Source organism: Mediterraneibacter catenae (assembly GCF_008691045.1).
Taxonomy (GTDB): Bacteria; Bacillota; Clostridia; order Lachnospirales; family Lachnospiraceae; genus Mediterraneibacter; species Mediterraneibacter ornithocaccae.
Window position 1 is genome coordinate 1 of the sequence record NZ_VMSO01000011.1, and the last position, 57,671, is coordinate 57,671.

Consider the following 57,671-nt stretch of genomic DNA (forward strand, 5'->3'; position numbering starts at 1 on the left):
CCTCTGTTATCGTTTCCGCAATCTCCTCCAAATTCTTACCCTCTTCCAGTTTTTCCCAGATAAATCTGCCGGTTTCATTTAATGTAATAATTCCCTGGAATTTGTCCCCCTGATTTCCTACGGGAATCAGCACATTTTCCCCGGCAATTCTCCTCAGTACAAATTCCTGTTTTATCTTTTCCATTTTTTCCTCCTGCTCGTGCACTATATAAAACGAAGGAAAACAACCCGACGTCATTTTCCTTCTTGTATTTCACTTTATTCAACCAACATTATCTTATATTACGAGTTCTGAATCAAAGATGTATCTCCGCTGCAGTCCCAGACATTTCCGCCAAAATTGATCCCGTGTTCATATGGCACAAAAGAACAAATGTCACTTCCCGGAGACCGGTCTGCATATGCGCTGGTAAAGCAGGCGTCCGGCGTACCGTTTCCGTCGATATCTTTCCCGCCCTCAAAATAATCACTCAGTTTTGCATAAGCATCTGTAACCTGCCACTCATCATAATACCCTGCACAGCCTGTATGGCTCATTTGTTGAACTACTGTCAATTCATTTACCGGCACTTCACAGTTTGCAGCAATCATCTCGCTTACTGAAAAATCTTCTACCAGTATTTCCGGCTCTATGTATTTTTTTCTCATTTTATGATACCACCCGTAAAATCAAATGTTTATTGTTTTACTCCGCATAACACCTGCTTCTCACATATAACAAAAGCAATGCCAAATATTGTGGCTTCTGATAACTAATCTACAAAACATATTATAAAATATGCTTTTCAATAAAGCAAGCTGTTTCCATTCTAATCCAATAGATGTTCACTCATCTCATTTACTCTGATTCTGTATCCTTTAACAGTATTTCTCTATCGGGAACTTTCTTTGATCTCTCACTCTCCTCACCCATTTCATCTTCAATAACAGCCTTCCCATGCATATCTTACGTCCTTCCCACTTCGCATATCTCACAAACTTCTTCAAACTGTTCTGAAATATCACAAGTTCCTCTCTCTGAGACGGAATCATATATTCGACGGGAAGATTCCGCAGTGTCTCCAGCGCTCCGATACGCTCCAGTTCCCTGTTCAATTCCCTCAGATTATGACCCTGCTGAACATATAGCTTCGCATACAGGAGCTGCCGGGATACAATCTTCTGGCGGACAAATGCTTTCGCCTGATCCAGTCGGCCCATACTTCCGTATTCTTCCAGCCATTGGTAAGTCCGTATCCACGCCTCGACAAAATCATAGATATGCCGATCCGTATATCTGACAGAACCGGGAGTTGTATTGTATATATAGAGAGGCTTTGAACGTGTACGAATCCTGACAGCCGCGTACATGGCTTTCATCTTAAACGCTTCATCTTCGTTTAAATGAATATCTTCGTCAAACAGGATATGATGGGCGAGGAGCATCTGCCGGCTGTACAGGCACGAAGCAAAATGTCCTGAAATCGGGCACGCCTGCCCTCCTGCAAATACCCCGTCGTGCATCTTTATATCGATTCCGTATCGATCCCTGTCTACATTTGACGTAAGCGAGGAGCATATGATCATATCATATCTTCCTCTTCTGCATTCCTCAGACAACTTTTCATCAAGGGCATCTTCTGCATACACATCATCCGCATCCAGAAACAAGACATATTCGCCGGATGCCCGTCTGATTCCCGCATTGCGTGCCGCAGATGCGCCTCTGTTGTCCTGATGTATGACAAAGACTGCCGGTTCCTGTCCTGTCTCCCTGTGTTTCTCATCACTGACTGCGCCGGACGCCCCGGCCAGCCGGTCACAGATCTGTCCTGTGGAATCTGTCGATCCATCGTCTACGATAATAATCTCTATGTCCTTTATCGGCTGTCTTCTGACAGACTCCACAGCATCTGACAGATATTTTTCACAATTATAAGCCGGAATGATCACACTGTAAAACGGCATATTCCCACCTGCTTTCTTCATTTACGATCTCTGCGATTTCTGAAAATAATATAGAGATGCAGCAGCACGCCCGGAAGAACTGCCAGCAGCATTCCGCCGCTGAAGAACGGCGCCCTAAGACCCTTTCTGTGCTGCTTTACCGCAAACAGCCAGGATGATACATAGTGCATACACTGCCTGTAACGGAACCAGAATGGTATATCCGGCATCTGCAGGAACTGAAGCCTCAGCATACCGAAACTGACCGGCGAATCTTCATACTGCCGGAAGACGCGCGCCGACATTCCATCCGGCTGATAATCCACGATACACAGCACTCGGTTGATCACAAGGAGCGGTGCTTCCCGGTCCATCTGCAGCATGATGTAATATGGATTGAAATTCTTCTCTCCGCTGATTTCCGGCATCGGTAGAAACGGCGCTGATGCGGCTGTACGATATACAACCTTGATATCTCCCTGATGCTTATATCGGAATTTCAGATTCATCAGCGAAGCTGTTCTGACCTGTGGAAATCTCCCTCCGCAAATCTTCCCGTCCGGCTCTGCATCCAGACCGACGAAGCCGCTGATATTAATATTCTTTGATTCACTGTATCGGATCGCACGATAAATAATGTCTACAGCATCATCCGCCAGCCAGTCGTCTGAGTCAATGCATACCCAGTAGTCCGTCTCCACATGGCTGAGTGCCAGATTGTATGCTGTGTACATGCCTCCGTTTTCTTTCCTGTAAAATTCAATCCGGAAAGCTGCTGCTCGTTCAAGCCACGGTCTCACCACATCTTCCAAATGATCCGTTGACCCGTCGTCTACAATAATCCAGACAAAATTCTGGTTACTCTGTCTCAGCATACTCTCATAACAGTGTACAATGCAGTCCGCCCTGTTATAGACAGGGGTAAATATAGTCAGTCTGCATTCATCCATTTCTTAAATTCTCCTCAAAAACAGATAAAATCTGACCGCAGCACAAGTCAGCTGCAGCCCAAATATACGATGAAAATTCCGAATCATACGGGTTCTTCTGTCAAGCGCGTACTCCAGAAGATATCGGTGCTCCCGCAGCATCTGCTTCATCTCTGTCGAAAGATACTGGCTGTATCCCAGACAAATCCCGTACTCAAAGGCAAGCAGGCCGGATACTGCCCGGGCATTTTCCACCTCATGACGCTTCAGCTTCCCTGCCCAGTCCTGTACCATCCTGGCCTGATATTCCGGCCCCTGCCTGTCATTGCTGACAGAATACCCACGGTGCTGTCTGTAGGCATAGGAAATCTCATCCAGAAAGCTGATGCTCTTCACATGGCTGAACAGCTGAAGCACCCAGTCAATATCCTCAGCAAATCCGCCTTCCTGAAATACAATGTGCGAATCCTCGAGAAGAGAACGCCGGACACACTTATTGCAGGAAGACGCCAGCACCTGTCCATCACTGATGAGTGTCTCGTAGACCTCTTTCAGGCGGTAAAACTCCTTATCCGACGGGAACGGCCCTTTCCTGTATTTCTTCAGAAGTTTTTCATTCTCCGTATACTTGTCCATATAAAGTTCCAGGCTGTGTCCGAATGAGTATGCCAGATCATCTATCATCTGAAGATCACCATTATAATCAATATGATCATGCGTCACAATTACAGCATTTATATCATCTATCTCCAAATCTCTGAGGTGCATATCTTCCATAAAATTGATACCCTAACCTACGGCAATTCCATATCTATACCATTTCAGGAAAAATCCACCGCCTTTTATAGGGCTCTGATAAAAACGATTTTCCAAAGCAGGGTAAAATAGAGTTGATGAACTGAATCCCTTCAAATCATCAGAAAACTCCTTTTCTGGATGCGAAAGTTACGTTCAGCAAACCGTGTTTATATGCTTCCACGCCTCTTTCGCCGGAATGCCTTCTTTCTCTTTCAGATGTATTCCGTCTGTCCTCATGTCCATAAATGTATTCTTAACCTGATGCACGCAATGCTACAGATTAGAGATATCTTCTCTGCTGAACACTTCATCCGCCGCATTTACTCCGGCAAAATTGGCGAACTGTACCGCTTCCACTATCTGACCAGCCGCTGTCTCTTTCATATTCTCCTTATCAGCCATCATAAATCATCTCCACTTAGATAAAATAGTTTCTTCTATTCATTTTCTTCTTGTGGGAAACGAAATCGCCCATCTTTGCGTCGTTATAAATATAATCAGAAACCGGCGTACCGATATATATCATCATGATGTCTTCCACACTGCAGTTCGTCCCGTCCATTCGGTTTCTAAATGTAACTGCCCTCTCTATCAGGCTGCTTTCTTTCATCACTTCCATATTCTAATACTCCGTTTTCTTGAATTCTTCCTCTTTTTCTCCTATATGCTTCAACAGTCTGACCGGTTCATCTTTCAGTTTCCCGCTTTCACCGTCGAACACATGGCCCATGTACGTTTCAATCATTTGGATATAACCGTTATCCGAATTCGATGCATATGAAGAACACTCTCTGTTCCGGCGATCGGCATATTCAACTGCCTGCTCTGCTATCTGTCGCTTCATAAACTGCCAAAATCGGGGAAGCGTCTCTTCTCTTTTTTCATTAAGATTTTCTATGAGCTGTGGGGTATCTAAACTCGGATCGTTCCCAGAGGCAAACAGCAAAGAGGTAAACAGTTTCATAAATTCATCCAGAAACCTATTATCATCTGCCATCAGGTAGTTTTATTTACATATAGAGCATTCCATGGCTGTTTTCAGATAAATGGCTGCAAAATGGATAAATCAGCTTATTTGGTTTCTGTATACATTATACTACTGTTAAAGCTACTATGTTAGGTTTTCAAAGTGCAATTGCCCATTTGTCAGGCAACTCATTTGCCATTATTTAAGTTCTCTCTCATTTACATAAGTGTACTCCATTGCTGATCCTTCTCACTCATCACCAACTTCGTCCCGTCTTCCATCTCATACCCTTCCGTCGACGCTTTTCCGTTGTACTCTCCGATCACTCCCGGCCACTTCACACCGATCTCCGGATCATTCCATGCCAGTCCGCCTTCATCTCCCGGATGGTAAAAATCTGTACACTTATAGCAAAACTCCGCGATATCACTTAATACGAGGAAGCCATGTGCAAAGCCTTCCGGAATATAAAACTGCTTCTTATTTTCTTCTGACAGTTCAATTCCAAACCACTTTCTGTACGTCCTGCTTCCCTCCCGCAGATCAACTGCAACATCGAACACTTTGCCACGCATAACTCGCACCAGTTTCCCCTGGGGAAACTGTTTCTGAAAATGCAGTCCACGGAGTACGCCTTTCGTTGAGCAGGACTGATTATCCTGCACAAAAGTCATCGTAAGTCCGGCTTCCTCCATATCCTTCTGATTATATGTTTCCATAAAATAGCCGCGGGCATCACCATGAACTGTCGGTGTAATCACACACAGTCCTTCTATTCCGCCCGCGTTCTTCTCTACTGTAATCTGCCCCATGGCTTATCCTCCTCAAACCGCTCACTGAATATCTAAACTCTGAAAATCACATAATTACAAACCGTATAATTGAAATTACAACAGGTTATAGTCCGATTTCTTTCAGATATCTTGCAAGCGCATCCTGCCATGCCGGCAGCGGAGTAAATCCGTTTTTAATAAGCTTGCTTTTATCCAGCCTGCTGTTAAATGGCCGCGCGGCCTTAGAAAGGCCGTACTCTTCAGTTGTAACAGGGATAACTGTCAGATGATCCTTATCATATTCCGGATGTCCCAGTTCAGCTGCCTGTCGGAAAATCTCTGCTGCAAAATCATACCAGCTGATATAGCCGCCCTCATTGGTGGCGTGATAATAGCCGTACTTCTCAGTTTCGATCATATCGACCAGAAGTCGCGCCAGATCGTATGTATAAGTTGGGGTGCCAATCTGATCATTTACAACTGTCAGCCTGTCATGTGTCTTGCCGAGATTAAGCATCGTTCTGATAAAATTTTTTCCGTTTTTCCCAAACACCCATGCGATCCGGACAATAAAATATCTGTCCAGAAGTTCTGAAACCGCCTGCTCGCCCTCCAGCTTAGTTCTGCCATATACGTTCAGAGGGCTGTAATTGCGGCAGTCCGGCTGCCAGGGTTCAGTGCCGGTTCCGTCAAAAATGTAATCTGTGCTGAGATAAACCATCCTGCTTTCTAATTCTCTGCAAGCTTCAGCAATATTTCTCGTCCCGTCCGCGTTCACCCTGTGGACTGTCTCCTGCTTGTCCTCATCCTCGGCAAGATCTACCGCTGTCCATGCCGCGCAGTGAATCACCACATCGGGCCTTACTGACTTCAATACATTTCCGACTGAATCTGTATCCGTAATATCCATCTGCATATATGGCATACTTTCTGCCGCCGTTCCGTCACAGAGCCCACTGTAAACTTCCCTGATATCAGAGCCGATTCCCTCATGACCGCGGTCAGCAAGCTCATTCATAACATCATGTCCAAGCTGCCCCGCTACTCCCGTAACAAATACTTTCATCGTGTACGCCTCCTATCGGTTTCCATACATCTTTTCGTAATAATTCTGATACTCTCCGGAAATGATAGTCTCCCACCATTCTCTGTTATCAAGATACCATTGAATCGTCTTTTTGATTCCATCTTCAAACTTTGTCTCCGGCAGCCAGCCCAGCTCATTGTGGATCTTCGTCGGGTCGATCGCATAACGCATATCATGTCCCTTGCGGTCCGCCACATAAGTGATCAGGCTTTCCGGTTTTCCGAGTTCACGGCAGATGATCTTCACAATATCAATATTTCTCATTTCATTATGACCGCCCACATTATAGACTTCACCGACACGGCCTTCATGAATGATCAGATCGATCGCTCTGCAGTGGTCCTCTACATAGAGCCAGTCACGGATATTTTCTCCCTTTCCATAAACCGGAAGAGGCTTATCGTTCAGCGCATTGGCAATCATCAGGGGAATCAGCTTTTCCGGGAAATGATATGGTCCATAGTTATTGGAACACCTGCTGATCGTCACCGGGAGTCCGTAAGTTCTGTGATATGCAAGAACCAGAAGATCCGCAGCAGCTTTCGACGAACTGTACGGGCTGCTCGTGTGGATCGGCGTCTCCTCAGTAAAGAAGAGGTCTGGTCTGTCAAGTGGAAGATCCCCGTACACCTCATCTGTAGACACCTGATGGTATCGCTGGATGCCATATTTCCGGCAGGCGTCCATAAGTACAGACGTACCGATAATATTTGTCTCAAGGAAAATCTGCGGATTATCGATAGACCGGTCTACGTGGCTTTCTGCTGCAAAATTCACCACCATATCCGGCTTTTCTTCCTCGAAAAGCCTGTAAACCGCTTCCCGATCCGTGATACTTTCTTTTACAAAACGGAAATTCGGTTTGTCCATAATCGGGGCTAATGTGGAAAGATTTCCCGCATAAGTCAGACAGTCCAGGCAAATGATCCGATAATCCGGATGCCTGTCCATCATATAAAAAATAAAATTTGATCCGATAAATCCGGCGCCGCCGGTGACAATAATATTCATCTTATATTTCCTCCGCAATTTATAGCTTATTTTACCACAGGAAGGTCTGTGTCTCTTTCAATCAGCTGGATACTTGCCACTTTCAGATTTCCTCTATATGAATTTCTCAGTTTGTTCTGCAGTTTTACATAGGCAGGACTTGCATTGAGTTTTGGAACGGCAGATGCGACAATAATACGTCCATACACTTTTGAACACTTCCTGAAAAAGCCACTAAATAACATCAGCGTGCTGTCAATCTGCTGTATTGCCTTGGCAACATCTACGCCTTTCAACTCTGTAAGAACCGCTGTAGGCTTATCTGTATCAATCACATACAAATAATCGCACTTCGCCACACCTTCCGGCACTTTTGCATCTACATGAACGATTCCTCCATCCATTCTGTAAGAAACAACGTGCTTTCCCATTGTATTCTCAAGAATATATTTCTTTTTCTTTTCTTCGCATTTTACGTACATCCGGGTATCGGAAAATTCAATACAGTTTTCTTTCCGATTATCACACTTATCCGGAGACTGGCCCTTTATGGTCCTCTTCACGCATGCTTCAAGCTTACCACAAATCATAACTCGCTCTCCATATCCAGAAGCCTTTCCAGTTCCTCATTTGTAATCCCCGATACACTGTCTATATATTCTGTATCAATCATATGGGTTTCCTCGTCCATCAGGGAAACAATTGTCTTATTCTCTGTACCGACCACATATGCCGAGGCATTATCATAAGAAAGCCTGATGCTTCTGTGCACCACACTGTCCGCCGCATTTTTTCTGTTTCCTTCTACCTTGTCTGAATACAAAAGTATATTTGCCGAAGTAAGAATGTAAGGACTATGTGTCGTTAAAATCACCCGGCTCTCCGTACTGTTCACTAACAGCGCAATCAGATTCACAATCTTTTTCTGTGCTTTTGGGAAAAGATGTGCTTCTGGTTCTTCGATAATAACGAAAGCCCTTCTGTTTTCTAAGATCAGGATAAATGAAAGCAGCAAAATCCACAATGCTTCCTGCTGGCCTGAAGAACCATACATCAATTTTACCCAATGGCGCTCATCGAAATAAATCCTCTCTCCGTCCTCTTCACTGGTATAATCAGCCTTAAGAATTTCCTGAATCAGCTGGTATGCCTGATCTACAGCCGCATTATTGATCTGACCTTTCACTGTCTTTGTATAGTCCTTAATCATCTCCGGAATCTTTGTCCCGAAATTACTTCGAGCTCTCTGGATCAGAGAAATAAATTCCTTCATCGTCAGATCCATATGTTCTGTTGACAGTCCCCAAAGATCTTCTGATAATGTCGCCAGAAGACTTCTTCCTGCCGGAATATAAATCACTTCATCGGAATCCCCGAATATTTCAGAAACAAATTTGCTCAGACGACGTTTCATCACACCTACCGCAGTTATATTATCAATGATACTATTAGAATTATGATCAGCCATCTTCTGATGCATTACTGCAGTCTCGCGAATAAGGTGCTGAATCTGACTGCTCAGCATCTCATCAAAACGGAAACGAACATATCCATCCTTATTGGTTTGAATACTGATCGAGGTATTATTCCAAGTATACTGAATGTTAAAATACGGCATATGTTTCGTACGTCCAAAGCAGGCCATAAATTTTCGTGTTAAATACTTAAGATAATTTGTGAAATACTCATTTTGGTGATTAAGCATAAACTGGTCATCGTCCAGAAGGAAATCAAGAGTATAATCCCTGATCTTCCGGCAAAAATATACCGCTTTTCCAATCGTACTTTTACCCGATGCCTGCTCTCCGATAAAAATCTGAAAATTCTTATTTAAATCTACTTCTGCCGTTTTAACCGGACCAAAATTCTTAATCAAAATCTTTCTGCTCATTATGATTCACTCATTTCCTAAAAATACCATATCCGCATATCAACAGATGCACAAATTTAGTATAACCCATCCATATATTTCCCGTCCAGAACATCCTTGAGATACTGCCCGTACTGATTCTTCTTCAGAAGTTCATAAACCTTCATAACCTCTTCCCTGGAAATCCAGCCGTTCAGATAAGCGATCTCCTCCAGACAGCCGATCTTACGGTGCTGATGAGACTCCATCGTCTTGACAAAATTAGTGGCGTCCACAAGGCTCTCATGCGTCCCCGTATCAAGCCACGTAAATCCCTGCCCGAGAAGTTCTACATTCAGTTCGCCCTGTTCCAGATATATGCGGTTAAGATCTGTGATCTCCAGTTCTCCGCGGGCGCTTGGCTTTAGCTGCTTTGCATAGCGAACCACCCTGTTATCATAAAAATACAGTCCGGTTACGCAGTAGTTGCTCTTCGGCTCTGCCGGCTTCTCCTCGATGGACACAGCCTTTCCCTCTGAGTTAAACTCCACGATGCCAAAGCGTTCCGGGTCATCCACATAGTATCCGAATATGGTGGCTCCATTTCCCGATTCTGCGCTCTCAACCGCCGCCTTTAAACGTTTTTTCAGACCATGTCCGGCAAAAATATTATCGCCGAGAATCATCGCCACTGTATCGTCTCCGATAAAATTTTCTCCGATGACAAAAGCCTGGGCCAGCCCGTCCGGACTCGGCTGCACCGCATATGTAAGGCGGATCCCGAACTGATGTCCGTCTCCGAACAGTTCCTCAAACCGCGGAGTATCCTGCGGTGTAGAGATAATTAAAATATCACGGATGCCTGCATTCATAAGCACTGACATCGGATAGTAAATCATCGGCTTGTCATAGACCGGAAGTAATTGTTTTGACGTTACCATTGTAAGAGGATACAGGCGGGTACCTGAACCTCCGGCCAGTATAATTCCCTTCATTTTCAGATGGCACCTCCTCTGTTTAACCCGGTTTTTATTTTTTCAACCGGTTTCTCATAAAAATATATAAATGCAGCAGCACTCCCGGTAAAAACGCTGTCGCAATACCAAGTCTCCTGAAGGAGACTTTTTCTGTCTGCTGTTGCTTCCATAGTTGTCCCTTGTGCTGTTCTAACGCAAAGAGCCATGATGAAACGTAATGGATCCATTGCTTATAGCGAAAACGCCAGGGCAGCCCCGGCATCTTAAGATACTGAAGCCGGAACATTCCGAAGCTCACCGGCGAATCTTCATACTGGCGGAACAGATTTGCCGACATGCCGTCATCCTGATAATCTACGATGCAGAGAACTTTGTTGATTATCAGAAGCGGCGCCGTCCGGTCCATCTGCAGCATAATGTAATACGGATTAAAATTCTTCTCTCCCGGTATCTCCGGTATCGGGAGGAAAGGCGCTGAAGAAGCAGTCCGGTAGACAACCTTGATATCCCCCCGGTGTTTGTAGCGGAACTTCAACTCCATAAGCGACGCGGTGTGGACTGCAGGAAATTTCCCGCCGAATATGTTGCCTTCTGGATCCGCATCAAGACCAACCATGCCACACACATTAAGCTGATGCTTTTCACAGTATTTAATTCCTTCATAAATAATATTTACGGCATTATCCGCCAGCCAGTCATCGGAATCTATACATACCCAGTAATCCGTATGCACATGACTTAGAGCCAGATTATAAGCCGTATGTATTCCGCCATTTTCTTTCCGGTAAAACTCAATGCGAAAATTGCTGCCTTTATCCATCCATGACTGAACCAGACCGGATAAGCCGTCAACAGACCCGTCGTCTACAATAATCCAGATAAAATTCTGGTTCTTCTGTCTAAGCAGACTCCTGTAACATTTTTCAATACAATGCGCGCGATTATAGACCGGTGTAAATATAGTCAGCCTGCACTCGTCCGGTTTTCTCTTTTCAATCATTTATGAATACCCTTTCAAAACAGATTAGAAACAGTACTTATTATTTCAGCATCTGTTTTTGAAACAGCCTTTTCAACTCACAATACTGTTTTTTCCGGCCGCCTGCTCCTGCTATCTGAATAACATTTGTCATACCGCTTGGGTTAGCTTCTATCAAAATACAATCTTTTTCACGGACTGCAATATCCCATGCCACATAGTTCAGTTCGTAGTTTAGCGCACACTCTTTTACAAATTTCAGCACGTCCGGCCAATTCGGCACCTGAAAACCTTCAATCTTTATTTTTGAATACGGATGATATGTAAATCTCTTTCCGGTTGCATTTTCTGCTTTCGCAATTACCTTTCCGGTTTTAACATCCAGCGCGCCTACCATTCCGCCTGCTGAATAATTATCGACTACACTTGTCCCGTTCCCCATCCTAAGAGCAGCACCTATAATAATACACCTGTCTTTGATTTTTAAAGTAAAAAACCGTACTGTGTTTACACTGCTGGGACACAGTTCCTGAAGTTTCGAATGCTGTTTTATCATTTCATCAAGCACAGCAGGTTCCTCTGTAAAGCGTTTATATAAATCATTTTTATTGTTTTCATTTATATTCCAGACTTCAATTCCTCGTCCGCAATCAAGAGTATCTGGTTTATATAATAATCTGGAGTGTTTGTCTGCAAATGTACAAAACTCGTCATAAGTACATTCCTGCGAATATAATTGTTCCCGCTTAATATATGGTTTTAATAATTGATACATCTCTGTTTTACTGCAGAGTTCTTTCAACCTCCTTTTATCATCTACGTATTCTGAAAAATACAGATTATCCTTTGAGCTTAAATATTTTTTCTTTTCTGAATAACGTTTCTTATATAATGTAAGTTCAAAATAGTCTGTTATAGTAAACCGGAAGTTTATATAATTCCATACAACGCCGGCCCCATATCTCACAAGTTTAAGTAATCCAGGTTTCTTTCCCGAAATTCTTTCCACAAACTGATAAAACTTATCATACATTATTTTCAAAGTTTTTAAAGCCATACCCTTATTTCTCCTTTTTTATTTTTCCATAGGATAGCCTTCGTATAAACAGATATATCCTCATTGCCGTACATGTAAGATGAAGTCCGAAAATCTTTTTGAATCTTCTGATCATTTTTGTTTTCCGGTCCAATGCATAATCCAAAAGATATTGATGCTCTTCCATCATTTTCTTCATCTCGGCGGAAAGATGATGCCAATATCCAAAACAGATACCATATTCAAATGCCAGAAGCCCTGCCACTGCTTTTTTGTTGGATATGTTCTCCCGTTTCATCCGTGCCGCCCAGTCTTCTATCATTTTAGCCTGATAGTTCGGTCCAGATTTATTCTTGCTGGCAGATCCTTTTTGGTGCTGTCTGTACGCATATGATATCTCATTTATAAAGCTGATAGTTTCCGTCACACTGAACAACTGCAGAACCCAGTCTATATCCTCCGCATACCCGCCTTCCTGAAATTCAATATGATGGCTTATCAGCATAGAGCGCCGAACGCACTTATTACATGCTGACGCGAGAACCTGACCGTCTTTTACAAGGACATCATATACATCCGAAAGTTTATAACAGGCTTTCTCTGCCGGGAGCGGAGCTTTTCTGTACTTTTTCAGAAGTTTACCGTCTTCTGTATACTTGTCCATCCGGAACATGACTACATCCGTTCTCTGTCGCGTCAGTTTCTCATCCAGGCTTTTTAAAAGATATGGATTTGTCCAGTAATCATCAGCATCCAAAAAGATTACGTATTCCCCCGATGCCTCATGCAAGCCGACATTTCTGGCCGCTCCCGCGCCGGAGTGACAGATGCTTTTCAGCATGATGCACGGATTTTTTTCTCCCAGTTTTTGGATCAGTTTTTTCGTTCTGTCATCAGAACCGTCATCAATAATTATGATTTCATAATTCGGATAATTCTGGCTCAGCACACTGCAGATGCACTGTTCTATATAATGTTCTGCATTTAAAACCGGAATGATGACTGAAAATGCAATCAATTACGTTTCCTCCACTATAATCAAATATCTTACCGTTTAAATTTCACTTATTTAAAAAGTCCACAAAATCCCATTTCTTTTCAAACCATCTCTTTCCGAACACATTTCTCCCGAGATAGGCCGACGCATACTGCTGACGTTCATTCGGCTTAATATAATATGCCCAGGAAATCTCCGGCAACTTTTCGGCAGTCAGCAAGACTTTATTTTTACATGGAAAGTGTTCTAATTGTTTTGCCTGTTCAACTGTCAACCCGTCAAGCTTATAAAGGATCACGTACAGATTCTTGCGATTTATCCTTACTTTTCGCCTTTCCCATAATTCTTCTGCTTCTTTACTGTCTGAAGCATAATTAAAGTTCAGTGTAATTGTCGGGATGGCTCGATCCCCTCTCAGCTCAGCCACCGGATAATTGAATTTTGTATTAATAAAATGCAGCTTCTGCTGCAGATAATAATCCAAATGCATACAGAATGAAACAAAATCCGGCTGAGAAAAAAACATATTGATCGTAGGACTCAAAAACTGTTTTCCCAGGCGATGATAGATCCCCCCCTATGCAGTTAGAACATAGGATTGTAAAATTATCATTTTTTAGGCGTTTCCTAAAACCGGCAGATATCATATTATCAATCAAATGATATATTTTACTTTTCTTCCAAAGTTCAATTACTCTTCTTTTCATTCCGCTAACAATAACTTTGCTCATATATTCTCCTGTCTAGTTGTCTTTTTCCCAACTAAAAAAGGTAAAAATCTGTTAAACAAATAAATAATAGGAATCTCTAATATAATAACACCAATAAATATCAGTCCTCCAGATAAAAGAGAAAAACTTTTAATTGTTATCAGTTCCTTAATAAGCAGCAATAGAGGCTGATGTGTTCCCATTATGATCAAACTGTTTTTCCCGTAAAATTCCAATATCGAAAAAGATTTATAAATTCCAAGTATTAAGATCAACTTTGTTCCGGCCACTGCTCCAATCCAAAATATCAATGGATTTCCTAAATGCATTTGGCTTACATCTACAACAGAATTAATAAGGGCGCAGAGTACCACTAAACAAAAACTTAAAACAACTGCTAATATATTTGTTTTTGAAAAAAAAATATAAAAAATATACCCTACAACAATAAAAGAAAAACAAAGCATAAGCTTTGAAATCATATTATGGCTGACAGCCATCGATAATATGGCTAACCCTATAGCAACTCCCCCGATAACATATCGGTTCTTTATTGCTTTGTAAATAATTATAAATGCTATTTCATCAATAAATAAAACAAATAAAAACCAATCTGGACCATTATTAAAATTAAAACTCAGTGTATTATATATAAAACCAAATATGCTCTGCGTAAATCCAAAACGGATAACATATATTATGGAGCCAAGTATTTCAAAAAAAATTAACGGGACTAATATATTTTTTACCTTTTTCTTTAACACACTTGCAAAAGGTTTTTCAAGTGTTTTCGAATAATTAAACAGGATTCCACTAATTATGAAAAAGGCTGGCACATGAAATACATAGATTAACCTATGTATGCCCCCCCCTGTATATACGTGTCCCAAAATAATGCAGAGGATTAAAATACCTTTCGCATTATCTATATATGAAATTCTTGTATTGTTTTCTACTTCCACTGTCATTAGAACATCCTCACATTCTCTATCTTATTGGCACATTTCTAATCCTTTTTTCATTCCAATACCACAGTCACAATTTCCGGTGGATTATTGATTCTTGGAATAAAATAGTCCGTTCCCAGTCCGGAAGATAGAATGCAGTTTCCGTTTTCGCCCTGATAAAGACCTTTCACATTATCCGGGAAGAAACCGATGTAAGGCGCATATAATGGCCCTGCAAAAGGAAGCACCATCTGCCCGCCGTGATAATGGCCGCTGAAAACAAGATCGACAGGATACAGATCCAGATACCCCCAGTCCGACCATGATGTGGGAATATGATTTAGCAGGATTTTATATCTGTCAGTATTTTCAAACTCATCCATAAAAGCAAGCTCCGCCTGTTGCTCTTTCTCTGTATCCGCCGTCATATTGACTGCTCTGTAATACCCCATATACCCCGCAATCCGGAGTTCATTGCCCCGGACAGTAATATCCATATATTCATTTTCTAAAACAGTCGCTCCTGCATCCGTAACTATTTCGGCAAAATTTTTATTAAAAGTCTGCTCCCATGTTTTCTCGTGATTGCCGTATCCATAATATACATCGGCTATATTTGACAGTTCCCTGATCAGGCTGCAGACAACGTCTGTATCCTCGTCATTTTTATTCTGCATGTCTCCCGTCATGACTATGAGATCCGGATTCTGTTCTTTTACGGTTTCGATCAGACGTATATTATCTTCTCCGAACTCTTTTTCATGAAGATCTGTCAGTTGTACGATGCGAAGCGGATTATCCAGTTTCGTTTCAATCTTATAAGATGTAACCGTTAGATCATTATTGACATAGAGGCAGTACAACACCGCCAGAATAATGATCACAGCTAATCCGCCCACGACAAAATATTTTTTCTTCACCGCAATCCTCTTCTTCCAAATTCAGAACCTGCTCTATTTCTTTCCACTGCGGAACAGATTATTCTTAACCGTTCCGACCAGCTGCCTGGCCGCTTCTCGGTCAGTCAGCCATGCCTCAATAAGATAAAGTATACAGATGAATACTCCCACCGGAATGCCAATCATAAAAAACTGGGCAAAGTTCGCCGGCTGCAGCGGAATAAAATGAAAAACGGCAAAAACAATTCCAAACACAGCCATATTCTGGAGCCAGAGTCTGTAGGTTGCCCAGCAGCTTCTTTTCAGCACCTTTCTGTTTGCATAGATAATAATATCGTTTGTACGGTATAAATAAGCAATGATCGTTCCAAGAAGGACTCCGTGAATCCCCAGCATCCGCACCAAAATAATCGAAGCGACCAGATTGATCACACTTTCAAGTATAGCACGCCACTGCATCTGTCTGAAATGCCCTGCGAAATTGATCACTCTGCTGGATGCCTCGCGGGATGATGAAAGCAGATGCATGAACGCAAACAGGAAGGGCAGATACCGGTCCACATACGCCACATCGGTAATGCCGGCAGTATATATTTTCATAAACGGCGTCGTCAGTACAAAAGCTATCGTGTATAAAGCGAAAGATCCGACCATGCTTACCGTTTCATAAGTACGGTGCATATCCATGTATCCTTCCCGGTCCGTATTGTATTTTTGTCCCAGCACGTAATGAAAACTTCCGAAAAATGTAGAAAACAGTTTCTCAATCGTACTGTAAACCATCAGATAAACCGTATACACGCTTACCGCTTTCAGATCCTGAGCCACATATGTGAGGACCAGAATATCCGTATTGCTGCAGATCATCCATGTGATCTGCTGCACAAGAACCGCGTTGCTCTGGCTTAACGCAGCTTTATTTGGTCTGCTGTGAAGATCGAGCCATTTATAATTTCTTCTCATATAGTAGAAATAAAAACTCATCTGACACAGGCTGATCATGAAATACCCTATATGGATCGCAATAACATCAAAACCATTTAAAAGCAGGACGATCTTAACGATATTCTGGGCAATATATATGAGCATTGTGACAATACTCATCAGGTATTTTTTCCCCTCTGCCTGTAACAGCACCAGGTATTTCCCCTGAACCCAGAAATTGATCACACCGCCGATTCCGTTTAAAAATACAAGTATCACAATCGTAAGGCGTGGAATGGTTGTAGTGACCGTCAGCGGATATACGACGGCAATTGCTATAACGCCAAGCAGATATAAAAATCCTGCCTTGTTATAGTAATTTGCCGTTGCGGTCATGATCTCATTTATATCTTTTTTGTCATTTCTTCCGACCGGACCGTATAAAGCCTGAATGGCCACTGTCCCTACCCCTGCCTCTACCAGGGCAAGGTATGAATATAAGTTGCCCAGAGAACTGAGCAGTCCGTTCATTTCCGATCCGAATGTCTGAATAAAAAGCCGTGGAACAATCAATCCGAAGATTAATGTTACCAGCTGCTGCAGGATCCCAAACTCAGCGCTCAGGATCCCGTTTCTGTATTTCCCTGCCATAATTTCCCTATTCTTATTTCTTTCTTTTTGACTTCTGCTTTTCGAAGAACAGTGCCCTCTTATTTCTCAGACGAAACAATATATAATTCCCGTCATAAAGGAAAGCGGCAAAACTGATCTTCAATGCTGCAGTGCTCTCCGGATATATTGTATACAGTTCTTTCTTCATTTTAAGAAAACGGCCGGTCCATAAACGCATAAATGCCCTGTCACGAACGTCAGCATATACTCTTTTTCTGAATTCAAATGAAGAAACGGTCATTGTGTTTCTTGCTCTTGTCAGAACATTATCCATTATCATAAAATAGATAAGCGGGAAACGCTCTTTTACAGCATTACAGTCCGTATACCGGTTTACAAAAAACCAGAACTGTTTTGCCAGCTCATTCATACGTCCGGCATTCAGTCTCGCAGACTGTTCTGCCATAATGGAATGTGGGCGCTGAATATAATTATATAGAAATTCATCCACACTCAGAATATTGACTGCGTGGGTACAATAACATAAGCAAAAGCAGAGATCCTCCGCAAAAATAATATTATTATCCGCAAAACGGAGATTATATTTTTCAATCAGTTCTCTCCGATAAAGCTTATCCCAGGCGGCCCAGTCCAGCCTTCCTGCCAAAATATAATCTGTCAGGAAGCGGGCTCTCTTTTCATCAGTATCCAGAGTATATCTCCCTGCCTCGTATCTGGCCGGTATTTTAGTCCCGTCAGATGATATCAGAAAATACCGGAAAAAAACGACATCCTCTCCCTGTTCCATATATCCGACAGCAGTAGAGATCAGTTTTTCCTCTATTGTATCATCGCCGTCAAGGAAATAGATATACTTTCCGCCTGCAGCATCTAACCCTGCATTTCTCGCTGACGATAATCCCCCGTTTTCTTTATGGATCACCCGGATCCTTGGATCTCTCCCGAGCCATGCATCACATTTTCCCCCGGCCCCATCTTCAGATCCGTCGTCAACTAATATTATTTCAAGATTTTTATAATCCTGACTGCACACCGAATGTATGGCTGCATCCATATAATCCGCTACATTGTAGATCGGAATAATAACTGAGACTAAACTCTCCATAAAATCCCTCTGTTAATGCACTGAATAAAGCCGGACGTCTGGAAACTGAGCATGTCCCCACCACTGGGGCAGCCACTCCAGGTCTTTCTCCGTCCGTTTTTCTATCTCAAGAATTGGCGCGCCTGCCACCCGGTCATAACATTCCTGAAGTCCAAAGTCATTGGATTCGAATGAAAAGAGGTCAAACCGGTACCACCCGGGCGCAAGATGTTCTGTATCAAGACCGAGATGAAGTTCCAGTTCATCCCCTGTCTTAGCTGCCAGCCCCTCGTTTAAAAACATGGTTCCGGCTATGGTGTCATCAGCTGCAATGATAGAAAACCTTAACTTCATATTATCAAAATCGCTGTTGGCCCTGCATTTTAATCTCACTTCTACCACATCACCCGTACGTATCGGGACATTCCGGTCACGAAGGACATCCATGCTTAAAAATTCCAGCTTGATATTCTTCTCTATCCCCCGTGGAATCTTTGTAAAGTCATAGTGATATTCCATGTTTTTGCGGCTGTCAGAATAAATCTCGATCGCTGTCTCAGTATCCCCATCGAAAACCATTTTCCCGTGATCAAGTACTATACAACGGGAACACAGTTGCCTTATCGTATTCATATTATGGCTGACATACAATACGGTCCGTCCTTCATACTGAGAAGCATCACCCATCTTGCCAAGACATTTCTGTTGAAATTTCATATCCCCAACTGCAAGGACTTCATCCATAACCATGATCTCACTGTCAAGATGCGCTGCAACCGCAAATGCAAGTTTGACATACATCCCGCTTGAGTACCGCTTGACGGGGGTATCAATGAACCGCTCCATTTCTGCAAAAGAAACAATCTCATCAAATTTGCGGCTTATCTCTGCTTTACTCATCCCCAGGATAGCGCCGTTCATATATACGTTTTCGCGTCCTGTGAGTTCCGGATGAAATCCGGTTCCGACTTCAAGCATAGAAGCGATACGGCCGTTATAGGATATCGTTCCTTTCGTCGGGGCTGTCACCCTGGATAAAAGCTTCAGCAGCGTCGACTTCCCTGCTCCGTTATGTCCGATAATCCCCAGAGTTTCTCCCTGTTTCACTTCAAAGCATACGTCGTCCAGTGCCAGAAATCTCTCTGAACCTGCGGGAACCCGCCCTGCATCGGCCAATTTACTGTTCGGATCTTCTTTTCCGCGCATCTTCGCAAACCAGCTCTGCAGATCCCCTCGAAGCGTTCCCCCTCCAATGGAACCCAGGCGGTATTCTTTACAGATATGATCAAATTTTATTGCCAGATTATCCATTTTTAATGTGTCCTCTTTTTACTTTAGTTTCTTCCTGCTCTTATATACCGTTTATCACAGGCTTATTTCTTCAGCATCTCAAATATATATCCCCGGATCTTTTTTCCAGGCAATATTCTTTTTATATATGCTCGTGGAATAACTTTTAGCATTTGTAGCCGCATCTTTATTACTTTTCGCCGATATGGCTGTCCGGTTTCCTTTGCCACATCACGCAACACATTTGAATAGCGTATACAATCATCAAGATATTTATCCGTTGCATATCTTTCCATTTCCTTTGAATATGCCCGTCCCAATAATAATAACAATTTTAGTTTTCCGCCAAAAACGATATCACATATTGCCTGTACTTCATTCTTTCTTGTTACACTATCGGTACGTTCAACAACATTGTAAAGCGCCACTGGCAACTGAATGCCCGAATCACATCGCTTAAAACATTCAAACAGATATACCCAGTCTTCAGCCATAGTAAGGTTTTCTCTGAAGCGAATCTCTCCAATTTTTGAACGGCGGAACAGCTTATTCCAGCAGGTTCCGCCCAGCGGATTTGGTGTTCCGTATAAATTCTTTATCAGCTGCTTCTGATCATATCTTTTTTCTTTGACCAGGTCGCTCCTGATAAAGTCTCCGTTATTTTCATAATAATTTGCACCGCATATTACAACATCTGTTTTTTCTTTCAATGCTGCCTGATACATTTTGTGGAACATATCCGGCTCAATCCAGTCATCGCCGTCAACAAATCCGACATACGTCCCTTGCGCAATAACTAAAGCGGCATTTCTTGCTGCGCTTACTCCATGATTTTTCTGATGTATTACCCTGACCCGTGAATCTTTTCCGGAATATTCCTCGCAAATGGCGCCACAATTATCCGTTGAACCGTCATTTACTAAAATCAGTTCAAAATCTGTAAATGTCTGCTGCAAAATGCTGTCTATACATTTTATCAGATATTTTTCAACATTATATACTGGAACAATAATTGAAAGTTCTGGCATACAATGTTACCCCCCCCCCCTAAATTTTCTGACTATTCTGGCACTTTAATTCCCAGCATTCTTTTTACTTTTCGAAGATATACATGCGGCAAAAGCCAAGTTGGATGCACTTTAGCCAGTTGATACGTATATTGATCATCTGTCAGATTCTTATATAAGTACTTGAGAGCCTGATATTGACTCATACGGTATTTTTTCGGAACTTCATGGTGAACATGATCCCGATATGCAAAAAGTGTGTACAATGCCAGCAGTTTATTTCTTCGATTTACAGCCGCATCCGCTACTCTTACGTTTTGATGATTCCTAAAAAAACGGATGCATCCTTCCACAGCCTCCACATCATCATACCGCTTAACATTAAATTTCGAATGCATAATACTGGAAGCCCTTGTTCTGTAGCCGTATGCCTGATTGTAACTGATCACAACTGTATCCGCCATAAAAAGCAAACGCGGCACTCTTGCCTGATCTTCGTGCAGCTTTCCCTCCGGGAATCTCAATTCATCAAATAATGTTTTGTGATACAGTTTTGAGCATGCATTAACCGGCACTTCTTTCTTATCCATATACATATCCAGAACAGCTTCCTGACCGCTGATCACACGTTTTTCCCCGGTTCCTGCAGCCTTTTTTAATAACATTTCCGGATCCTGGAATTCATACATCTGACATACTGAAATCTGTGCTTTATATTCTGCTGCACAATTAAATAGCAACTCCAGATAATCTTCAGCAACAACATCATCGCTGTCGATAAATGTCACATACTCTCCTGACATCTGATCCAGCCCTGCATTTCTCGCCGCGGAGAGCCCCCTGTTTTCCTGATGGATTACACGAATCCTTGTATCTGTCCGCTCATATTCATCACAGATTTCTCCGCATCTGTCCGGGCTTCCATCGTCAACAAGAATCAATTCAAAATCTGTAAATGTCTGCTCCAGTATGCTGTCTATACACGGACGCAGATATTCTTCAACATTATATACAGGTACGATCACAGAAATCTCCGGCATGATCTTTCCTTTCTCTTCCACATTAGCGAATGTTTCCCGGAACATCCGGACTAAACAGTATCCATAAATGTTTTTTCAACGCGGTTAAATAATATAATTCCAACAACCAGAATGATCAGCGTAATTCCCAGGCTTAGCAGACAATATCCCGGTTCGAAATCTCCAAGACCGAGAAAGGCTTTGCGGAAAATATTGATAACAGACGTCATGGGATTCAACATATAAATCCCCATATATTTTTCTGGAATAATACCAATATCATACGCCACCGGTGTCGCATACATCCACAGCTGGACGCCGAATCCGACAAGCATCTGAAGGTCCCGGTATTTTGTCGTAAGCGCAGAAACTATAATGCCTGTCCCAAGACTCAGAAGCGCCATCTGAAGTATCAATACCGGAAGAAGCAATACCAGTTTATCTATCTGCACCTCTCCTTTTGCATAATAATAAATCCAGAATACTAAAAACATTACAAACTGGATCGCAAATGCAATAAGATTGGTCAGTACTGTCGAGATCGGCATGACCACCCGTGGGAAATATACCTTACCGAGTATTCCTGCATTGCTGGTAAAAGTGCTGGCTGTCTGAGTCAGACAGGCCGAAAAATAAGTCCAGGCGACATTGCCGCTTAAATAAAAGAGGAAGGGCGGTACTCCGTCTGCTGACAATCCCGCCAGAGAACCAAATACTACTGTAAAAACAACCGTTGTCAGTAAAGGCTGTATCACAGCCCATAAAGGTCCGAGAATCGTCTGCTTATACTTTGATACAAAATTGCGTTTTACAAAGAGCGAGATCAGATCCCGATACCGCCAGACTTCTTTAAGGTCAATATCAAACCATCCCGTTTTAGGCATGATCACTGTTTGAAATTTATCCATGATATATACCACCTCATTTCCTGCCTGCTGTAATTTTCCTCCGCACGGTGCCGCATCCCCAATAAAATGCCCACCACACCAGAGGCCATTTCTTTCTCCGCTGCTTCCAGATCTGCCGTGCCTTCTCCCGGTCCTCTGCTTTACCGCTCTTCAGGGCGATCCAGAAAGCTTCTGCGAAGATCATCCCCCGCACTTTGTAGAATTTCCGGCAGTTTCTCCTCAGCACCTTTTCCATGTACTCCTCATGGCATGCATACATATAAGCGTCCGTGACCTTATGGTCTTCTACCGCATACCGGGACTGATAATTCGTACCGCCTTTTTCCACAATCGTCCGGTGGTGGCTCACAAGGCGGGGATCAACATACACCCTGCCTTTCCCGTACAAAATAAGCGCCAGCGACTGATCCCAGACCATTTTGTGGGCCTTATAAAACACAGACACTTCCCGCTCCGGCGCATCCCGGAAAAAATTTCTGAAAAACGCAGTATCCGTACTGTTCGGCAGCCGGTCAAAGAAATGATAATTCATAAAATCCCGATAAGAAAAAACCATCGGCTTTTTCATATCCCTTCTAACCCTTTGTACAGACTCTGTCCGGCTGAGCTCGCACCACGAATTGCAGTACATCCCCACATACTCCGGATGCTTCTCCATAAAGTCATACTGGTACTGCAGCTTATCATCACATTCCCACCAGTCGTCCCCCTCCAGGATCGCGATGTACCTGCCGCGGCACTGTCTCAGTACACCATACATATTTCTGCTGCCGCCCACATTCTGATCCCGAAGAGACAGGACAAATTTATCCGGATACCTGTCCCTGTAATCCAGCAGGATCTCCCGCGAGTGATCCGGCGAATGATCATCATCCACCACGATTTCATAACGGAAATCTGTCTTCTGCTTCAGGATACTGTCAAGGAGCTGCTTCAGATATCCCTCCATATTATAAGTGATCACGGCGACACTTACCGCAATTTCATTTGAATGATTCATTTTCTGCTATCTCCATATACTGCTTCCGGTTTATTGCATACCAGTTCAGATGCTTCCTTACGCCCTGTATCTCGACTGCGTTTTCCTCGCAATATTCAAACCGGTATCCGACTTTCCTGTAAAAAGCATTTGCCCGCTGATTCTCCGCCAGTACGTTCAGATATACTCTGCGTAACCGGTAATCTTCAAAGGCGACTTTCCAGATCAGTCGGGTCGCCTGAAAAGCGGCGCCTGTTCCATGTGCTTTCTTTCTCGTGCTTATGGCATACTCTGCCTCGCCCGTCTCCTGATCGATCTGTTTCAGGCTCACAGTTCCCAGATACTCGTCTGTATCCTTTTTGGCGATCGCAAAATGACGGCATCTGCTGTCTTCCCCGCTTTTTAAAATAAAATCACAGCAGGAATCCACCGTCATCTTCTGCGCATCAAACCGGAAAAAACAGGCGATGGCCGGATCTTTCATCCATTCCAGCATATATGGGGCATCCTTTTCCTGTAATCCGCGCAAATAAATCTCCGCCATCTTTAATCCTCCCTGAAGGAATTCACCGCATCTGTTACCAGTTTCACCTCTTCATCAGGCATCCCCGCATAGATCGGAAGGCTTAATTCCTGTGCGGCATAAGATTCGCTGAGCGGATACTCCCCTTTTCGATGCCCCAGATATTCGTAACATTTCTGCAGATGGGGCGGTATCGGGTAATGGATCAAAGTATGGATTCCTTTATCCAGCAAATATCTCTGCAGCTCCTCTCTCCTTTCACAGAGAAGAGGGAATACATGGTACACATGCTCTGCCCCGTTCCGTGTTTCAGGCAGTCTTACAAGCGGGTTTTCTATCCCTTCTAAATACATTCCGGCAATGCGGTTTCGCCATGCATTTCCTTCCTGCAGATGCGCCATACTCACCTTTAGAACTGCAGCCTGCACTTCATCCAGACGGGTATTTTTCCCGCAGATATCATTAACGTATTTTTTTGCGCTTCCATAATTCCTGAGCGCCCGAAGTTTCTGGGCGATGTTCTCGTCATCTGTCAGCAATGCTCCGGAATCGCCGAGCGCTCCCATCGGTTTTGTCGGATAGAAACTGAAGCATCCGATCTTCCCGAAAGTTCCCGTCTTCTTTCCCCTGTAAACCGCACCGTGCGACTGTGCACAGTCTTCAATCACATAAAGCCCGTACTTCTCTGCAATAGTTTGTATTGTATCCATCTCACAGGGCTGACCATATAAATGTACCGGCAGGATTGCCTTTGTCTTATCTGTGACGGCCTGTTCAATCTGCTCAGCATCAATGCAGAAATATCGATCAGGTTCTACAAAAACCGGCGTCGCTCCGTTTTCTGTAATTCCAAGCACCGAAGCAATATATGTATTTGCAGGCACGATCACCTCGTCCCCCGGTCCGATGTCCAGCGCACGTACAGCCAGGATCAGTGCGTCCAGTCCGGAATTTACGCCGATGCAATACTTTGCTCCCATATATTCTGCGAATCCAGCTTCGAATTCTTCCAGTTCTTTTCCAAGAATATACCAGCCGGATCGCATGGCGCGAAGAGCCGCTTCCTCATATTCCTGAGCGTACAGATCATATCCTCTTTTTAATCTCACAAAATCAACTGACACTTTTACACATCCTTTTCCTGCATAAATTCATCCATATCCCGTATGTATTCTTCCGCGTCATAATGCTCACTGGAAAGACAGAGCAGAATACTGTCCCCGGAAAAATCATACATATCTTTCCACACCATTTTCGGAATATATATTCCTGTATGAGGCTTGTCCAGAACAAAGACCTCTTCGGTTCCGTCTCTTTCATACGTTTTTACTTTACAGCTTCCGCATACATTGATCAGAACAAATTCGCTTTTTCTGTTTGCGTGCTTCCCTCGCACAACATCTGCGTCTGACCCGTAAATATAAAAGATTCTTTTAATATCAAACGGGATATCACTCAGCCCTTCTACGACAACAAGCCAGCCCCTGTCATCTCCATGCCTTGGGAATTCAAGCATATAAGGTTTCTCCATCTTCTTCCTCACAATCTGTCACCACATTCTCCGAGCATGTGACCGTAATTCGTTATTCTGCCGTCCGCAGTTTTTTCCGCCTTGTTTCCAAATTTCCACGATAATTTATACAGAAACGTATCGCCTTCGGTATACCGTTTAAAAGCCTCCTCATCATACGGCTCTGACAGTTTATTGATCAGCTCATTTCGAAGCAGGTTATTGTCCGGGACACTGTCGATCATTTCTTTTACGCAGGGGATATTCCGGTATGCCAGTTCGAAGATATAATCCATCATCAGGTAGTCCACTGCCATATCACATTTTCTCCAGTACTCCAGCAGGCAGTCCCTCGTAAAAGGGAACAGCGGAAACTCTTTGTTCCCGCCCATCACATAGCCGACCCATCTTGACCGGGATATCAGATACTTTCGTTTCGTCTCCGCCTTGCAGACGAAAAACGGCGTTCTTAAGAAGTCTGCTCCTTTATCCTGAGACCACCACACAGTAGCGCCTGTGAAGAATCCGCCTTCCGCCGCCATTATGGATACTACCATCAGGTCGCAGATATGCTGCAGGGCAATCTTTCCCTCGCGGTTCTTCTGAAGGATGTATTCCGGGATATCGAAATAATTCTGATAATTATCTTTTGAGAGCGTGATCACTTCCTGGCCGGTATGCCTCCTTGCACTGTCAATACACATACGGAACAGCTTATCCGCATGCTCCTCCCCCTGCCACCACATGCTCCAGACTTTTGTCTCTTTATTCAGCTTATGCAGATTTTCCGGCGCAGGCATGTTTTTGTATTTTGTAATAGTTTCCGAACATTTATCTTCCATGTAATCCAGCACCCATTCGTGCTTTTTCATCGCTGCGCGGTCTATCTCCTCATCCGGACGGTTCCGCAGAAGCGCGATATCCAGCGCAAGACATCTGCGCGCATATTTTTTAGAAAAGAAAGTATTTTCTTTATATTGAACATGCGTCTTTTTTACCCATCTCCAGTATTTCTTAATATGCCTGATATTAAATCCCATTTTCTGTTCCCTGCTCTTTCCAAAAAACTTCATGCTGATGATCGGGAAGGATCATCGGCAGATTGTGATAACACTCCGGCTTCGTCACATGCTCTCCGTAAAAAATCTCCAGATGCCTTTTATATCCGGAAGGCGCCGGCAGCATATGCCCCTCAAATTCAAGCTTAAATCCGGGCTGGAGCCAATCTTTTTCAAACCGCTCTTTTCCTGCATTTCCTTCGATCAGAAGCCCGACATATTCTGCCGTTTCATAATCATACCTTTCTGCAAGTCTGGTCATATCCTGGTACAATTTCCATGGAGTATAAAGCCTGTTGTATACCATTCCCTTAACTTTTGTAAAAAGGGAGCCCGATTTTTTCATCGAAGCAAAATGATCCAGCGACAGGTGGAACAGCGAGTTCAGCCGTTGAAGCTTTCGGATATGTTCTCTGCACTCCTTTGGCTTTCCCGGGTGCCCGTCCATAGGAAATACATCCAGATAAACTCCTGTCGTTTTGACGGAATCTCCGTGCTGTTCTTTCAGGACAGTCCGGCTGTCAATCAGCTTCAGCATCGTATATTCGCAGTGTTTCTCCGACGGAGCATCCAGTCGGATATGCGGGGGGAACTCCTCCTGCAGTGTCAGCAGCTTATTATAATCCGGTCGCGGCATTTTCAGATCAATGTCATCATCCCATGGAATGAATCCTTCATAACACATCGCTCCCAGCAGCGTGCCGCCGTCCATATAATAGCGAAGCGAATACTTCCTGCATACGCGGTCCAGCTCTAGGAGAAGATTTAATTCAATCTGCTGCATTTCTTTCAAATCGATTGGTTTCATGACTTAAGCACCTTTTTTATCCGTTTCTTTATTTTTGAAACAGTTCTTTTTTTCATAAAATGTATCTGAATTGTTCGGAATCTGCCGGCGTCTGTCCATGTCAAAAGCTTTCGGTACTCTTTCCGTAAATTGACCGGATTCTCCAGGAGCCTGCGGAAATCCGGTTCTCCGTAATAAGCTTTCAGCCGCTCCCCCATCTCTTTCGCTGAGTAAGTATGGTTCATTAGATGCTGGATCAGAAGCTGCATGTAAAGATCTGCTGTTACTTCAAGAAACGGAACTGCTACCTGTCCTTTTCCCCGGCCTGCTTCCAGACTGGTCTGCAGCAGATACTTCATATTCTGCTTCAGTTTATCAAAGTCTCGGACACGGTAATCCAGATGAATATCCTCGACGTCATGCCGGTAGTGATAATATGGCTCTGCGATGCACCGAACATAATCCGTATGCATCAGGTATCGCAATACAAAATCATAATCCTCATATAATGTCATCTCTTCATTAAATAATATATAATTTTTTTTAATTGTCTCTGCCAGAAACACTTTATTACAGGCACTGGACAGGGCGTTATCATAAAAGAACGCCGGATACGATCTGAACACATCCTCCACGCCATATCTGCCGCTATGGCTGCAGCAAATCTTTTCCGTCCGTTCTATGAATCCCTTACGATAATAGTCAAAAGACATTCCATAGATGACGAGATCTTCTGCATCCTTTTCAAGATAGTGCTCCACTGACTCCATCAGTCCAGAAGTGACCGTATCATCTCCGTCTATAAACAGAAGATATTTGCCCTCCGCCTCAGAAATTCCTCTGTTTCTGGCGCTGGCCGCGCCTCCGTTTTTTTTATGAAATGTACGGACATTGCTGTACTCTGACGCCAGTTTATCCGCCAGCTCACCGCTATTATCCGGAGAACCGTCATCAACAAGTATGACTTCAAACTCATTGTTTATATCCTGTCCCAGGATGCTCTGTACACAGGCTTTCAGATATTTTTCGCACTTATATACCGGAATGATAAAACTATATTGCAGCATGCCACCACCTCAATTACTTTCCATACAGAGAATACGGATCGATCTCCCAGAAAAATCTGAAGTCCTGCAAAATCGCCTGTGAACTATCGATGTAACTATTGTAATACCACAGTGCAAACAGCGTGATCGCCAGACCAATCAGCAGATAACTCCGATGCGTAAAATAGCGTATCTCATACTGCCTCTCCGGCTGTACCAATGCCTGATGGTCTCCTCTTTCCATTGCAAGAGGCAGGAATAAAACAATAAACTGGTAATAATAGTCCGCAAGCCTGGAAAACACATTGTCATAAGTCGAAAAATACTGAATGATTGCCGCAACAACCATCAGATTAAACACCTGCCGAAATACAGTATCTCTTTTCCGCAGCGGTCTCATAACAACACCAAATACCATGATCAGGGCCATCATAAGCACTCGCCCGCCGATCCCGCCGCTGGCAACATACAGCTTTTCTTCCTCATAGTATGCTTCCGCCATCATTTCAACAATCTGGTCATGGAAAAAATACACCAGAATGATGATGGCAGCAATGAGGAAGAAATAAGATGCATTAATCTTCTTTTTTGCCATCGGATACGCCGCCAGAAAGACAAGCGCCGGGGCATGGAAGACCGAAGCGATCAAAACCCATATTACAAACCGCACAGGCCTGTTATCCAGAATCGCCATCATCGCAAATATAATGAATCCCATAGCACATGTCTGTTTCAGACCACTAAAGGTGAAGATATAAAATCCCATGGCAATAAACATGAGATAGCTCCAATACGGAGACGGAGAAAATCTGTAAACAAGAATCCCGAGTGCCACGGAAAAAAAGACAGCGATTATAAAAATACACACATCAAAGGATATTCCCACTGCCCCTGCCCCGCGGAAAAACAACGGGAGCCCCATATTAGTATAATCCTGAAAAACATAATCCCGCCAGTCCGCTCCATTACAATTAAGATAGTCTGTATAGTACTTGATCAAATCCCCAAGCCACCATGAGCGAAATCCACTGAATAATGCCAGTACAACCGTTATGGCTGTCACGCATATTTTTTTGTTATAATCTGTATCCTTTGCTCTGGTGTATAATAATGTGATTGACATAATAACCAGCAGCAATATCATCTGACGATCCATAATTCAACTCCAGTTTTAATTTTTATGCTGTTAAATATCAGTCAGTTTGTAGAACTGATCTACCACTAGCCTGCTCCGGTTCGGTGCGCGACGGCAGTTATCTTCCAGATTACTCTTCAGTCTTTTATCTGTCACAAGAAGTTCAACCCCTTCTGCAATAGCTTGCGGTGTTGTGTCTACAATAATCCCTGTCTTTCTGTCTGTAATCTGATCTGTTACAGAAGGATAATTTGTAACAACAATTGCTTTTCCAAGAATCTTAGCTTCATCCAGAACAAGAGATTTCCCCTCCCGTCTGGATGGCTGTACAATAATATCTGCTTTCTTCATATAAGGATATGGATTTGGCCTCTGCCCTTCCAGAATAAAACAGTCGGAAAGATTATTCTGTTTAACGTACTGACTAATTTCTTCCCGCATCAGCCCTCTGCCATATATATGCCATACAAAATCACAGCCGTTTTCCTTTAATATCAAAGCTGTTTTTGCAGCAATGTCCATGCCTTTCAGATATTCAAGCCTTCCAACCGAGACAATATGTACCTTTGAAGAGTCCCACATCTCATCCACCGTTTCATCCGCTTTATGCAGTATCTCCTGCGGTAGAACGATATTTTCGATAACACGCATCCTTTCTCCCGGATATTCGCTTCTAGTGATAAACGCAGTACGACATTTTTCAGATATCGTAGCCAGCATATCCAGTTTCCGGTAATATGCCATTTCCTGTTTATTAAATATTTTTCCTGACATGTCCGTATGAATCCAGCCGATCTTCCTGTCCGCATTCACCTTATCAACTACAAAAAAATCTGTAAATCCTTCCAGAAAACCGACTGCCACATCATAATGTCCCGGAACAGAGGGGATGTACTTTTCAATCGCTCCCCAGCTAAAATAATTTTTCCTGCGCCGAGCCATAGCAGTTATCTTTAAGCGGGTAATCGCGGCTGAAAGTTTCCTGTGTCTTAAAAGTTCCCCCAAATAATTTCGCAATTCCAGCGTCATATCCCTTACTATAGGATCCGACTGTATAATCTTCACCCAGGAAGGCACTTCTTTTTCAAGCACACCCCCTCTTTCAAACAGGAACAAATCTACTTTTACCCTCTTTGGATCCAATGTCTTTAATAATGACACAAGTGCTCTTTCTGCTCCTCCCATACGGAGCGTCGGCATTACAAAAATAATATGCTTCAATTTATCTTTCCCTCTTTCGGATAAGCTTTGCCGGATTACCGCCTACAATACTGTAAGGTTCGATATTTTTTGTCACTACCGATCCCGCCCCGATCACGCTTCCTCGTCCCACATGAACTCCTGGAAGGATGATCACCCTGGAACCGATCCAGACGTCGTCTTCTATCACGATCGGTCTGGGAGCAGTAAACGGCTGCTTCCACATGGGGATATCTGTACGAGCCATGCCGTGATTTACTGTATACATCATGCATTCCGGCCCCATCATTACATCTTTACCAATAGAAACATATGGAGCGATCTGGGCATTGATCCCAATGCCGGAATGATCTCCCAGAGACATTTCCGAACTGAAATGGGCTCCTTTTTCAATATTAATATTCTTGCCGCATTCTTTTAAAATCAGCTTCCCACAAAATGCACGTATGTGTTTGCTTCCAAAACTGAACCTGCTGTCGGAAGGAGGCATATGCTTACCCAATATATTATAAATAATCTTGCCTATAATGATTTTTATCGACATTTATTCTGCCCTTTCATACAATTCATATATCTTCTGCAGCATTCCATTCCTGTCAAAACCGAGTTCTTTCATTCTTTCACCATATTTTTCCGAATGATTTCTTCCGGCTTTTGTAATCGCTTCTATCCACTGCTCAGCGGAATTTTCCAGGGGCAGTGACCGGATCAGATCTGTAAGATATACATCTTTCGGTATCTTTGCGGATATTATACATGGCAGGCCATTGCTCTGTGCTTCGACTAAAGCAAGCGGCATTCCTTCATAAAGTGACGGAAATGTAAAAATATCCATCGCACTCATATAAGCTCCCACATTCTTTACATTACCGGTCATAAGAACTTTGTCCTGCAGTCCCAGTTTAATAGCTTCATCTTCAAACTTCCGCCTGTTCTGACCGTCACCAAGGAGCATCAAGAAAGCATCCGGTCTCCTTCTGATGATTTCAGGCATCAGCTCCAGTAAAAATCCCTGATTCTTTACCGGTGCAAAATGCCCGGCATGACCTATGATAAATTTTTTCTGCAATCCATACTTTTCGCGTACCTTATTTCGTTCATTTTCGTCATATATATATTGATCTAGTCCAATGCCATTATATATCACTGTCCCATTTTTCTCAAAAAATTTTTTCCCATAAAGCCATTCCCCTGCGCCTTTTCCACACGCCACATAATCTGTAGCAAAAAGGCGGATCATCACGCGCATGGTTTTTTCATACAGATTTTTTACAAAACCTCTGTGTTCCGGACCTCTGATACTGTGTGAATGACTGATGCGTACAGGAACTCTCTGCTGCCATCCTGCCAGCATTGCCCACCCGGAATTAAACATGGTATGTGCATGGATAATATCAATCTGCTGCCTTTTTATCAACTCGCACAGATTCCTGTAATATCTGACATATCCGGAAGACGGCGGATCCATATGATGTATAATACACCCCGCATCTGTCAGTTCTTTTTCATAAGCACATATATCATCCTCAAATACAAGATAATGTATTCTATATTTCTTTTTATCTGCATAATAGCCGATATCCCTGCCGACGCGCTCTGCCCCGCCTATGATTAACTTCCCGATTATAATCAAAACATTTTTCATAGTATCAACCCGTTTTCTTCTTCATCATATAATCGATGCTCCTGCACATACACAGTCTGATCGGCAGCGCAAGAATCATGATTTTTAATGTATTAAGCCTGCATCTGATCCTGCTGTTATAGTTCATACAAATCTTTTTTGTTTCTTCTATCCTGTGTTTTGGGGACAGATCCATTTTCTGAAGTTCTGCGATTACCGTGTATGCACTTCTGTAATATGAGTAAGTCAGAGCTTCACGATATTTTCCTTTACAGGTCTCCTCCAGATCAGCTTCACGGACCGCCCGGAACAGCAGCTCATGCTCCAGCAGAATATATTCTGATAAATTTTCCCGTTTCTTTCTTGAAAGAGATTCTTCATTTTCAACCGAAAGGGCATAAACCGGCTGATCTGCTGTCACTGCCGTCGATGCATGCATGATATACTGCACCACGAATACTTTATCCTCACCAATCGGTAGTCTTTCATCGAATCGTATTGTGTTTTTCTCAATTATGTTCCTCTTAAATATCTTACTGCTCGGAGCATTCAGAAGCTGCTTTTCCAGTGCTCTGCTCAAAAGTTCCGCAGTCGATTCAGATGTCTCCGTTATTTGATCTTTCATGCCTGTCGTATGCGGAATCAAATGCTTTCCGTTATAAATATATCTTCCAAGCAGGACAAAATCCGGTTGTATACGTGTGACATTATCAGATATCTCAAAGTATTCTTCTGTCACAAAATCATCGCTGTCTACGAACAGGATATACTCTCCTTCCGCCTCATCCAGCCCCATATTTCTTGCAGAAGACACTCCGCCATTCTCTTTACAGAAATAGCGCACATTGCTGTATCTCTCCGCATATTCCTGACAGATTTCCCCTGTCCTGTCCCCTGAACCGTCATTGATCACCAGCAGTTCCACGTCGTCCCGGATAATACTGACCAGACTGTCCAGGCAGCGCCTTATTGTTTTTTCCGCATTATATGCCGGGATAATAACCGAATATCTGATACTCATAACCGTCCTTCTCTGTTTCCTACTTTTTCAGCAGTCTGCTGCTGTTTGCCTTGCGAAGCCCTGCGCGTAGCCCATCCGGAATTACTGCGCTTGCCCGGAGAAGAAATCTTTTTAATTTCTGTCTTCCGCTCTGGCGTTTACGGTAATAGCGGACTGCGTCTTTTATGTTGCCGTTCGCTCGCAGCACCTGCATAGCCTCATTATGAAGAGTCCGCTGCGAATAACCGGCCATGTTCTGCGCCGCCAGCATCTCCTCCGCATCCGTTTCCTTCAAGACCCGGAAACGTTTCTCCCTTATCAGTTCCTCCATGACCTTCTGGCCGCGCTCGGTACATGCAAAAACCGCCGATACACCGTCCGAACGGTTCTGGAATCTTGCTCCCCAGTAATCGCCGATCCTCAGATCAGCCGATGACTGCTCTTTTCTTGCCGTACACTCATAGCAGGCGTCTCCAAGAAGGATATTTTCAAAAAATACCTGCCAGAACAGTTCTGTCTCTCTGGCTCCGTAATAAGTTCTATTCTTTGCCGATACCCTGAGGCAATAGGAGTGCCAGTCATTTTTCTTATATCGGAACAATACAGAGTCAAACCGTTCTGCTTTCAGTTTCTTTTGAACTCTTGCACAGAATTCTTCCCACAGTTTATAGCTGGGAACCCCGTGACAGAAAATCTCTGTCAGAAGGAACTGATCCCGGATCTTATACTTCTGTAGCGCTCTGTCCAGCCCTGCGATCTGACAGGGCGTCCCGAATACATAGAAACAGCTGTCACGGTTCTCCCTTGCTTCCGCCACCGCCCGCTGAAAAGCAGCCGCCGGATCACTCTGCAGATATTTGGAGCCGTCCAGCCGGCTGATATCACTTTCTCTACTGATCACTTTGTGAAAAACACAGTCCGAAGAAGTGTCATACACAGCGCCCACTGCTTTGTAATGCCTTCGGACCGCCGACTCCGCCAGCTCATGTGCAACGCCGCCGGAAGAGCATTTCCTGACTGTCTTCCTGTTCATGCTCTGAAGCGCATACAGCCTTGCCTCATACAGATTCGTCTTTGGATTCTGTTCAGAAAAACGGCTGCATACTTCCCGACACAATCCGCATTCTACACATCTGTCTTCTCTGACTTCTGCGGTCAGGAATCCCGCCCGGTCCATACGCAGCCGCACGGCATCTTTCGGACATACTGCTGCGCATGCGCCGCAGCCGGAGCAGGCCCGCTCTGTCTTTTCCATAATATTGCCGCTCATTCTATCTTCTCCAACGCCTCTTTTAAATACTTCCTGCTCACTTCAAGAGAATCCTCGATCCTCTGATCGACCGCATCATAGTCGATCGTCTGTGACAGTACATGCTCCAGATTCTTCGCAGTCAGACGTTTCAGACGACGGTTTTCAAGACCAGTCTCCCGCAGCAGCGATTCCAGCTTGAATGCATTAATGCTCTCCCTGATAAATACCGCCACATTACAGTGATTTCTGACCGCCACAACTGTTCCGTGAAATGTATCTGTAACCACACATTCCGCATATTTAAAATATGAGTACCACTGCCGGGCGTCACAGACGATATTTCTGTCGCACCACTTATGATATGTCCCGAGCGAAACCGTGATCAATCCATGCTTTTTCGCGTAATATCTGATATTCCGGATTTCTTCTTTATCTGTCATATTTCTGTCATAAGCATAAACCAGAAGGTATCTTTTCCGGATCTTCCTGACCGGCACATGAAATTTCCTGCCGCTGTACAAAAGGACCGGATCGCTGACCAGGGGGACATCTCTTCCGGTCATGTGGAAGATCATTTCCCTTGTATGCTGATCTCTGGCAGAAAGTGCATACATACTGCTCAGCCCCTTCTTCACCAGATCATAACAATGATATTTTTTCAGCAGTTCTTCCGTTGTCCTTCCGAATGCCGGAGCATACGCAATGGCGGGTTTCTTACCCAGTCCGTATCCGTACATCATCTTATTGCATCCCACGTCGATGCTGAATACCTCGTCACTTCCGATTATGACCGCATCGCAGTCGTTCTGGTCATAGGGCAGAAACTCCAGATTTTCTCTGGATTTTTTATGCACCAGAGCTTTCCTCGTATTAAACAGTGTGAGCGCAATCCCCTTGTCAAACAGATAATTTTTTATATAGTAAGGGAAATTCCGCAGCGACATGCTGTTTTTCTTTGCTTCCGCCTTATCGAAATCAAAATTCTTCTCATACGTCAGGATACAGACCTGGTGTCCCATTTCTTCCAGATAACATTTCATCGCCAGCATCTGAAGCTGAGCGCCCTGATTATTTACATTATAATGCGTCAGTATTCCGATCTTCATATTATCTCACCAAAACCTTTAATCCAGCTGATAGATATGGGACAGTTCCTTTTTCACTGATGCTGCCGTGTATGGCTGCGCCATGCGGAAACCGTTTTCCCCCAGTTGTTCCGCGAGTTTGCGGCTGCTGTATATTTTCTTTATCGCCTCTGCATATTTTGCGGGTGAATCCGGCGGGACGAGATATCCGTTATATCCTGTCCGCACCAGTTCTCTGTGTCCTCTGTTGACAGAAGCAACCACCGGTTTGCAGCAGAGCATCGCTTCCAGTATATTCAGCGGAAGTCCTTCCCGGTAGCTGCAGGATACGACGAGATCTGCCGCCGGCGTGACCTTTTCCAGATCGGTGCGGTATCCCAGGAGCCGCACTGCATCCTCCACGCCCAGCTCTCTGATCTGCATTCTCAGTTCCTGCTCCAGCGGCCCGTTTCCCGCCAGCAGGATCTTAAGTCCGGGAATCGATTCTTTCAGTTCAGCCGCCGCCTTGATCAGTGCTTTCTGATTCTTGTTCTGGTTCAGTTCTCCTGTACACAGAATTACAAAATCTGAATCCTTAAGCCCCTCCTTGCTTCGCATCTGAAGCTTTTCAGCGTCAGATACAGCATGATACCGTTCGGTGTAAACGCCGACGCCATGGATATGCTCCACATTCGTATGAAATTTCTGTCCGGCAAGCCGCCGGTCTTCTTTCGTAATTGTGATCAGCGTATCGCAGAATCCTGCCATTATCTTCTCAACAGGATAGAAGACCAGCCAGTTTTTCTTTGAAGCGCCTTTATAGAAATGAAAACCATGCGCCGTATAGAACACTCTCGTCCCCTGTTTTCTTGCTTTGACCGCGGCAAGGCGGGAAACGATCCCGCCCATGGGGGTATTGCAGTGGACCACATCATAGGTATCTGCCGCCAGGATCTTCTTCAGCTGAAAATATGCCTTCACATTATCCGGACTCTTCGGAGACCGGGAAAAAGGCACGTCAAATACTTTATCTGCAAAATCAAGAGACAATCCGTTCTTCTCTCCAAGATTGTTCCTTGCCGCCACATGCAGTTCATACCCGTGCTCATGCAGAACTTCTGCCAGCGGACGGTGAAACTGGGCGATATGACTTTGTACAGTTGCTGTCAATAATACTTTCTTCACAGGATCCCCCTTGATCATACTCATCCTACATAACCAGCCCCGCGATCAGGAATGCCGCACAGGAAATCACCAGCGACAGAACCGCATACGGGATCTGCGTGTAAACATGCTCCATATTTTCTATCCCGCACACACTTGATGTGAGAACCGTAGCGTCTGAATAGAAACATGCATGGCTGCAGAATGTGCCGCCGCATACAATTGCCGCCATAACGAGCAGAAGGTTTGCTCCCACAGCCGCTCCCAGCGGGATAATGATAGGAGCGCAGACCGCAGGTATTCCCCAGTTGCTTCCGGTTATAAACCCAAGACCTGCCACAGTAATAAATGCGATTACTGGGAAAAGCCTGGCGCTCACAAGCGGTTCAATGATCCCTATAACATATTCTGACAACATCAGATCCTCGGAAGCCTGCCGCATGAACAGTGCCGCGATAATGATTGCGAGAGACGGCATCAGATCGGCGAATCCTTGGATCCACAGATCGCAGAACTGCCCTCCGCCCATCTTTTTCCTTGGTATATATAAAATACCGCATACTAAAATAGAGGCGATCAAGGCAACAAACATATCATCCGCCACAAACTGAACAATGATCATTACTGCGATCGGAAGGATAAAATCCCATATATTTGCCCCGGAATCAATTGAGTCAGAAGCTTCTTCCTCTTTCTGGTTGAACCGCTCGCTTGCTTCACTGTATACTCTTCCGGTCAGCCTTGTCCTTTCATAAGCCTTTTTCATCGCCCCCAGTTTTGGAACAATACCGAAAATGAAAAGCGGAACGATCAGCACAGCTGCTATTGCATAAAACATATACGGAATCGTATGGATATATGTCTGTATCGCACTGCCATACCCCAGCGCCTGTATACTTTCCTGCTCATAAAAGACGCCGGAAAAGAAAATTGCCCAGGTAGAAAACGGAAGCAGCACGCACACCGGCGCTCCGGTTGAATCGATGATATACGCCAGCGCCTCCCGCGGCGCTTTTCTCTTATCTGCAAGCTTTTTCGTGCATGCGCTTACCGTAAGGATATTCATATAATCATCTATAAAAATAATGATGCCGAGTATCCACGCCACAAATAGTGTTGACTTTTCTGTCTTGCATATTTTCCCCAGGAACCTGGCAAAAGCATGTGTTCCCCTGGCTTTGTTTATCAGGGCGATAAGACTCCCGAAAAGGCCGCACACGACAACCAGCCACATGGTATCATAATCTGTCACCACACTGAAAAAAGAATCGGTAACAGTTGTAACAAAATTTTCTCCGCCGGATATGCATATGATCAGATAAGAAACAATAACTCCGATTAGCAGAGCCTCTGTTGTGCGTTTTGTTTTGACAGCTGTCACGATCACCAGTATCGCCGGAAGCAGCGTCAGTATCCCATATCCATAATCCATAATCTATGTCCTCAGCTATAACTTTATTTTTGAAAATATCTCAAGGTACATTCTGACAATAAATGCACGAAAACTTGTATGCGAGATATCTTTGATCACAATTCCCGTTTCAGCAATCCGCGGTTCCATATAGGTAATCAGATCCTTTGGAATTGCATCCGTCTTTCTCTTTTCGAGCGGAACCGTCAGCATTCTCTCCAGATATTTCCGATTGTTGAAAGGTATCGTTATGTCATATGAAACACGGTGTTCTGAAGTCAGGAATACTCCCTCTCCGCCGCTCCATGCAAATTCCCAGAAATAGAGTTCCAGCCACGATAACTGATCGAACGTTTTTTTACTATAATATCGTTTCAGATAATCTGCAAAAACTTGATCTGTCTCTTTTATAAGCCACGGAGATACATATACCTTATGCATAGCTCTCCAGTAACTCGGGAACGGATATTTCGGGAATTTTTTCTTATTATACTTATTGTAGTACCATCCGCGCCCCATCTCATTTACCCAGGACTTGACTTCAATATCACAGGGCGGGTTCTGTGAGAAATAAAGCCTTTTTTTAAGGTCATTCGTATTATTTTCTCCAATACATCCGGCATTACACTCCATGACCTTCTTAAACACATCCAGATGCTCATACCCTTCCCATTCATCAGGAATCCTGTAAAGTTCATGTCTAAGCCCCAGATACGAGCAGATCTTTTCAGCCGCTTCGGCATCAACAGATTCATCAATATTTGAAATATAACTGAAATAAGAAAACCTGTCATAAATCCCGTTTGCACACGACAGCGCCGTCATGCTGTCCCTGCCGCCGGTCACAGAAACGGATACTTTTTTATCCGGCCATTTATCCGCAATACATTTCATTGTATTGCCCATGATCCTTCCGAGTTCTTTTATTGTTTCCTGATACTCTTCTTCGGTCTTTGTCTCTTCCACCTCATGGAACGGATAATAACGTTTTACGTTTATTTCCCCCGAACTTTCCGCATACACACCTGCACAGTTCGGCTGCATCCTCCGAAGTTCCGGAAACGGCGACAGATCTCCCGGAAGCCATGTTCCCCAGTAATGCCAGAATCTGCTGCGGACCAGTTTCTGCACATATGGGCTCTGATGAAAACCTTTCAGATCGGCTGCCAGCTTGCTGTGGGATGTAAGAAACAGTTTCCCGTCTGCTGTCCCGTGATAGACCAGCTGCATTCCGGCACAGTCGGTGGAATATACGACTCCTTTCTCCGTAATATAACCGACACAGAAAACACCTGTCAGTTCACTCTCCGCCTCCCAGAAGGATTTAATCCCGTTTTTTAAAGCTTCTGACAATTCTATTAAAATCTCTTCCTCATCCGTTTTCATTCGAAACGGATTGTAGGCATGTCCAAATAAAAATAAAGTATGCTTCTCATCAGAATATGTATAGACGTTTGCGTCCTTATGTATGTAGATATCATACTCATTATTTCCCTCTTTTACACTTTGGACTTTCCAGTTTCCATAGAAAGGGTAACCTTCTGTATCATATTTTCCATCATTTGTAAGCAGAAACCCTCTGCAGTAGAGTTTTTCTCTAAACTGAGGATTCTGATCCAGAATTTTTTTCATCTCATCCGCTGAATAATATGCCATCTTATTTCTCCTTACTGTCTCACTATAACTCACACAGTATCTTTAAGCATCTTCTCTAAATTCCTGTAAATCAACGAAAACATCCGCTCGCTGACATTGTCCCCCACAAAAGAATTATGCGGACAGATGATCACTCCGGGCATCTCCCACAGTTCACTATCCGCAGGAAGAGGTTCCGTCTCAAACACATCCAATGCCGCACCTCTGAGTTTTCCCTCTTTCAGGCAGCTGGTCAGCGCTTTCTCATCGATAAGCGCTCCCCTGGCGACATTGACCAGTATACTCCCCTGCTTCATAAGCCCCAGCCTGTCCGCATTCAGTAACCCTCTTGTTTCTTCCGTCAGTGCGATACACAGGATAATGATATCCGTTTCCGACAGAGCTTCATTGAGACGGTCTAATGGAAGCCAGCGGCTGATAACGCCGTCCTCTTCTACTCTGCTTCGGTTCACAGCGGTAATCTCTGTCCCGAATGCTGCCAGCCGCTTTGCTGTCTCATGCCCTACATCGCCGTAACCGATGATACATACTTTTTTCCCTGTCAGTTCCAGCAGCGAACGGTCTTTTCCCCACGTATGCTCTTGCTGTTTTCTGAAAAAGCTTTGAGCATTCTTACAAATCTCCAGAATACTCATAACCGCCCACTCTGCCATGGGAATGCTGTAGACTCCCTTTGCATTATAACAGTGAATATGATGTTTCTCCATATATTCTGCGGGAAGTCTGTCCAGTCCGGCGCTGGTCGCCTGTACCATCTTCAGCTTTTTAAATTCTGCAATGTCATTGTGCAGAAACAGACCGTTGCAAACAACAGCATCAAACTGGTCAGCCGGAACACCAATGGGTTCCAGCTCATTTTTAACAAATGTAACTTTCCATCCCAGCTTTTCAATCATATGAATCTGTTCTTCTGTATACTGATATGATCCTGTCAGAAGCACCTGTCTCTCCATCACTTTTCTCCTGCAATCTCGTCTACAATCCTCTTTATCTCGCGCTGATTCTGTTCAAAGTATTCTTTCTTCCCCAACTTCTTTTTTTCAAAGACTTCCTGCTCAAATTTTCTTATCTCTGCAATACCTTTTTCAAAAATCTGCTGTATTTCTTTGCAGTCTGTAATTTTTTCTGCATTGCAAAAGCTGCGTGACAATATCGCCATTGTAGAATCCAGCCTGTAATGTTCCCTTATAATCCGCTCTGCCGGAAGTGCGCCGCCTCCTAGTGCGGCGATTCCCCCAAATCCATATTTCTTATTACTTAACTTTAGTTTTGAACAGATCTTCTCCACTGTTCCGTCTGCCAGAAGTTCAAACATAAATTTTCTGTGATATCCGAGATGAAGATCATTGAGCCCGATATGCACCTCATCAATACCGTCAAGTCCTAATATTTCATCCAGCAGTTCCACCGCTTCCGGAGTCTCCAGCAGAAGGGTTGTCTTTACTCTTCCGGCAATGATATCAAGGAAGCGCTTTACTTCTTCAACTGTTTTGAAGTAAGGCAGCATAACCACATCTGCACCCTGCTCGATCACTTTGTTAATTTCATTCTCTGAGCCGGGATATATCTTATTTATTCGGACAAGCAGTTCAGCTTTTGTAAGAACCGTTTTTACTTCTCCGATATCGCTGATACTGTGAAATGACTTCACTGTATCCATATTATGCTGCCGTTCCTCTTTACCAACCGTCTCAAGATCAATAAATATACGGTCAACACCGGCATTTTCAGCAATTCTAGCAATCTCCGGATTATTTGTAATATACATTAAGGTTAATGACATACTAACTATTCATCTCCATTGTATTTTACATTTTGTTTTATTACTGTCTCTCCTGTGTTTTCATTATCATCATTTCGGAGAATCTTCAGGAATGTCATAAAGAAGATTTTCAGATCAAGCCAAAATGAAATATGCCTTACATACCAGACGTTCAGTTCTATTCTCTTATTCCATTCCACACTTTTACGGCCGTGTATCTGCGCCCAGCCGGTTATCCCGGGTCGGACGTCAAACATATGCAGCTGTTCCTCAGTATACTTATCAATTGTCCACGGGTGATAAGTGAGCGGCGGCCGGGGGCCTATCAGGCTCATATCGCCTTTAAGGATATTGTATAATTGAGGAAGTTCGTCTATACTGGTTGCCCGGATGAACTTCCCCACCCGTGTCACACGCGCATCATCTTTTCCTGAGTATACCCCGCTCCCGGTATGTTCTGCTCCGGTGCACATGGAACGGAATTTAGCTATTTTAAATACTTTTCCATCCTTACCGATACGCTCCTGCATAAATAAAACTTTGCCCGGGGAGTCTATTTTTATCAGTATTGCCGTCAATAACATGATTGGACTTGCAATAACCAGCCCAACACCTGAAACCGCAATATCCATTCCCCGTTTAAACGCCATATATTTCTTATGCTTCATCATTTATTCAACTGCCTCTGCTCTTTTTATGTCATTTTCACCTGCTTGGTTTATGTCCTCTTCCTGCTCGACCTTTATATTATACTCCGGTACAATCCCCTTAATCTCCTCCCGGATATCCCGGCTCTCCTCATACGCCTTCTCGATCACCCCGTTGATCTTCCTGCTCATCTCATCCACATCTATCTCACCCATCTGTGCCACGAAGATTCTCTCGTTCTCCGTCTCCACCAGATTATCTTCATCGATCAGCAGCTCCTCATACAGCTTCTCTCCCGGCCGCAGTCCTGTGAATTCAATCTTGATATCCTCCCCCGGCACATGTCCGGACAGGCGGATCATTTTCTTTGCCAGATCCAGTATCTTGACCGGCTCTCCCATATCCAAGATGAAGATCTCTCCCCCCTTTGCATAAGCGCCACACTGGAGCACCAGATTCACGGCCTCCGGTATCGTCATAAAATATCGAATGATATCTGGATGTGTCACCGTCACCGGGCCTCCGTTTTTGATCTGCTGACGGAAGATCGGGATCACACTGCCGTTGCTGCCCAGCACATTGCCAAAACGTACTGCTGCATATTCGGTCTGTGACACTTGTGAGAAGATCTGGATGATCATCTCGCAGATCCGTTTGGACGCCCCCATCACATTTGTCGGACGCACCGCTTTATCAGTCGAGATCAGTACCATTTTCTTCACATGGTACTTATTCGCAGCGCTCGCCACATTATATGTCCCAAGTACATTATTTTTGATCGCCTCATCCGGGCTGTCCTCCATCAGCGGTACATGTTTATGCGCCGCCGCATGATATACAATATCCGGACGATACGTCTCAAAGATATCTTCGACACGCTTTTTATCACGCACAGACGCAATCAGCGTTTCCAAGTTGAGGTTCGGATAATTCTTCTTCAGTTCAAGCTGGATGTCATAAGCATTGTTTTCATAGATATCCACAATGATCAGCTGTCTCGGCTCATGCAGTGCCACCTGTCGGCAGATCTCGCTTCCTATAGAGCCTCCGCCTCCGGTCACAAGTATGGTCTTTCCTGTAATATAACTTCCGATCGTCTCCATATGCAGGTCGACCGGTTCTCTTCCAAGCAGGTCCTCAATGCTTACATCCCGCAGCATAGAGATATCTACTTCCTGATTGACCATCTGATAGATGCCCGGAAGCATCTTTATCTTGCAGGCTGTCTCCTGGCAGATCTCAAGCAGTTCATGCTGCTTCTCATCCTTCAGCGTAGGAATGGCGATTATGATTTCCTCAACGCCATATTTTTTCGCCATTTCCGGAATGTCTTCTTTATTTCCCACAATCGGGATTCCCTGCAGGTAAGTTCCTATTTTCTTCGGATCATCATCTATAATACACGGAACCTTACGGTTCAGATGCTTGCTGTTCTTCATCTCACGGACAAGCATGTATCCTGCCGCACCCGCGCCTACCACCATCGTCACAACCGGCTTTGTCTGCCAGATGACTTCATGATTGCGGAAGGCAATTCTCAGGAACCTGTATGAAAATCTTGGCCCTATGATACATACCGCAAGCAGCATCGTATAGATAAATATGTAACTTCGCGGCACCGGACAGTCAAGCAGCTGCATGCCGAAGAATTGTATAAACGATGAAAGGACGATTGCTACGACTGCATTTTTCAGTTCTTCCAGGCTGGCAAATCTCCACAGACTTGTATAAAGCCTGCAGACAGCATTAATCAGAAGTGTACATATGACATTTATCCACATATAGCTGCGTATTGATTCCAAAAATACCGGTTCAATGCTTGTAAAGCTAAAATCGAACCGCATCCAGAGCGCTCCTGCCATACATGCTATGACCAGAACCGCATCAAGCAAAAAAAGAGCCGCTCCTTTAATGACGGCTTCTCTGTTTCGATAAAATCTATGTGTATTGATCTTCATAATAATTCCTCATAACTCCCAAAAAATGATTATTATGACTTAATTCCCAGCACTGTCTTATATTATAGCACAAACCTTTTCCAGAAAAAGCCAAAAAATATTATTTTCTTTTATTTTGTAATATTTTGCCAATTTTTTCCTTTTTTTGTCAGTCTTCTTACTCTTTATTCCAAATTGACGGCGGACTGTCTTACCGCGCCCCTTATTTTATCGCACAACACAGTATCAGACAAGTTATTACACACAATTATTAAAAATTACCAGTCACACACTGTAATGTTCTGATAAATAAAGACAATCCCGGAGTGGTGCCCTCTATCTCCCGGCACCACTCCGGGATTGTCTTTATTCCGATATTATTAATACAACAGTTCCTGTATATACTCTTTATTTGCATCCAGGTCTATATTGAGGACTGACATACTGTCGTATGTTCCGAACTCATAAGTCCCATCCTGCGGGATCGCCGCTGTCTGGGTTGTAAGATGTTCGGCATTCAGGACGTCTGTCGCTATGCTGTAGAGCTCAGTTACTCCCATATTTGTAGATACCTGTGTCATACAGTAGTTGATCAGAGAGAGAATCGCCGCCGGATCTCTGTTTTCCATCACCTTATTGTAGATACCGTAGAGTACATCTCTCTGGCGCCCGGTACGTCCGAAATCGTTGTCCAGGCTTCTGTTTCTCGCATGGGCAAGTGCCTGCGATCCGGTAAGCGTGACCGTTCCCGCCTGAATATCCGGCATCCCGGTCTGGCGGTAATACTCAGCCTCTTCTTCAGTGAGCTTCACCTGGATACCGCCGAGTTCGTCTATAATGCCTACAAGGTTCTCAAAATTGACAATAATATAATCCTGTATATCCAGATCGAACTGTTTATTAAGCGTATTGATCGTAAGTCCTACACCGCCGTAAGCAAATGTATGACCAAGCTTGCTCTGACCGTATCCGTCGATTTCTACGAGTGTGTCACGGAGGAATGAGAGTGCAGTTGCTTTGTTCTCTGCTTTATTGTAGGATACGAGGATCATCGAGTCGGAGCGTCCCAGTTCTGCATTCGGATCACGTGAGTCAGAACCGACCAGCAGGACATTGACCACGTCGCTGTTCTTCTGATCTTCTCTCGCGATCTGTACTTCATCGGCAGTCGGGTCCACGTCATCCGCATCCACGATGCCGATGCTGTCGTGATACAGATTCCATGCGATCGTTCCGATCACTCCGCCCACAACCAGGATACACACCAGGAACAGTCCGATCACCACCGAAGCTGCTTTGTGTTTTCTAATCAGATGCCACAGTCCTTTTTTCTTCTTTTTCCGCCTCTTTGACATTTGTACCGCCTCCTATTCTTTTATGACGCGTCCGGAATCATCCTGCATTTTTCCGGTATCCTTATGTTTCTTACCATACCGTCCATAGCTGCCGTAATGTCCGTACCTGCCGTAGCTGCCATATCTGCCGTATCCATAACCATAGCCGTATCCGTATCCATACCGGTTCAGCTTCTGGTTCACGTCTCCGTTAAATACATACCCCATGATATTTACATTTCTCATGGTAAGAGTCTCAATACCGGCCCGGATCTTGTTCATCTTTGTGTAATCGCATCGAATCACATACAGTACAGAATCTACAAATTTCGCCAGCTGGGAGGCGTCCGCCAGAAGTTCTGTCGGCGCTGTATCAAGAATCACATAATCGGCGCGTCCGCGCAGCACCTCGATCACTTCTTCCATCTTTCTGGAGCCGAGCAGGGACGCATCGTCTGTATTCGGTTCTCCTCCGAAGAGGACCTGCAGATCTGCATCCGCTATCCCGGAGTCAGACAGCGCCTGTTTCAGCGGACTCTTCTCTCTCAGCACTGCTCCGATTCCGGGGTATTTCCCGGTATTGTTCATCACACCTGCCACAGACGGGTTTCTCGGATCACAGTCCGCCAGGATCACAGATTTGCCCTGACGGGCAAGCGCCACGGCGAGGTTTACTGCAATCGTTGTCTTACCTTCGCCCGGAACAGAACTGGTGACCATAATCACTCCTCCGCCCTGATTCTCCGCTTCACGCATGACCCTGATCCGGAGGCGGCGCACCGCCTCTTCATACGCGGGCGCTATTCTTTCATTCAGTATGCAGAGATTGTTAAATTTTTCATTTTTTCTTTTTTTCGTCTTCACATACGGCAGACTGCCGAGATCATGGAGATTGATCCTCTTGTTAAGCTGCTCTTTTGTCCTCACGGTACGCTTTAGGAATACATACAGGCAGAGGATCGCCGCACTGATCACGATTCCCTGAAGAGCTCCGCTCCTGTAAGAGCCACGTATGACAACTTCTTTGCGCGTATCTGACGGTATCCCCGTTTCATCCAGGATCTGCAGGTTCGTCTCGCCAAAGATAAATTCGGCTACCTCGGGATAGTTTTTGATCACTGATGTAAGAGTTTCATATGCCAGCTGCGGATCATCTGAGGATACGGAGATGGTCAGCATATTCATCCCTTCTTCCGCTTCCACGCTGATTGTCCCGGGAAGGTGATCCATACCCATGTCGTTCATTACTACATCCTCAAGGACGCCGCTTGTCAGGATGTACGGGAAGACGGACGCCATCTCCTGCGCTGATTCAATATTGTTATATGAGCCTCCCGGTGTTGTAACGGACACTGTCGCAGACGCGACATACTGGGGTGTATAGGAAAAACTTGTCGCAAAATAAGACCGGAGCGTACATACAATAATGATCACCACCATCAGCAGCCATAACTTCTTTAACCCATTCCAGAACGCTGCGACCAGATTGAAGATATCAATTTTCTCGATCTCAGGTGTATTCTTGTTTTCTATTTCCTTTACATTCTCACTCATTGTTCACTTTCCTTATGTCTCTTGCCATAATTGCCGTATCCGCCGTACCGGCTGCTGTATCTTCCGACAGTGGAGCTTACTACGCTGCCGAATGACTGTACTCCGTTGAGCACAACTCCGAGTACTCTCGTCTGCTGCGCACGGAACTTGTCGATCATTGTATTGATATCTTCTGCGTAGATAAAGTTCTGACGTTCGACAAAGAGCACCGCATCCGCATACTGTCCCCACAGCTCCGCATCGCCGAGCACAGCTGTCGGAGGAGTATCTACAATAATGTAGTCAGCAGATTCTTTACACCGCTGGAGGAACTTGCCCGCCATGTCTCCCTGAAGGATATCAGTGGATGAGGAATAGCAGTTACGTCCGCCGATAACATAGAGCTTCGGCACTGACGTCTTCATAAGCAGGTTGAAATGCTTCCGCTCACGCTTAAGGAATTCGCCGATCTCATTATCTTCATTCGGATGGAGCCCGAAGATCAGGAATTGTGACGGACGCCTCAGATCGCCATCGATGAGCACGACTCTGTAATCTTTTTCTGCCAGGCTGACAGCCAGATTAGCTGCCACAGTCGACTTTCCTTCATTCTCTGACACGCTTGTCACGGCAAGAGTTTTCCACCCTTCTTTCTCCATTCGGTATTCAACTTTTGAAGAAAACTTCCGGCAGCTCTCCACAAATCCGAACCCTGCAAGCGGATCATTGATCAACAGTCCTTTCTTCTTATGCCGGAGCAGCTCTCTGACAGATTTGTATTTCATCTCATATGATATTGCGCCAAGACTTCTCGCATCCAGCTTATCGGTTATATCTTCTTCCGTCTTCAGAGTATCCCGCATTACGGATAAAAGTCCGAACAGGAATATAAGCACTGCCCCCGCGATCAGAAAGGCTTTTTTCATCAAATCTCCTGCGTAAAGAGGATTATCCGCTGTAAAGGGAATATTCGGATCCTGCAGTATATTCAGGACAATATCTCCCACTGTATAAAGCGCAATGCTTGAATAATTATCGAGAATTCCTTCCATAATATCGAACGATTCCTGGGGAGATCCTGCCGTCACGGTCAGTTCCAGCAGATTTGTCTCTCCGGCAATCTCAGCCTGTATATCTGCGTTGATCTCGTCAACGCCGAGCTTCTCGCAAAGGATATCCTGCATGGCAGTACTCTCGACAACCTTCTGGAATGATGTGGCGATTGTATTTGCCGACCCGAGCGATGAATAAGATGCCGTCGTATTTCTATTGGATACGACGAAGGTCGTCGAAGTCGTATATTCAGGAACATATCTTACATTAGCCACTATAAAGGTAAGCATCGCCGCCGCAAGTGCACCCAGTATGATCACCCACCAGTTCACAAGGATATCGTGTATCAGCGTAAACGGCTCTATCTTATAGTTTTCCAGTGTCTGGCCTGTTGTCTTTTCCATTATCATGCTACCCCACTACTACTGCTAATTTCGTTGTCGCCGTAACCCCGTCCTCAGATGTGAATTTATAGTCAACGGTGTAGGTTCCCGCCTTTTCAAAGTTTACATTTCCGGAGATTTCGACATCTCCCCGGTCTCCCGGGAGGAAGGTATCGTCCTCTTCCGAAAGAAGATACTCTGTTCCATTGCGTTCGAATCCTGTAATAAGAGAATCGTAATCCACGGATCCGCCTGTCTTAGCATAAACAATATATCTTGAGAGCATCGGATAATACTTGCTTCCTTCATTCTCATCTGAAGGATCTGTAACCGTCACGGTCAGCCCGACTGTACATGTATCGCCGGCGCTGTTGCTGACCTGAACCGTAACAGGATACTCTCCTGCCTGCTGTACATATATGGCGTCATTATATGAGGCACGGATCTGGGATGTAATATTGCCATCCAGACAGTCCTCTACGCTCATGTTCTCTGTCAGGCTGACGTCTGACATTTCTTCCAGGGTGTACCTCAGCGGAGCTGTCAACTGTATCTGCGGAGAAGTATAATCAGTATACTCCAGCGTCCTGGTCAGCGTAGCCCCCTGATTCGAACTGTCAAACACAGCGTAGGTTACTTCCCGCTTTCCCGGCTCTGTAAAGTTGGACATAGATGAGATCCGGATTGAATCTGTCAGATCCCCGTCCCTGTTATCCTCCGCCGATAAGCCCTGATACAGTTCCGAATCGTCCTCCGACTCCACGCTGACGGACACAGTATCTGATTCAGCAGTGATCGTCGGAGGCTCATTGTCCTGGATAATTCTTGAATAAATGTTGTATCCGATAAATGCGGCGAGCGACAGGATAAACAGCCCTGCGACCGCGATTCTTAACCTTCTCATTCAGCGCGTCTCCTCCAGTTCGTGTAAGTGTCTTCAAACGGTATCCTGCGGAACTGTACCGGCCGGAGCCCGTTGCATATATTCTGCGGGTTCTTATCAAATAATGCATCCAGATATTCTGCCGGATATTCTCCGCTCAGATAATCATATGCATCCGCCATGCATGTCGTCCTCTGTATCGGGCTGTGCGCATCGCTGGCGATCACTGTCACAAGATTATGATTCAGGAGCTCAAACGCCGTACGCTGCGCTCTTTGCCCGAATCTCCCCATGAAGCTGCCCTTATTGATCTGGATTTCACATCCGCGCCTCTTCCACTGGTAGGCGATCTCCGGATCATCCTGAATGAATTCATATCTCTCGGCATGTGCGATCACGGGGATTGCCCTGACTTCCTTTACTTTGCGCAGGATCTCATCGGCAAAACCCGGATCCTCCCCGAAATCAAACTCCATCAGTATATATCTCGTCCTGTTGACCGGGAATATCTTCCCCTCTGTCAGCAGTCTCGGAAGCGCTTCTGTTGTGAAGGCTTCCATTCCTGCCAGAAGTGTGATCTCCGGCACTTCCCGTTTCAATACAGCCTTCGTCTCCTCGAACACACTGCAGTATTCCCTGCTGAAATAATTAGTGTACATGCCGGGCAGATTGCAGTGGGGCGTCGCCACGATCACAGTCGTGCCGTTATCCCTCGCCAGCGCGGCCATCTCGATACTGTCATAGATATCCGCGGCCCCGTCGTCAATGCCCGGCAAAATATGCGTATGTATATCTATCATATTATCCTCTTCTATACAAATCTAAAACTACAGTCAATAATTATAGCACAATCTGCCGCAGTCTGTAAAATACAGAATACAGCGCTGTCAGCGGTCTTCTCACCGGCACCAGCCTGATCCATATATGTTCAAAAAATTCCCACCAGAAGCTCCCCGGCTGGAGGATCTTACCTTTTCTCTTTACCTTTATGATCAGGGCAAATATCTGCTCCCGGCGTACCGGCCCCTCGATCTCTGTCTGGGCGTCGCCTACAATATAATAGGCGCCTTCTTTCTTCTTCCAGATACGGTGCATCACATACTGGCCGTTCAGTCTCTGGTAAAATACCATGTCGCCCCTTTTTAGTTCCCGATCCGGTTTTGTGAAGTATATATAGTCCCTGTCATGAGCCAGAAAAGGCGACATACTGCTCCCGGCGATGCGCAGAGAGACGACCTTGCCTTCTTCTGCGATCCCGCGGAGTACGGAAACATATTCTCTTGTATCCACAACTCTTTCTATCATGATAATCCTCATCCTTCCGGCCGGGCTGCATTATATATCACAAATCCACAGCCACGCGGCAAGACCACACTACATGTCAGAAATCCATGGCCATGCGGCTGGACTCTTCTTCGTTCAGCTCTGTTACATGTGTCTCCATGACACGATAAACCCGCTGGCAGAGATTCAGAACGCTCGGCCTGTGTGTTGTGACAATACATGTTTTATTCGGATGCTGCTTCACAATGTTGCGCAGCACAGTCCTCTCTGTCGTCACATCCAGAGCCGACGTCGCTTCGTCCAGAAGCAGGATCGGCGCGTCTCTGAGAACAGCTCTCGCGATAGCAATCCTCTGTGCCTGTCCTTCCGACAGACCGCGTCCTCTCTCGCCGACACTGTTATTGATCTGCTGCGGAAGCTTCTCCACGAAATCCCATGCACAGGCTACTTTCAGTGCCTCGACGATTTCTTCGTCTGTGGCATCCTCTTTCACCATCCTCATATTCTCGGCGATCGTTCCGGAAAGGATCGTATTTCCCTGGGGGACATACGCGAACAGATGGCGTGTCTCGGCATTCATCTCGATCTCCTGACCGCCGGACGCCCGGAGCTTCACCCCTCCGTCTTCCGGACGGATCAGGCCGAGGATCAGACGGATCATTGTAGTCTTTCCCTCCCCGGACGGCCCCACCAGCGCCACGATCTCTCCCGGCTTCGCCCGGAAAGCAGAGTCTGTGATCACACGGGTGCCCTCTACATAGGAGAAATTCACATCGTCCATCCGGACCTCAAAACCCTTGTCGATATATTTGTCCATCTCACCGCTCTCTGGTATATGTACTTCTTTCGGAAGTTCTACCAGTTCACGGATCCGGTGCGCGGATACCGAGCTGTTCAGAAATGCCGGGATAATGGACACTACACTGTTAAAAGCAGACGAGAGATTGCTCCTCTGCTGGAGAAAAAGCGTCATCGTTCCGTATGTAATATCATTCGTCCACAGACGGAACAGGCAGTATCCGAATGCGGCAAACTGGACAACAGTCCCCAGTATGGACATAAAAATATTGGTCTTAATCGAAAAGAGATTGTATTTCAGACTGATGTCGCGGAACTTCCCCTGCCACCAGCGCATTTTCTTGCTGTAGTGCGGCGCCACGCCAAAAGATTTGATCGTATCGAAATTATAAAACGCCTCAACTTCAAAGGTCATGAGCTGACTGCTCATCTCGCGCACTTTCTTGCTGTAATCTCTCTGTTTCTTGATCATAAAACGGGACATCAGCAGCATGACCGGCGCGCTTCCGAGTGCGATCACGGCCATGATCCAGTCGTAATGCATGATTACAAAAAATGTGGCGACAAAATTATAGACTGCAATTATAATAGTAGGAAGCCAGCTGATCGCATTGCTGCTGACAGTTCCGATATCACCGTTAAAGCGGTTCAGGATGTCGCCGTTTGAATACTTATTCAGCGACAGCCAGTCCGCGTCTACTATTTTATCAAAAATATCTGCCTGGATATCATTATTGATATCAATGCTCAGTTTCGTAGATATCCTGCTTATAATGCTGCTGAAAGCAAGACTGAAAACAGTACTTCCGACCATGATAAGGATCATGACCCAAAGCTTGCTCGTCTCATATCCTGTAATAATATCAATCATGTATTTACTTGCAATACTGCTCACAAGTCCCATGGATGTGCTGAAAATACCCAGAATCACATAAAATGCAATAGCGCCCTTGTATCTGGCGCTGTAGCTGAAGATCCATTTCCAGTCGTCTATGATCTCTGAGAACGTCCCGTCTTTCCATCTGGATATGAGGACATCCAGCGATTCAAAAGCCGGATTTTTATTTTCATTCTTGTTTTCTTCGTCCATTCGATCGCTCCTATCCTGCCGCTGGGGGCAGTTTCATATCTGCCAACAGTATACATTCATCGTCCCACAGCGTCAAGCGCCCGTTTCTTCCAGTTCTGCCAGGGAGTTCTCCAGACATGCGACCGCTTCTTCTGATATGGTGCATCCAAGATGAAGGACCGGGACATTTCCGAGGAACTCTTCGATCAGATCCAGAGTATGGACATGGTCTTCCACATTCCACTTGTTCACAGTGATCTGACTGTACAAGAGCGGAAACGCCTTTCCCGGACTCATTCTTTCCACATGATTTTCTTTTGCCTGACTCAGCATAATGACAGCGCGGATCGGTGTATCCTCGTTGTGACACACCTCGGATGTGCCGCATACCGGCCACCCCTGTGCAGTCCACCGTCCGTCTTTTCTTCCAAGGAGCGCCCTGTCTCCGTTCACCGTCCTGCTGCCCCGGTACTTCTCCCACAGATTCGCCTGTGTCGTCTTACCAGTCCCGGACGGCGCCGAAAAGAGAATCGCCTCTCCCTTATACTCCACATAAGCACAGTGAAGTATCATGTTCCCCCGCGCTGCCAGCCGTCTTTCAAAGGCAAACAGTGAACTGAAGACCGGATCGATATTAAGACTGCTGATCCGCTCCTTCGCCAGTGTGATCTCTGCCCGATCAGGGGCGGTCTCGCGATAGCACGCATAGTATCCGTCCATGCCCTTCACCCCGATCAGACGTGTCTCATATATGCCGTTTCGAAACACTGTCAGGTCCGGACGCTGTGCCGCAGGTTCTCCTTCCGGCGCAGGGAGCTGTTCTGATACTTCTATAATATAAGTATATTCCGGCATACAGTGCAGCCTGGGTTCTGTATCACAGGCAAACAGCATGAAGTTGTCCGGCGGCATCACTTCCTCCGGACAGATAAGCCGGAATGTAAAATCACTGATCTGAAATATTCTGTCCATTATGCATCTTCTCCTGTTCTTCTCGTAAGATTCTCAAAGTTTCGTCAGTATACTGGCACATATAGTCAGGCACGCCGTCATAAGAGCCGCTCTCCAGGAATGCACAGGCTGCACATGTCTGGCATATCTCACGATGGCTACATGCACTGCATTTCGAACTCATTCTGATTTCCGCTGTCTTCTGTACGATTTCATTCCATGCCGCCTGGAAGCCCAATTCTTCAACTGAAACAGACGGCTCAGGCACCATAACACACGGGCGTATATTGCCCTGCCAGTTTATCATAAATGAACTTCGTCCAGCACGGCAGGTAACCGGCATAGGCACAGCCTCAGCAACTCCAGCTTCAGCTTTTATCAAAAATTCGTTGACAAAGCGGTAAAATTCTTCTTTTTTCATTTTCCACTTCATTAATGCGACTCTAGTATCTGCAGCCTGTTTAGCAGTTAGCCTGGACTCAGAAGCAAATTTTCTTTCTCTTTCTCTGGAAGCAGGATACATATATGTATCAAACTTCCAGACTGCTCCAAGTCCCTGTACTATAGAAACTAATTCTTCTATGTCATTAATATTCGCAGGAGTAATACTGCCGTTAATTTTCAAGTCAATATTTCGTGCCTGCAAAAGTTTTATAGCTCTGACAGTCTTTTCATAGCCGTCAGGATAATGGCAAAGTTCCCCGTAGGTTCGTTCGTCTTTTCCATAAAGAGTAATATTAATTCTACGGGGTGGGTACTGCTGAAAGAAATCCGCCCACGCCTCGTCGATCAGCGTACCATTCGTATTGACCGTAAGTATCATCCCCATCTTCCTAAAGGCCATATACACTTCCTGAAATCCCGGGTACAACAATGGCTCCCCGCCTGTAAATAGCACAAACATCGTTCCGGCTTTTTGCATTTTTCTCCCCAGCTCTATCCATTCGTCCTGCCTGCGGAGACGTCCCTTAGTTTCCATTTCCTCCCGATTCAACCGCACGAAACACATATCGCAATCCATATTGCATAAAGGTGTCAACTCAACAATCGCATTAATAGGAATATGGTTTATAGTTGCCCTTTCGCAAAGGTACTGTTCAAAACTACCTTTATATTCTATCGTTTCCATAGTAATACTCCTGTTCTTATCAAACCGCAAAGCGGATGACCATTTCTGATCATCCGCCTGTAACTGTTATAATATGTAATGCCACAAATTGTTATGACGCATTAGGATTTGACTCGTAATTTTCATTGCCCGGTGTCATAACATGAATATCTTCATATTGATGTCCCAAGTTTTCATACCAATAAAATACTGCTGAAGAACGATTCCTATTAGGATTCGTTCCCGTGGTAACAAAGCCGTTTGCTGTCGGTGGTTCGTCCAAAATCACACCTCTATGCCACTGATTACACCCACGAAACTTTCCACGATATATTGGTTTATCTTGTCTATCCCATTGGCCATTTCCATTCGTATCTTCATAGATATAGTTATAATATGCATTTCCATTAGGCGTTCTACACCTTATTCTATAACATGCTGCTACATACTCATTTGCCTCAAACTTCTGAACCATCGTAATCGGCTGTTCCCATACTCTCTTGTCCATTTGTTACTCCTCCTCTAATAATAAACCATATTTTAAATAGTCTCTGATAAAACTATAAATTCCCTGTTCCATTACGCCGTCCGGATCGGAATATTCTTTCTTCGCCTCGGCTATTACATCCTCAATTGTTCTTGGTGTCTGGAACAATTTCCACAGAAAACAACAGGTATCGTTCAGCGATATTACACTGTTTTCAAACACTCCCGCTTCCCCTATGGGTATCAGCACTGCCTCTCCGGCCACTTCACGGAGAAGAAAATCAGGGTTTGCTCTAAACTTCCTCACTATACTCCTCCCCTACTTTTTATATACACCTCATAATATCACAATTTATAAGTTTGTCAATGGCAAAATCATTGGTTTTTTCATCCATTTTTCACAGTTTTTTAACAATTTGGAATGTTTATCCACATTTAGCTTTTTCTTTGATCCGCATCGCATATTCTTTCGCATATCGGCACAAATACTCCGGCGCGGCATCATACTTGCCCGTCTCCAGTTTCGCACTCGCCACGCACGTCTTGCACACTGCTCTCAGCCGACATGTAGTACACTTTTGGTTCAGCCTGAACGCTTTCGTCCGCCGCGATACTTCTCGCCACGCTGTTTCAAATCCCGTCTCAAATACACGAACGGCAGGCTCTGACAAACTGACACACGGACGCAGCTCTCCCTGCCAGTTCACAGTAAAGGAGCAGTTGCCTGCCATACAGGAGACTCCTGCCGGATATACTGCATCTTCTTCCTCAAGTCTGGAAAGAATGGCACAAGCATATTGCTGAAAAAATTCCTGCCCCATCTCATTTTTCATCACTTCTATCTCAGCCGCCGCAGCATCCTCCGGATTCAGTCTGGACTGCTCATCAAATGATTTGTCCGACTCATGTATTCCGGGAAGCATATACGTGTCGATATGGACCGGCACATCCAGCTCCTGACCGATACGATAAATTGCTGCCATATCCTTATAGTTCTCCTTTGTGACGCTGCCATTGATCTTCACATCCACCCCTCTCTCCCTCAGAAGCCTGATCGCGTTCAGCGCTTTCTCAAATCCGCCGGGATAATGGCAGAGTTTTCTATATGCCTCATCGTCTGCACCGTAAAGTGTAATATTAATACGCCTCGGCTTATTTTCCCCGATGAATTCTGCCCACTCCTCATCCAGAAGAGTACCGTTCGTATTGACCGTCAGTATCATCCCACGTCGTCTCAGTTCCAGATACAGTCTGCGGAAATCCGGAAACATAAGCGGCTCTCCGCCGGTCAACAGGAGAAACAGGACCCCCGACTGAGCCATCTCTTCTCCGAGCCGGATCCACTCATCTGCCGTATGCATTCTGCCTGTACGCTCCATCTCCGTGCGGCTCAGCCGGATATAGCACATATCACAGTTCATGTTGCAAAGTGGTAGGAGCTCCAGAGAGCTGTTGATCGGGCGCTGTGCAGCGGCGGCACGCCGGATCATGGCTCTCTCAAGCGTTATTTCTTTCTCTATATCTCTCATAATATGTTATCCTCGTCTTACCTTTTCGTTTTCCGGTATATTGGCATATTTTTCTTCAGACTGCAATTCTTACAAAATCGATATCTGTACACAAAAAGAAGCATGACCAGCATGCTTCTCCTGTGATTCTCTATGTATTATGAGCGATTTACATTGCTTGTGGATTCTACTGTTCCTTTATGATACCATATTCTCCCATCACTCGCTGTTGTTGTCCAATAAATTATATCGCCCAATTGAACATTGGTCAACGTGCCAGATAATCCTTGCCAGTTTGTATCTCTTGTCATCTGCATATCATAATCTTCACCAAACCCATCCTCTTCACGCAATGTAAAAACGCCATCACGAACCTCTCGAATAACCTGATTATTCGCATGACCGCACCCTGTTCCGTCACTATACGCATTATGATACAAACCACTGATGGGATCACTCTCGCCCCTCTCTCCATAATCGCACGCAATATACCAGCATGCCGCTACATACTCATTTGCCTCGAATCCCTGTACCACTGTCCTCGGTGTCTCCCATCTTTTCATACTGCCGTACCTCCCATATAAATAAACACGTTTCCTGGTTTCTCTATGCGCATACCCATAAAGTAAACAACTTCTGAAACACCACAATTTTACGTCATTATTCTAGACCCGTTCTTGCGAGAAATCAAGCGCACAAAATGAATATTTTCTGAACTTTTTGTGTTTTTACGAATATTTCAAGCCTTTTTTACTCTTAATAGTAATTTTGAGTCCTTCATTATCAATATAAAACC

At 44.7% G+C, this 57,671-nt stretch carries 60 protein-coding genes and 1 pseudogene; all 61 read right to left on the bottom strand.

All coding sequences use genetic code 11. From position 1 onward, the window contains the following. Positions 1-184 (bottom strand): PqqD family protein (locus tag FNY66_RS09450; RefSeq protein ID WP_190324818.1); only part of this gene is annotated, 184 nt, incomplete at its 3' end. Positions 185-282: 98 nt separating this feature from the next. Beyond that, positions 283-648, bottom strand: a complete 366-nt coding sequence (locus FNY66_RS09455; RefSeq protein ID WP_150310953.1) for a hypothetical protein — start codon at positions 646-648, stop codon at positions 283-285. A 210-nt stretch (positions 649-858) separates the two neighbouring features. Continuing rightward, positions 859-1,968, bottom strand: coding sequence for a glycosyltransferase family 2 protein (locus FNY66_RS09460; protein ID WP_150310954.1), 1,110 nt, complete (start codon positions 1,966-1,968; stop codon positions 859-861). Beyond that, the gene (locus FNY66_RS09465; protein ID WP_150310955.1) at positions 1,965-2,876 is read right to left on the bottom strand and encodes a glycosyltransferase family 2 protein; all 912 of its coding nucleotides are present in this window, start codon (positions 2,874-2,876) and stop codon (positions 1,965-1,967) included. The genes FNY66_RS09460 and FNY66_RS09465 overlap by 4 nt, the downstream gene beginning before the upstream one ends. A gap of 3 nt (positions 2,877-2,879) precedes the next feature. Next, positions 2,880-3,632: an MBL fold metallo-hydrolase gene (locus FNY66_RS09470; protein ID WP_150310956.1), complete on the bottom strand. Its 753-nt coding sequence runs from the start codon at positions 3,630-3,632 to the stop codon at positions 2,880-2,882. 294 nt (positions 3,633-3,926) lie between these two features. After that, a complete protein-coding gene (locus tag FNY66_RS15935) occupies positions 3,927-4,058 on the bottom strand; it encodes a hypothetical protein (RefSeq protein ID WP_267872932.1) in 132 nt (43 codons plus the stop codon). 13 nt (positions 4,059-4,071) lie between these two features. After that, positions 4,072-4,272, bottom strand: a complete 201-nt coding sequence (locus FNY66_RS09475; RefSeq protein ID WP_150310957.1) for a hypothetical protein — start codon at positions 4,270-4,272, stop codon at positions 4,072-4,074. Between the two features lie 3 nt (positions 4,273-4,275). Next, on the bottom strand, positions 4,276-4,497 hold the full coding sequence (locus FNY66_RS09480) for a hypothetical protein (protein ID WP_150310958.1): 222 nt from the start codon (positions 4,495-4,497) through the stop codon (positions 4,276-4,278). A 341-nt stretch (positions 4,498-4,838) separates the two neighbouring features. Beyond that, positions 4,839-5,432, bottom strand: coding sequence for a dTDP-4-dehydrorhamnose 3,5-epimerase (gene rfbC / locus FNY66_RS09485; protein ID WP_150310959.1), 594 nt, complete (start codon positions 5,430-5,432; stop codon positions 4,839-4,841). Between the two features lie 85 nt (positions 5,433-5,517). Further along, positions 5,518-6,459 (bottom strand): dTDP-4-dehydrorhamnose reductase, encoded by a 942-nt coding sequence (rfbD, locus tag FNY66_RS09490; protein ID WP_150310960.1) that lies wholly within the window; start codon positions 6,457-6,459, stop codon positions 5,518-5,520. A gap of 12 nt (positions 6,460-6,471) precedes the next feature. Beyond that, complete coding sequence (gene rfbB, locus FNY66_RS09495) at positions 6,472-7,491, bottom strand: dTDP-glucose 4,6-dehydratase (protein ID WP_150310961.1); 1,020 nt, start codon at positions 7,489-7,491, stop codon at positions 6,472-6,474. 26 nt (positions 7,492-7,517) lie between these two features. After that, positions 7,518-8,060, bottom strand: coding sequence for a hypothetical protein (locus tag FNY66_RS09500; protein ID WP_150310962.1), 543 nt, complete (start codon positions 8,058-8,060; stop codon positions 7,518-7,520). Then, positions 8,057-9,361: an AAA family ATPase gene (locus tag FNY66_RS09505; RefSeq protein ID WP_150310963.1), complete on the bottom strand. Its 1,305-nt coding sequence runs from the start codon at positions 9,359-9,361 to the stop codon at positions 8,057-8,059. Before FNY66_RS09505 ends, FNY66_RS09500 begins: the two co-directional genes overlap by 4 nt. A gap of 56 nt (positions 9,362-9,417) precedes the next feature. Beyond that, positions 9,418-10,314 carry a glucose-1-phosphate thymidylyltransferase RfbA gene (gene rfbA, locus FNY66_RS09510; protein ID WP_150310964.1) on the bottom strand — a complete coding sequence of 299 codons (897 nt, stop codon included), beginning with the start codon at positions 10,312-10,314 and terminating at the stop codon, positions 9,418-9,420. A gap of 34 nt (positions 10,315-10,348) precedes the next feature. Further along, the gene (locus FNY66_RS09515) at positions 10,349-11,296 is read right to left on the bottom strand and encodes a glycosyltransferase family 2 protein (protein ID WP_150310965.1); all 948 of its coding nucleotides are present in this window, start codon (positions 11,294-11,296) and stop codon (positions 10,349-10,351) included. Positions 11,297-11,336: 40 nt separating this feature from the next. After that, positions 11,337-12,332, bottom strand: coding sequence for a sugar-transfer associated ATP-grasp domain-containing protein (locus FNY66_RS09520; protein ID WP_229409486.1), 996 nt, complete (start codon positions 12,330-12,332; stop codon positions 11,337-11,339). A gap of 4 nt (positions 12,333-12,336) precedes the next feature. Then, positions 12,337-13,329: a glycosyltransferase family 2 protein gene (locus FNY66_RS09525; protein WP_150310966.1), complete on the bottom strand. Its 993-nt coding sequence runs from the start codon at positions 13,327-13,329 to the stop codon at positions 12,337-12,339. Positions 13,330-13,372: 43 nt separating this feature from the next. Beyond that, positions 13,373-13,834: a DUF1919 domain-containing protein gene (locus tag FNY66_RS09530; protein WP_229409489.1), complete on the bottom strand. Its 462-nt coding sequence runs from the start codon at positions 13,832-13,834 to the stop codon at positions 13,373-13,375. Continuing rightward, positions 13,755-14,039 (bottom strand): hypothetical protein, encoded by a 285-nt coding sequence (locus tag FNY66_RS15520; protein WP_190324826.1) that lies wholly within the window; start codon positions 14,037-14,039, stop codon positions 13,755-13,757. Before FNY66_RS15520 ends, FNY66_RS09530 begins: the two co-directional genes overlap by 80 nt. Next, on the bottom strand, positions 14,036-14,986 hold the full coding sequence (locus FNY66_RS09535) for an acyltransferase family protein (RefSeq protein ID WP_150310968.1): 951 nt from the start codon (positions 14,984-14,986) through the stop codon (positions 14,036-14,038). Before FNY66_RS09535 ends, FNY66_RS15520 begins: the two co-directional genes overlap by 4 nt. Before the next feature lie 50 nt (positions 14,987-15,036). After that, entirely contained in the window at positions 15,037-15,885 is an 849-nt protein-coding gene (locus tag FNY66_RS09540) for a metallophosphoesterase (RefSeq protein ID WP_190324819.1), read from the bottom strand. 33 nt (positions 15,886-15,918) lie between these two features. Further along, on the bottom strand, positions 15,919-17,439 hold the full coding sequence (locus tag FNY66_RS09545; protein WP_150310970.1) for a lipopolysaccharide biosynthesis protein: 1,521 nt from the start codon (positions 17,437-17,439) through the stop codon (positions 15,919-15,921). A 13-nt stretch (positions 17,440-17,452) separates the two neighbouring features. Next, on the bottom strand, positions 17,453-18,526 hold the full coding sequence (locus tag FNY66_RS09550) for a glycosyltransferase family 2 protein (RefSeq protein ID WP_150310971.1): 1,074 nt from the start codon (positions 18,524-18,526) through the stop codon (positions 17,453-17,455). A gap of 12 nt (positions 18,527-18,538) precedes the next feature. Beyond that, a complete protein-coding gene (locus tag FNY66_RS09555; protein ID WP_150310972.1) occupies positions 18,539-19,816 on the bottom strand; it encodes an ABC transporter ATP-binding protein in 1,278 nt (425 codons plus the stop codon). A gap of 62 nt (positions 19,817-19,878) precedes the next feature. Beyond that, positions 19,879-20,823 carry a glycosyltransferase family 2 protein gene (locus FNY66_RS09560; RefSeq protein WP_150310973.1) on the bottom strand — a complete coding sequence of 315 codons (945 nt, stop codon included), beginning with the start codon at positions 20,821-20,823 and terminating at the stop codon, positions 19,879-19,881. 32 nt (positions 20,824-20,855) lie between these two features. Then, positions 20,856-21,863 carry a glycosyltransferase family 2 protein gene (locus tag FNY66_RS09565; RefSeq protein ID WP_190324820.1) on the bottom strand — a complete coding sequence of 336 codons (1,008 nt, stop codon included), beginning with the start codon at positions 21,861-21,863 and terminating at the stop codon, positions 20,856-20,858. A 29-nt stretch (positions 21,864-21,892) separates the two neighbouring features. Next, positions 21,893-22,729, bottom strand: coding sequence for an ABC transporter permease (locus FNY66_RS09570; protein ID WP_190324821.1), 837 nt, complete (start codon positions 22,727-22,729; stop codon positions 21,893-21,895). Between the two features lie 13 nt (positions 22,730-22,742). Continuing rightward, positions 22,743-23,729, bottom strand: a complete 987-nt coding sequence (locus FNY66_RS09575) for a glycosyltransferase family 2 protein (RefSeq protein WP_150310976.1) — start codon at positions 23,727-23,729, stop codon at positions 22,743-22,745. Next, positions 23,713-24,252 carry a GNAT family N-acetyltransferase gene (locus tag FNY66_RS09580; protein WP_150310977.1) on the bottom strand — a complete coding sequence of 180 codons (540 nt, stop codon included), beginning with the start codon at positions 24,250-24,252 and terminating at the stop codon, positions 23,713-23,715. The genes FNY66_RS09575 and FNY66_RS09580 overlap by 17 nt, the downstream gene beginning before the upstream one ends. A gap of 2 nt (positions 24,253-24,254) precedes the next feature. Beyond that, a complete protein-coding gene (locus FNY66_RS09585; protein WP_150310978.1) occupies positions 24,255-25,355 on the bottom strand; it encodes a DegT/DnrJ/EryC1/StrS family aminotransferase in 1,101 nt (366 codons plus the stop codon). Between the two features lie 2 nt (positions 25,356-25,357). Continuing rightward, positions 25,358-25,762: a sugar 3,4-ketoisomerase gene (locus FNY66_RS09590; protein ID WP_150310979.1), complete on the bottom strand. Its 405-nt coding sequence runs from the start codon at positions 25,760-25,762 to the stop codon at positions 25,358-25,360. An 8-nt stretch (positions 25,763-25,770) separates the two neighbouring features. Next, a complete protein-coding gene (locus tag FNY66_RS09595) occupies positions 25,771-26,781 on the bottom strand; it encodes a capsular polysaccharide synthesis protein (RefSeq protein WP_190324822.1) in 1,011 nt (336 codons plus the stop codon). Further along, the gene (locus FNY66_RS09600) at positions 26,771-27,607 is read right to left on the bottom strand and encodes a LicD family protein (protein WP_150310981.1); all 837 of its coding nucleotides are present in this window, start codon (positions 27,605-27,607) and stop codon (positions 26,771-26,773) included. Before FNY66_RS09600 ends, FNY66_RS09595 begins: the two co-directional genes overlap by 11 nt. After that, a complete protein-coding gene (locus FNY66_RS09605; protein WP_150310982.1) occupies positions 27,604-28,653 on the bottom strand; it encodes a glycosyltransferase family 2 protein in 1,050 nt (349 codons plus the stop codon). Before FNY66_RS09605 ends, FNY66_RS09600 begins: the two co-directional genes overlap by 4 nt. A gap of 13 nt (positions 28,654-28,666) precedes the next feature. Continuing rightward, complete coding sequence (locus tag FNY66_RS09610; RefSeq protein ID WP_150310983.1) at positions 28,667-29,788, bottom strand: EpsG family protein; 1,122 nt, start codon at positions 29,786-29,788, stop codon at positions 28,667-28,669. A gap of 30 nt (positions 29,789-29,818) precedes the next feature. Next, on the bottom strand, positions 29,819-30,988 hold the full coding sequence (locus tag FNY66_RS09615) for a glycosyltransferase (RefSeq protein ID WP_150310984.1): 1,170 nt from the start codon (positions 30,986-30,988) through the stop codon (positions 29,819-29,821). 1 nt (position 30,989) lies between these two features. After that, positions 30,990-31,157: pseudogene (locus FNY66_RS16220) on the bottom strand (DapH/DapD/GlmU-related protein); the annotation flags it as partial. Positions 31,158-31,511: 354 nt separating this feature from the next. Then, the gene (locus FNY66_RS09625; RefSeq protein ID WP_150310986.1) at positions 31,512-32,612 is read right to left on the bottom strand and encodes a glycosyltransferase family 1 protein; all 1,101 of its coding nucleotides are present in this window, start codon (positions 32,610-32,612) and stop codon (positions 31,512-31,514) included. Between the two features lie 4 nt (positions 32,613-32,616). Then, on the bottom strand, positions 32,617-33,612 hold the full coding sequence (locus FNY66_RS09630; RefSeq protein WP_150310987.1) for a glycosyltransferase family 2 protein: 996 nt from the start codon (positions 33,610-33,612) through the stop codon (positions 32,617-32,619). Positions 33,613-33,631: 19 nt separating this feature from the next. Further along, a complete protein-coding gene (locus FNY66_RS09635; protein ID WP_150310988.1) occupies positions 33,632-34,861 on the bottom strand; it encodes a Coenzyme F420 hydrogenase/dehydrogenase, beta subunit C-terminal domain in 1,230 nt (409 codons plus the stop codon). Next, positions 34,858-35,949, bottom strand: coding sequence for a polysaccharide pyruvyl transferase family protein (locus FNY66_RS09640; RefSeq protein ID WP_150310989.1), 1,092 nt, complete (start codon positions 35,947-35,949; stop codon positions 34,858-34,860). Before FNY66_RS09640 ends, FNY66_RS09635 begins: the two co-directional genes overlap by 4 nt. A gap of 18 nt (positions 35,950-35,967) precedes the next feature. Further along, positions 35,968-37,092, bottom strand: a complete 1,125-nt coding sequence (locus tag FNY66_RS09645; RefSeq protein WP_229409487.1) for a glycosyltransferase family 4 protein — start codon at positions 37,090-37,092, stop codon at positions 35,968-35,970. 25 nt (positions 37,093-37,117) lie between these two features. Continuing rightward, positions 37,118-38,503, bottom strand: a complete 1,386-nt coding sequence (locus FNY66_RS09650) for a Na+/H+ antiporter NhaC family protein (RefSeq protein WP_150310990.1) — start codon at positions 38,501-38,503, stop codon at positions 37,118-37,120. Positions 38,504-38,518: 15 nt separating this feature from the next. Further along, positions 38,519-40,138 (bottom strand): hypothetical protein, encoded by a 1,620-nt coding sequence (locus FNY66_RS09655; RefSeq protein ID WP_150310991.1) that lies wholly within the window; start codon positions 40,136-40,138, stop codon positions 38,519-38,521. Positions 40,139-40,167: 29 nt separating this feature from the next. Continuing rightward, entirely contained in the window at positions 40,168-41,091 is a 924-nt protein-coding gene (locus FNY66_RS09660; RefSeq protein ID WP_150310992.1) for an NAD(P)-dependent oxidoreductase, read from the bottom strand. Further along, positions 41,091-41,921, bottom strand: coding sequence for an aldolase/citrate lyase family protein (locus FNY66_RS09665; protein ID WP_150310993.1), 831 nt, complete (start codon positions 41,919-41,921; stop codon positions 41,091-41,093). Before FNY66_RS09665 ends, FNY66_RS09660 begins: the two co-directional genes overlap by 1 nt. A gap of 5 nt (positions 41,922-41,926) precedes the next feature. Then, positions 41,927-42,571, bottom strand: a complete 645-nt coding sequence (locus tag FNY66_RS09670) for a sugar transferase (RefSeq protein ID WP_324613913.1) — start codon at positions 42,569-42,571, stop codon at positions 41,927-41,929. Beyond that, entirely contained in the window at positions 42,572-44,506 is a 1,935-nt protein-coding gene (locus tag FNY66_RS09675; protein WP_150310994.1) for a polysaccharide biosynthesis protein, read from the bottom strand. It lies immediately after the preceding gene. Between the two features lie 359 nt (positions 44,507-44,865). Beyond that, on the bottom strand, positions 44,866-45,840 hold the full coding sequence (locus FNY66_RS09680) for an LCP family protein (protein ID WP_150310995.1): 975 nt from the start codon (positions 45,838-45,840) through the stop codon (positions 44,866-44,868). Positions 45,841-45,852: 12 nt separating this feature from the next. Next, positions 45,853-47,373: a polysaccharide biosynthesis tyrosine autokinase gene (locus FNY66_RS09685; RefSeq protein WP_150310996.1), complete on the bottom strand. Its 1,521-nt coding sequence runs from the start codon at positions 47,371-47,373 to the stop codon at positions 45,853-45,855. Continuing rightward, positions 47,370-48,809: a polysaccharide biosynthesis tyrosine autokinase gene (locus FNY66_RS09690; RefSeq protein WP_190324823.1), complete on the bottom strand. Its 1,440-nt coding sequence runs from the start codon at positions 48,807-48,809 to the stop codon at positions 47,370-47,372. Before FNY66_RS09690 ends, FNY66_RS09685 begins: the two co-directional genes overlap by 4 nt. A gap of 7 nt (positions 48,810-48,816) precedes the next feature. Further along, on the bottom strand, positions 48,817-49,692 hold the full coding sequence (locus FNY66_RS09695; RefSeq protein WP_150311037.1) for an immunoglobulin-like domain-containing protein: 876 nt from the start codon (positions 49,690-49,692) through the stop codon (positions 48,817-48,819). Continuing rightward, positions 49,689-50,471: a tyrosine-protein phosphatase gene (locus FNY66_RS09700; protein WP_150310998.1), complete on the bottom strand. Its 783-nt coding sequence runs from the start codon at positions 50,469-50,471 to the stop codon at positions 49,689-49,691. The genes FNY66_RS09695 and FNY66_RS09700 overlap by 4 nt, the downstream gene beginning before the upstream one ends. 40 nt (positions 50,472-50,511) lie before the next feature. Then, positions 50,512-50,976 (bottom strand): S24/S26 family peptidase, encoded by a 465-nt coding sequence (locus FNY66_RS09705; RefSeq protein ID WP_150310999.1) that lies wholly within the window; start codon positions 50,974-50,976, stop codon positions 50,512-50,514. A 76-nt stretch (positions 50,977-51,052) separates the two neighbouring features. Next, the gene (locus FNY66_RS09710) at positions 51,053-52,843 is read right to left on the bottom strand and encodes an ABC transporter ATP-binding protein (RefSeq protein ID WP_150311000.1); all 1,791 of its coding nucleotides are present in this window, start codon (positions 52,841-52,843) and stop codon (positions 51,053-51,055) included. Positions 52,844-52,915: 72 nt separating this feature from the next. Further along, positions 52,916-53,794, bottom strand: coding sequence for a hypothetical protein (locus FNY66_RS09715; RefSeq protein WP_150311001.1), 879 nt, complete (start codon positions 53,792-53,794; stop codon positions 52,916-52,918). After that, positions 53,769-54,902: a radical SAM/SPASM domain-containing protein gene (locus tag FNY66_RS09720; RefSeq protein WP_150311002.1), complete on the bottom strand. Its 1,134-nt coding sequence runs from the start codon at positions 54,900-54,902 to the stop codon at positions 53,769-53,771. Before FNY66_RS09720 ends, FNY66_RS09715 begins: the two co-directional genes overlap by 26 nt. Before the next feature lie 91 nt (positions 54,903-54,993). After that, positions 54,994-55,389 (bottom strand): hypothetical protein, encoded by a 396-nt coding sequence (locus tag FNY66_RS09725; protein ID WP_150311003.1) that lies wholly within the window; start codon positions 55,387-55,389, stop codon positions 54,994-54,996. A 3-nt stretch (positions 55,390-55,392) separates the two neighbouring features. Next, positions 55,393-55,674, bottom strand: coding sequence for a PqqD family protein (locus tag FNY66_RS09730; RefSeq protein ID WP_190324824.1), 282 nt, complete (start codon positions 55,672-55,674; stop codon positions 55,393-55,395). 118 nt (positions 55,675-55,792) lie between these two features. Then, entirely contained in the window at positions 55,793-56,896 is a 1,104-nt protein-coding gene (locus tag FNY66_RS09735) for a radical SAM/SPASM domain-containing protein (RefSeq protein WP_150311005.1), read from the bottom strand. A gap of 137 nt (positions 56,897-57,033) precedes the next feature. Beyond that, on the bottom strand, positions 57,034-57,438 hold the full coding sequence (locus FNY66_RS09740; RefSeq protein ID WP_150311006.1) for a hypothetical protein: 405 nt from the start codon (positions 57,436-57,438) through the stop codon (positions 57,034-57,036). Between the last annotated feature and the right edge of the window lie 233 nt (positions 57,439-57,671).

Bases quoted from the DNA above. Each gene is read 5' to 3' on its own strand.
- FNY66_RS09455 (WP_150310953.1), bottom strand. From the start codon at position 648: ATGAGAAAAAAATACATAGAGCCGGAAATACTGGTAGAAGATTTTTCA.
- FNY66_RS09460 (WP_150310954.1), bottom strand. From the start codon at position 1,968: ATGAAGAAAGCAGGTGGGAATATGCCGTTTTACAGTGTGATCATTCCG.
- FNY66_RS09465 (WP_150310955.1), bottom strand. From the start codon at position 2,876: ATGGATGAATGCAGACTGACTATATTTACCCCTGTCTATAACAGGGCG.
- FNY66_RS09470 (WP_150310956.1), bottom strand. From the start codon at position 3,632: ATGGAAGATATGCACCTCAGAGATTTGGAGATAGATGATATAAATGCT.
- FNY66_RS15935 (WP_267872932.1), bottom strand. From the start codon at position 4,058: ATGATGGCTGATAAGGAGAATATGAAAGAGACAGCGGCTGGTCAGATA.
- FNY66_RS09475 (WP_150310957.1), bottom strand. From the start codon at position 4,272: ATGGAAGTGATGAAAGAAAGCAGCCTGATAGAGAGGGCAGTTACATTT.
- FNY66_RS09480 (WP_150310958.1), bottom strand. From the start codon at position 4,497: ATGAAGCGACAGATAGCAGAGCAGGCAGTTGAATATGCCGATCGCCGG.
- rfbC (WP_150310959.1), bottom strand. From the start codon at position 5,432: ATGGGGCAGATTACAGTAGAGAAGAACGCGGGCGGAATAGAAGGACTG.
- rfbD (WP_150310960.1), bottom strand. From the start codon at position 6,459: ATGAAAGTATTTGTTACGGGAGTAGCGGGGCAGCTTGGACATGATGTT.
- rfbB (WP_150310961.1), bottom strand. From the start codon at position 7,491: ATGAATATTATTGTCACCGGCGGCGCCGGATTTATCGGATCAAATTTT.
- FNY66_RS09500 (WP_150310962.1), bottom strand. From the start codon at position 8,060: ATGATTTGTGGTAAGCTTGAAGCATGCGTGAAGAGGACCATAAAGGGC.
- FNY66_RS09505 (WP_150310963.1), bottom strand. From the start codon at position 9,361: ATGAGCAGAAAGATTTTGATTAAGAATTTTGGTCCGGTTAAAACGGCA.
- rfbA (WP_150310964.1), bottom strand. From the start codon at position 10,314: ATGAAGGGAATTATACTGGCCGGAGGTTCAGGTACCCGCCTGTATCCT.
- FNY66_RS09515 (WP_150310965.1), bottom strand. From the start codon at position 11,296: ATGATTGAAAAGAGAAAACCGGACGAGTGCAGGCTGACTATATTTACA.
- FNY66_RS09520 (WP_229409486.1), bottom strand. From the start codon at position 12,332: ATGGCTTTAAAAACTTTGAAAATAATGTATGATAAGTTTTATCAGTTT.
- FNY66_RS09530 (WP_229409489.1), bottom strand. From the start codon at position 13,834: ATGTTTTTTTCTCAGCCGGATTTTGTTTCATTCTGTATGCATTTGGAT.
- FNY66_RS15520 (WP_190324826.1), bottom strand. From the start codon at position 14,039: ATGAGCAAAGTTATTGTTAGCGGAATGAAAAGAAGAGTAATTGAACTT.
- FNY66_RS09535 (WP_150310968.1), bottom strand. From the start codon at position 14,986: ATGACAGTGGAAGTAGAAAACAATACAAGAATTTCATATATAGATAAT.
- FNY66_RS09545 (WP_150310970.1), bottom strand. From the start codon at position 17,439: ATGGCAGGGAAATACAGAAACGGGATCCTGAGCGCTGAGTTTGGGATC.
- FNY66_RS09550 (WP_150310971.1), bottom strand. From the start codon at position 18,526: ATGGAGAGTTTAGTCTCAGTTATTATTCCGATCTACAATGTAGCGGAT.
- FNY66_RS09555 (WP_150310972.1), bottom strand. From the start codon at position 19,816: ATGGATAATCTGGCAATAAAATTTGATCATATCTGTAAAGAATACCGC.
- FNY66_RS09560 (WP_150310973.1), bottom strand. From the start codon at position 20,823: ATGCCAGAACTTTCAATTATTGTTCCAGTATATAATGTTGAAAAATAT.
- FNY66_RS09570 (WP_190324821.1), bottom strand. From the start codon at position 22,729: ATGGATAAATTTCAAACAGTGATCATGCCTAAAACGGGATGGTTTGAT.
- FNY66_RS09575 (WP_150310976.1), bottom strand. From the start codon at position 23,729: ATGAATCATTCAAATGAAATTGCGGTAAGTGTCGCCGTGATCACTTAT.
- FNY66_RS09580 (WP_150310977.1), bottom strand. From the start codon at position 24,252: ATGGCGGAGATTTATTTGCGCGGATTACAGGAAAAGGATGCCCCATAT.
- FNY66_RS09590 (WP_150310979.1), bottom strand. From the start codon at position 25,762: ATGGAGAAACCTTATATGCTTGAATTCCCAAGGCATGGAGATGACAGG.
- FNY66_RS09595 (WP_190324822.1), bottom strand. From the start codon at position 26,781: ATGGGATTTAATATCAGGCATATTAAGAAATACTGGAGATGGGTAAAA.
- FNY66_RS09600 (WP_150310981.1), bottom strand. From the start codon at position 27,607: ATGAAACCAATCGATTTGAAAGAAATGCAGCAGATTGAATTAAATCTT.
- FNY66_RS09605 (WP_150310982.1), bottom strand. From the start codon at position 28,653: ATGCTGCAATATAGTTTTATCATTCCGGTATATAAGTGCGAAAAATAT.
- FNY66_RS09610 (WP_150310983.1), bottom strand. From the start codon at position 29,788: ATGGATCGTCAGATGATATTGCTGCTGGTTATTATGTCAATCACATTA.
- FNY66_RS09625 (WP_150310986.1), bottom strand. From the start codon at position 32,612: ATGAAAAATGTTTTGATTATAATCGGGAAGTTAATCATAGGCGGGGCA.
- FNY66_RS09630 (WP_150310987.1), bottom strand. From the start codon at position 33,612: ATGAGTATCAGATATTCGGTTATTATCCCGGCATATAATGCGGAAAAA.
- FNY66_RS09635 (WP_150310988.1), bottom strand. From the start codon at position 34,861: ATGAGCGGCAATATTATGGAAAAGACAGAGCGGGCCTGCTCCGGCTGC.
- FNY66_RS09640 (WP_150310989.1), bottom strand. From the start codon at position 35,949: ATGAAGATCGGAATACTGACGCATTATAATGTAAATAATCAGGGCGCT.
- FNY66_RS09650 (WP_150310990.1), bottom strand. From the start codon at position 38,503: ATGGATTATGGATATGGGATACTGACGCTGCTTCCGGCGATACTGGTG.
- FNY66_RS09655 (WP_150310991.1), bottom strand. From the start codon at position 40,138: ATGGCATATTATTCAGCGGATGAGATGAAAAAAATTCTGGATCAGAAT.
- FNY66_RS09660 (WP_150310992.1), bottom strand. From the start codon at position 41,091: ATGGAGAGACAGGTGCTTCTGACAGGATCATATCAGTATACAGAAGAA.
- FNY66_RS09665 (WP_150310993.1), bottom strand. From the start codon at position 41,921: ATGTCATTAACCTTAATGTATATTACAAATAATCCGGAGATTGCTAGA.
- FNY66_RS09670 (WP_324613913.1), bottom strand. From the start codon at position 42,571: ATGATGAAGCATAAGAAATATATGGCGTTTAAACGGGGAATGGATATT.
- FNY66_RS09675 (WP_150310994.1), bottom strand. From the start codon at position 44,506: ATGAAGATCAATACACATAGATTTTATCGAAACAGAGAAGCCGTCATT.
- FNY66_RS09680 (WP_150310995.1), bottom strand. From the start codon at position 45,840: ATGTCAAAGAGGCGGAAAAAGAAGAAAAAAGGACTGTGGCATCTGATT.
- FNY66_RS09685 (WP_150310996.1), bottom strand. From the start codon at position 47,373: ATGAGTGAGAATGTAAAGGAAATAGAAAACAAGAATACACCTGAGATC.
- FNY66_RS09690 (WP_190324823.1), bottom strand. From the start codon at position 48,809: ATGGAAAAGACAACAGGCCAGACACTGGAAAACTATAAGATAGAGCCG.
- FNY66_RS09695 (WP_150311037.1), bottom strand. From the start codon at position 49,692: ATGAGAAGGTTAAGAATCGCGGTCGCAGGGCTGTTTATCCTGTCGCTC.
- FNY66_RS09700 (WP_150310998.1), bottom strand. From the start codon at position 50,471: ATGATAGATATACATACGCATATTTTGCCGGGCATTGACGACGGGGCC.
- FNY66_RS09705 (WP_150310999.1), bottom strand. From the start codon at position 50,976: ATGATAGAAAGAGTTGTGGATACAAGAGAATATGTTTCCGTACTCCGC.
- FNY66_RS09710 (WP_150311000.1), bottom strand. From the start codon at position 52,843: ATGGACGAAGAAAACAAGAATGAAAATAAAAATCCGGCTTTTGAATCG.
- FNY66_RS09715 (WP_150311001.1), bottom strand. From the start codon at position 53,794: ATGGACAGAATATTTCAGATCAGTGATTTTACATTCCGGCTTATCTGT.
- FNY66_RS09720 (WP_150311002.1), bottom strand. From the start codon at position 54,902: ATGGAAACGATAGAATATAAAGGTAGTTTTGAACAGTACCTTTGCGAA.
- FNY66_RS09725 (WP_150311003.1), bottom strand. From the start codon at position 55,389: ATGGACAAGAGAGTATGGGAACAGCCGATTACGATGGTTCAGAAGTTT.
- FNY66_RS09735 (WP_150311005.1), bottom strand. From the start codon at position 56,896: ATGAGAGATATAGAGAAAGAAATAACGCTTGAGAGAGCCATGATCCGG.
- FNY66_RS09740 (WP_150311006.1), bottom strand. From the start codon at position 57,438: ATGAAAAGATGGGAGACACCGAGGACAGTGGTACAGGGATTCGAGGCA.